Annotated in this window: 59 protein-coding genes and 1 other annotated feature (2 of these 60 only partly in view); of the genes, 23 read left to right on the plus strand and 36 right to left on the minus strand. The window is 36.6% G+C overall.

Annotated elements, in window-relative coordinates; all coding sequences use genetic code 11:
• Nucleotides 1-38, plus strand: partial view of an SAM-dependent methyltransferase gene (locus MKY94_RS18685; protein ID WP_342577572.1) — the final stretch only. Its footprint begins 1,132 nt before the window's first position; the window shows 38 of its 1,170 coding nt (coding positions 1,133-1,170); the start codon falls outside the window, past its left edge; it ends in the stop codon at nucleotides 36-38.
• A 26-nt stretch (nucleotides 39-64) separates the two neighbouring features.
• Complete coding sequence (locus MKY94_RS18690) at nucleotides 65-331, plus strand: hypothetical protein (protein ID WP_342577573.1); 267 nt, start codon at nucleotides 65-67, stop codon at nucleotides 329-331.
• A 366-nt stretch (nucleotides 332-697) separates the two neighbouring features.
• Here MKY94_RS18690 and MKY94_RS18695 read toward each other — a convergent pair whose 3' ends face one another.
• The 7 genes from MKY94_RS18695 to MKY94_RS18725 form a co-directional block, all read right to left on the minus strand.
• The gene (locus MKY94_RS18695) at nucleotides 698-1,990 is read right to left on the minus strand and encodes an FtsX-like permease family protein (protein ID WP_144539458.1); all 1,293 of its coding nucleotides are present in this window, start codon (nucleotides 1,988-1,990) and stop codon (nucleotides 698-700) included.
• Nucleotides 1,980-2,678 (minus strand): ABC transporter ATP-binding protein, encoded by a 699-nt coding sequence (locus MKY94_RS18700; RefSeq protein WP_144539457.1) that lies wholly within the window; start codon nucleotides 2,676-2,678, stop codon nucleotides 1,980-1,982. Before MKY94_RS18700 ends, MKY94_RS18695 begins: the two co-directional genes overlap by 11 nt.
• Nucleotides 2,679-3,034: 356 nt before the next feature.
• The gene (locus MKY94_RS18705; RefSeq protein ID WP_151112393.1) at nucleotides 3,035-3,532 is read right to left on the minus strand and encodes a PCYCGC motif-containing (lipo)protein; all 498 of its coding nucleotides are present in this window, start codon (nucleotides 3,530-3,532) and stop codon (nucleotides 3,035-3,037) included.
• 11 nt (nucleotides 3,533-3,543) lie between these two features.
• Nucleotides 3,544-4,920, minus strand: a complete 1,377-nt coding sequence (gene fumC / locus MKY94_RS18710) for a class II fumarate hydratase (RefSeq protein WP_144539453.1) — start codon at nucleotides 4,918-4,920, stop codon at nucleotides 3,544-3,546.
• A 19-nt stretch (nucleotides 4,921-4,939) separates the two neighbouring features.
• Nucleotides 4,940-5,875: an HD-GYP domain-containing protein gene (locus tag MKY94_RS18715; protein ID WP_144539451.1), complete on the minus strand. Its 936-nt coding sequence runs from the start codon at nucleotides 5,873-5,875 to the stop codon at nucleotides 4,940-4,942.
• Nucleotides 5,876-6,017: 142 nt separating this feature from the next.
• Nucleotides 6,018-7,556, minus strand: a complete 1,539-nt coding sequence (locus tag MKY94_RS18720) for a flotillin family protein (protein WP_144539650.1) — start codon at nucleotides 7,554-7,556, stop codon at nucleotides 6,018-6,020.
• A gap of 21 nt (nucleotides 7,557-7,577) precedes the next feature.
• Nucleotides 7,578-8,090 carry a hypothetical protein gene (locus MKY94_RS18725; RefSeq protein ID WP_144539449.1) on the minus strand — a complete coding sequence of 171 codons (513 nt, stop codon included), beginning with the start codon at nucleotides 8,088-8,090 and terminating at the stop codon, nucleotides 7,578-7,580.
• Nucleotides 8,091-8,375: 285 nt separating this feature from the next.
• Between MKY94_RS18725 and MKY94_RS18730 the strand changes: the two genes are divergently transcribed.
• The gene (locus MKY94_RS18730; RefSeq protein ID WP_144539447.1) at nucleotides 8,376-8,996 is read left to right on the plus strand and encodes a DUF47 family protein; all 621 of its coding nucleotides are present in this window, start codon (nucleotides 8,376-8,378) and stop codon (nucleotides 8,994-8,996) included.
• 11 nt (nucleotides 8,997-9,007) lie between these two features.
• The gene (locus MKY94_RS18735; protein WP_144539445.1) at nucleotides 9,008-10,006 is read left to right on the plus strand and encodes an inorganic phosphate transporter; all 999 of its coding nucleotides are present in this window, start codon (nucleotides 9,008-9,010) and stop codon (nucleotides 10,004-10,006) included.
• Nucleotides 10,007-10,045: 39 nt separating this feature from the next.
• Here MKY94_RS18735 and MKY94_RS18740 read toward each other — a convergent pair whose 3' ends face one another.
• Nucleotides 10,046-10,678 (minus strand): pentapeptide repeat-containing protein, encoded by a 633-nt coding sequence (locus MKY94_RS18740; RefSeq protein WP_144539443.1) that lies wholly within the window; start codon nucleotides 10,676-10,678, stop codon nucleotides 10,046-10,048.
• Nucleotides 10,679-10,832: 154 nt separating this feature from the next.
• On the opposite strand from MKY94_RS18740, the gene MKY94_RS18745 reads away from it, so the two are divergent.
• Nucleotides 10,833-12,965 carry an MMPL family transporter gene (locus tag MKY94_RS18745; protein WP_342577574.1) on the plus strand — a complete coding sequence of 711 codons (2,133 nt, stop codon included), beginning with the start codon at nucleotides 10,833-10,835 and terminating at the stop codon, nucleotides 12,963-12,965.
• A 153-nt stretch (nucleotides 12,966-13,118) separates the two neighbouring features.
• Here the strand turns inward: MKY94_RS18745 and MKY94_RS18750 are convergent, their stop codons facing one another.
• Nucleotides 13,119-13,724: an alpha/beta hydrolase gene (locus tag MKY94_RS18750; protein ID WP_151112389.1), complete on the minus strand. Its 606-nt coding sequence runs from the start codon at nucleotides 13,722-13,724 to the stop codon at nucleotides 13,119-13,121.
• Between the two features lie 74 nt (nucleotides 13,725-13,798).
• Nucleotides 13,799-14,818 (minus strand): beta-carotene 15,15'-monooxygenase, encoded by a 1,020-nt coding sequence (locus MKY94_RS18755; RefSeq protein ID WP_342577575.1) that lies wholly within the window; start codon nucleotides 14,816-14,818, stop codon nucleotides 13,799-13,801.
• Nucleotides 14,819-14,916: 98 nt separating this feature from the next.
• Between MKY94_RS18755 and ade the strand changes: the two genes are divergently transcribed.
• Complete coding sequence (ade, locus tag MKY94_RS18760; protein WP_342577576.1) at nucleotides 14,917-16,665, plus strand: adenine deaminase; 1,749 nt, start codon at nucleotides 14,917-14,919, stop codon at nucleotides 16,663-16,665.
• Nucleotides 16,666-17,026: 361 nt separating this feature from the next.
• Here ade and MKY94_RS18765 read toward each other — a convergent pair whose 3' ends face one another.
• Nucleotides 17,027-17,401, minus strand: a complete 375-nt coding sequence (locus tag MKY94_RS18765) for a DUF3221 domain-containing protein (protein ID WP_151112385.1) — start codon at nucleotides 17,399-17,401, stop codon at nucleotides 17,027-17,029.
• A gap of 12 nt (nucleotides 17,402-17,413) precedes the next feature.
• Nucleotides 17,414-17,881 (minus strand): hypothetical protein, encoded by a 468-nt coding sequence (locus MKY94_RS18770; protein WP_144539431.1) that lies wholly within the window; start codon nucleotides 17,879-17,881, stop codon nucleotides 17,414-17,416.
• 412 nt (nucleotides 17,882-18,293) lie between these two features.
• Between MKY94_RS18770 and MKY94_RS18775 the strand changes: the two genes are divergently transcribed.
• Nucleotides 18,294-18,668, plus strand: coding sequence for a nucleotide excision repair endonuclease (locus MKY94_RS18775; RefSeq protein WP_144539429.1), 375 nt, complete (start codon nucleotides 18,294-18,296; stop codon nucleotides 18,666-18,668).
• Between the two features lie 34 nt (nucleotides 18,669-18,702).
• Here the strand turns inward: MKY94_RS18775 and MKY94_RS18780 are convergent, their stop codons facing one another.
• The 3 genes from MKY94_RS18780 to MKY94_RS18790 all read right to left on the minus strand — a co-directional run bounded on the left by MKY94_RS18780 (nucleotide 18,703) and on the right by MKY94_RS18790 (nucleotide 20,782).
• Entirely contained in the window at nucleotides 18,703-19,695 is a 993-nt protein-coding gene (locus tag MKY94_RS18780; RefSeq protein ID WP_342577577.1) for an NAD(P)/FAD-dependent oxidoreductase, read from the minus strand.
• A gap of 34 nt (nucleotides 19,696-19,729) precedes the next feature.
• Nucleotides 19,730-20,122, minus strand: coding sequence for a thiol-disulfide oxidoreductase DCC family protein (locus tag MKY94_RS18785; protein WP_151112381.1), 393 nt, complete (start codon nucleotides 20,120-20,122; stop codon nucleotides 19,730-19,732).
• 180 nt (nucleotides 20,123-20,302) lie between these two features.
• Nucleotides 20,303-20,782, minus strand: a complete 480-nt coding sequence (locus MKY94_RS18790) for a TraR/DksA C4-type zinc finger protein (protein WP_144539423.1) — start codon at nucleotides 20,780-20,782, stop codon at nucleotides 20,303-20,305.
• Between the two features lie 132 nt (nucleotides 20,783-20,914).
• On the opposite strand from MKY94_RS18790, the gene MKY94_RS18795 reads away from it, so the two are divergent.
• Together MKY94_RS18795 and MKY94_RS18800 are read left to right on the plus strand one after the other, a co-directional pair.
• Nucleotides 20,915-21,541, plus strand: coding sequence for a YfbR-like 5'-deoxynucleotidase (locus MKY94_RS18795; RefSeq protein WP_151112379.1), 627 nt, complete (start codon nucleotides 20,915-20,917; stop codon nucleotides 21,539-21,541).
• 85 nt (nucleotides 21,542-21,626) lie between these two features.
• Entirely contained in the window at nucleotides 21,627-22,271 is a 645-nt protein-coding gene (locus MKY94_RS18800) for a GntR family transcriptional regulator (RefSeq protein WP_144539419.1), read from the plus strand.
• Nucleotides 22,272-22,380: 109 nt separating this feature from the next.
• Here MKY94_RS18800 and brnQ read toward each other — a convergent pair whose 3' ends face one another.
• From brnQ to MKY94_RS18840, 8 genes are all read right to left on the minus strand, one after another.
• Nucleotides 22,381-23,742 (minus strand): branched-chain amino acid transport system II carrier protein, encoded by a 1,362-nt coding sequence (brnQ, locus tag MKY94_RS18805; RefSeq protein WP_151112375.1) that lies wholly within the window; start codon nucleotides 23,740-23,742, stop codon nucleotides 22,381-22,383.
• Between the two features lie 222 nt (nucleotides 23,743-23,964).
• Complete coding sequence (locus MKY94_RS18810; protein ID WP_144539414.1) at nucleotides 23,965-24,342, minus strand: Na+/H+ antiporter subunit G; 378 nt, start codon at nucleotides 24,340-24,342, stop codon at nucleotides 23,965-23,967.
• Complete coding sequence (locus MKY94_RS18815) at nucleotides 24,320-24,604, minus strand: Na(+)/H(+) antiporter subunit F1 (protein ID WP_144539412.1); 285 nt, start codon at nucleotides 24,602-24,604, stop codon at nucleotides 24,320-24,322. The genes MKY94_RS18810 and MKY94_RS18815 overlap by 23 nt, the downstream gene beginning before the upstream one ends.
• On the minus strand, nucleotides 24,604-25,086 hold the full coding sequence (locus tag MKY94_RS18820) for a Na+/H+ antiporter subunit E (protein ID WP_151112373.1): 483 nt from the start codon (nucleotides 25,084-25,086) through the stop codon (nucleotides 24,604-24,606). The genes MKY94_RS18815 and MKY94_RS18820 overlap by 1 nt, the downstream gene beginning before the upstream one ends.
• Before the next feature lie 18 nt (nucleotides 25,087-25,104).
• Nucleotides 25,105-26,589 carry a Na+/H+ antiporter subunit D gene (locus MKY94_RS18825; RefSeq protein WP_151112371.1) on the minus strand — a complete coding sequence of 495 codons (1,485 nt, stop codon included), beginning with the start codon at nucleotides 26,587-26,589 and terminating at the stop codon, nucleotides 25,105-25,107.
• A complete protein-coding gene (locus MKY94_RS18830; RefSeq protein WP_144539406.1) occupies nucleotides 26,582-26,920 on the minus strand; it encodes a Na(+)/H(+) antiporter subunit C in 339 nt (112 codons plus the stop codon). Before MKY94_RS18830 ends, MKY94_RS18825 begins: the two co-directional genes overlap by 8 nt.
• Nucleotides 26,920-27,345 (minus strand): Na(+)/H(+) antiporter subunit B, encoded by a 426-nt coding sequence (locus MKY94_RS18835; protein WP_144539404.1) that lies wholly within the window; start codon nucleotides 27,343-27,345, stop codon nucleotides 26,920-26,922. The genes MKY94_RS18830 and MKY94_RS18835 overlap by 1 nt, the downstream gene beginning before the upstream one ends.
• A complete protein-coding gene (locus MKY94_RS18840; protein ID WP_342577578.1) occupies nucleotides 27,335-29,743 on the minus strand; it encodes a Na+/H+ antiporter subunit A in 2,409 nt (802 codons plus the stop codon). Before MKY94_RS18840 ends, MKY94_RS18835 begins: the two co-directional genes overlap by 11 nt.
• A gap of 530 nt (nucleotides 29,744-30,273) precedes the next feature.
• Between MKY94_RS18840 and MKY94_RS18845 the strand changes: the two genes are divergently transcribed.
• On the plus strand, nucleotides 30,274-30,957 hold the full coding sequence (locus tag MKY94_RS18845; RefSeq protein ID WP_144539400.1) for a histidine kinase: 684 nt from the start codon (nucleotides 30,274-30,276) through the stop codon (nucleotides 30,955-30,957).
• Between the two features lie 159 nt (nucleotides 30,958-31,116).
• On the opposite strand, the gene MKY94_RS18850 is transcribed toward MKY94_RS18845, so the two are convergent.
• Nucleotides 31,117-32,274, minus strand: coding sequence for an MFS transporter (locus tag MKY94_RS18850; protein WP_151113833.1), 1,158 nt, complete (start codon nucleotides 32,272-32,274; stop codon nucleotides 31,117-31,119).
• Between the two features lie 356 nt (nucleotides 32,275-32,630).
• Between MKY94_RS18850 and MKY94_RS18855 the strand changes: the two genes are divergently transcribed.
• Nucleotides 32,631-33,329 carry a DUF421 domain-containing protein gene (locus MKY94_RS18855; RefSeq protein WP_225321628.1) on the plus strand — a complete coding sequence of 233 codons (699 nt, stop codon included), beginning with the start codon at nucleotides 32,631-32,633 and terminating at the stop codon, nucleotides 33,327-33,329.
• A gap of 78 nt (nucleotides 33,330-33,407) precedes the next feature.
• Here the strand turns inward: MKY94_RS18855 and nagZ are convergent, their stop codons facing one another.
• Together nagZ and MKY94_RS18865 are read right to left on the minus strand one after the other, a co-directional pair.
• Nucleotides 33,408-35,072 (minus strand): beta-N-acetylhexosaminidase, encoded by a 1,665-nt coding sequence (gene nagZ / locus MKY94_RS18860; protein WP_342577579.1) that lies wholly within the window; start codon nucleotides 35,070-35,072, stop codon nucleotides 33,408-33,410.
• A gap of 249 nt (nucleotides 35,073-35,321) precedes the next feature.
• Nucleotides 35,322-36,056 carry a YqcI/YcgG family protein gene (locus MKY94_RS18865; RefSeq protein ID WP_342577580.1) on the minus strand — a complete coding sequence of 245 codons (735 nt, stop codon included), beginning with the start codon at nucleotides 36,054-36,056 and terminating at the stop codon, nucleotides 35,322-35,324.
• 196 nt (nucleotides 36,057-36,252) lie between these two features.
• Here MKY94_RS18865 and MKY94_RS18870 point away from each other — a divergent pair, with 196 nt between their 5' ends.
• Nucleotides 36,253-37,107, plus strand: coding sequence for an arginine deiminase family protein (locus MKY94_RS18870; protein WP_342577581.1), 855 nt, complete (start codon nucleotides 36,253-36,255; stop codon nucleotides 37,105-37,107).
• Between the two features lie 235 nt (nucleotides 37,108-37,342).
• Here the strand turns inward: MKY94_RS18870 and MKY94_RS18875 are convergent, their stop codons facing one another.
• Both MKY94_RS18875 and MKY94_RS18880 read right to left on the minus strand, forming a co-directional pair.
• The gene (locus tag MKY94_RS18875) at nucleotides 37,343-37,843 is read right to left on the minus strand and encodes a cupin domain-containing protein (RefSeq protein ID WP_342577582.1); all 501 of its coding nucleotides are present in this window, start codon (nucleotides 37,841-37,843) and stop codon (nucleotides 37,343-37,345) included.
• Entirely contained in the window at nucleotides 37,843-38,430 is a 588-nt protein-coding gene (locus MKY94_RS18880) for a histidine phosphatase family protein (protein WP_342577583.1), read from the minus strand. The genes MKY94_RS18875 and MKY94_RS18880 overlap by 1 nt, the downstream gene beginning before the upstream one ends.
• A 155-nt stretch (nucleotides 38,431-38,585) precedes the next feature.
• Here MKY94_RS18880 and MKY94_RS18885 point away from each other — a divergent pair, with 155 nt between their 5' ends.
• Nucleotides 38,586-39,344, plus strand: a complete 759-nt coding sequence (locus tag MKY94_RS18885; RefSeq protein WP_340844962.1) for a MerR family transcriptional regulator — start codon at nucleotides 38,586-38,588, stop codon at nucleotides 39,342-39,344.
• A gap of 12 nt (nucleotides 39,345-39,356) precedes the next feature.
• Here MKY94_RS18885 and MKY94_RS18890 read toward each other — a convergent pair whose 3' ends face one another.
• Nucleotides 39,357-39,764 carry an NUDIX hydrolase gene (locus MKY94_RS18890; RefSeq protein ID WP_144539387.1) on the minus strand — a complete coding sequence of 136 codons (408 nt, stop codon included), beginning with the start codon at nucleotides 39,762-39,764 and terminating at the stop codon, nucleotides 39,357-39,359.
• Between the two features lie 808 nt (nucleotides 39,765-40,572).
• Between MKY94_RS18890 and MKY94_RS18895 the strand changes: the two genes are divergently transcribed.
• From MKY94_RS18895 to MKY94_RS18915, 5 genes are all read left to right on the plus strand, one after another.
• Nucleotides 40,573-40,896: a PadR family transcriptional regulator gene (locus tag MKY94_RS18895; protein WP_144539385.1), complete on the plus strand. Its 324-nt coding sequence runs from the start codon at nucleotides 40,573-40,575 to the stop codon at nucleotides 40,894-40,896.
• The gene (locus tag MKY94_RS18900) at nucleotides 40,889-41,944 is read left to right on the plus strand and encodes a DUF4097 family beta strand repeat-containing protein (RefSeq protein WP_342577584.1); all 1,056 of its coding nucleotides are present in this window, start codon (nucleotides 40,889-40,891) and stop codon (nucleotides 41,942-41,944) included. Before MKY94_RS18895 ends, MKY94_RS18900 begins: the two co-directional genes overlap by 8 nt.
• Before the next feature lie 91 nt (nucleotides 41,945-42,035).
• Nucleotides 42,036-42,779: a ferritin-like domain-containing protein gene (locus MKY94_RS18905; protein WP_340863858.1), complete on the plus strand. Its 744-nt coding sequence runs from the start codon at nucleotides 42,036-42,038 to the stop codon at nucleotides 42,777-42,779.
• A 158-nt stretch (nucleotides 42,780-42,937) separates the two neighbouring features.
• Nucleotides 42,938-43,504, plus strand: a complete 567-nt coding sequence (locus MKY94_RS18910) for a sigma-70 family RNA polymerase sigma factor (protein ID WP_342577585.1) — start codon at nucleotides 42,938-42,940, stop codon at nucleotides 43,502-43,504.
• Nucleotides 43,501-44,616 (plus strand): DUF4179 domain-containing protein, encoded by a 1,116-nt coding sequence (locus MKY94_RS18915; protein ID WP_342577586.1) that lies wholly within the window; start codon nucleotides 43,501-43,503, stop codon nucleotides 44,614-44,616. Before MKY94_RS18910 ends, MKY94_RS18915 begins: the two co-directional genes overlap by 4 nt.
• Nucleotides 44,617-44,692: 76 nt before the next feature.
• On the opposite strand, the gene MKY94_RS18920 is transcribed toward MKY94_RS18915, so the two are convergent.
• On the minus strand, nucleotides 44,693-46,003 hold the full coding sequence (locus MKY94_RS18920) for a HAMP domain-containing sensor histidine kinase (RefSeq protein WP_342577587.1): 1,311 nt from the start codon (nucleotides 46,001-46,003) through the stop codon (nucleotides 44,693-44,695).
• 113 nt (nucleotides 46,004-46,116) lie between these two features.
• A complete protein-coding gene (locus MKY94_RS18925) occupies nucleotides 46,117-46,800 on the minus strand; it encodes a response regulator transcription factor (RefSeq protein WP_225216098.1) in 684 nt (227 codons plus the stop codon).
• A 126-nt stretch (nucleotides 46,801-46,926) separates the two neighbouring features.
• On the opposite strand from MKY94_RS18925, the gene MKY94_RS18930 reads away from it, so the two are divergent.
• Nucleotides 46,927-48,090 (plus strand): DUF418 domain-containing protein, encoded by a 1,164-nt coding sequence (locus MKY94_RS18930; protein WP_342577588.1) that lies wholly within the window; start codon nucleotides 46,927-46,929, stop codon nucleotides 48,088-48,090.
• Between the two features lie 46 nt (nucleotides 48,091-48,136).
• On the opposite strand, the gene argS is transcribed toward MKY94_RS18930, so the two are convergent.
• Complete coding sequence (gene argS, locus MKY94_RS18935; RefSeq protein WP_342577589.1) at nucleotides 48,137-49,816, minus strand: arginine--tRNA ligase; 1,680 nt, start codon at nucleotides 49,814-49,816, stop codon at nucleotides 48,137-48,139.
• A 51-nt stretch (nucleotides 49,817-49,867) separates the two neighbouring features.
• Nucleotides 49,868-50,084 (minus strand) — a binding site (T-box leader).
• A gap of 86 nt (nucleotides 50,085-50,170) precedes the next feature.
• On the minus strand, nucleotides 50,171-51,022 hold the full coding sequence (locus tag MKY94_RS18940) for a GNAT family N-acetyltransferase (RefSeq protein ID WP_342577590.1): 852 nt from the start codon (nucleotides 51,020-51,022) through the stop codon (nucleotides 50,171-50,173).
• Nucleotides 51,023-51,088: 66 nt separating this feature from the next.
• Here MKY94_RS18940 and aroD point away from each other — a divergent pair, with 66 nt between their 5' ends.
• Entirely contained in the window at nucleotides 51,089-51,841 is a 753-nt protein-coding gene (aroD, locus tag MKY94_RS18945) for a type I 3-dehydroquinate dehydratase (RefSeq protein ID WP_342577591.1), read from the plus strand.
• Nucleotides 51,842-52,046: 205 nt separating this feature from the next.
• On the opposite strand, the gene MKY94_RS18950 is transcribed toward aroD, so the two are convergent.
• From MKY94_RS18950 to MKY94_RS18960, 3 genes are all read right to left on the minus strand, one after another.
• Complete coding sequence (locus MKY94_RS18950; protein WP_154312155.1) at nucleotides 52,047-52,505, minus strand: GNAT family N-acetyltransferase; 459 nt, start codon at nucleotides 52,503-52,505, stop codon at nucleotides 52,047-52,049.
• 80 nt (nucleotides 52,506-52,585) lie between these two features.
• Complete coding sequence (locus tag MKY94_RS18955) at nucleotides 52,586-53,044, minus strand: GNAT family N-acetyltransferase (RefSeq protein ID WP_154312154.1); 459 nt, start codon at nucleotides 53,042-53,044, stop codon at nucleotides 52,586-52,588.
• A gap of 84 nt (nucleotides 53,045-53,128) precedes the next feature.
• Entirely contained in the window at nucleotides 53,129-54,541 is a 1,413-nt protein-coding gene (locus MKY94_RS18960; protein ID WP_342577595.1) for a stalk domain-containing protein, read from the minus strand.
• Between the two features lie 135 nt (nucleotides 54,542-54,676).
• Here MKY94_RS18960 and MKY94_RS18965 point away from each other — a divergent pair, with 135 nt between their 5' ends.
• The 3 genes from MKY94_RS18965 to asnB all read left to right on the plus strand — a co-directional run.
• Nucleotides 54,677-55,576, plus strand: coding sequence for an ABC transporter ATP-binding protein (locus MKY94_RS18965; RefSeq protein ID WP_151112334.1), 900 nt, complete (start codon nucleotides 54,677-54,679; stop codon nucleotides 55,574-55,576).
• The gene (locus tag MKY94_RS18970; RefSeq protein WP_144539355.1) at nucleotides 55,569-56,807 is read left to right on the plus strand and encodes an ABC transporter permease; all 1,239 of its coding nucleotides are present in this window, start codon (nucleotides 55,569-55,571) and stop codon (nucleotides 56,805-56,807) included. The genes MKY94_RS18965 and MKY94_RS18970 overlap by 8 nt, the downstream gene beginning before the upstream one ends.
• A 129-nt stretch (nucleotides 56,808-56,936) precedes the next feature.
• A protein-coding gene (asnB, locus tag MKY94_RS18975) for an asparagine synthase (glutamine-hydrolyzing) (RefSeq protein WP_342578703.1) crosses the window boundary here: on the plus strand, nucleotides 56,937-57,671 show its 5' end (the start). The gene runs 1,110 nt beyond the window's last position; the window shows 735 of its 1,845 coding nt (coding positions 1-735); the start codon lies at nucleotides 56,937-56,939; its stop codon lies beyond the right edge, outside the window.

Genomic DNA, 57,671 nt, shown 5'->3' on the forward strand with positions numbered 1-57,671 from the left:
TAGAAAATGAATTAAAGGAATACTTGACGACGAACTAACCACTTCATTTCAAGGAGAGAAAATAGTGAAAGATCCTACTTACCAAAAAGTTGCCTATGGCATCGTTATGGCTATTGCGGTGATTATTGTCCATTTCTTAAATGTAAGAATTTATCCACTCCACCCGATTCTTTCTTTTGTCATAGCCATTTTAATAATATACGCAGGCATTACAGCAGTTAAAAAATCAGGGAAATTTGAACAGACGATTTCAAGAATGAGATATAATTTATTAAATATGATTGTAGTATTTGTACTATTCATCGCATATTTTACTATTGCCGCATCCTAACACGAAATGCGCAAGCGCCTATGTTTGCCCCGACAAGCAAATGGGGAAATGCAAGGTGGCTGCTCTTCGGCCACCGCTGCTTTACTCCATTTGACCTCGAGGGGCAAGGCGCTGGAGCTAGACAAACACGAAATGCGCAAGCGCCTATGTTTGCCCCGACAAGCAAATGGGGGAATGCAAGGTGGCTGCTCTTCGGCCACCGCTGCTTTACTCCATTTGACCTCGAGGGGCAAGGCGCTGGAGCTAGACAAACACGAAATGCGCAAGCGCCTATGGCTGCCCCGACAAGCAAATGGGGCAATGTGCTGGAACTGGAACAAAAAAGTGAACAGATACCGTAATGGTACCTGTTCACTCTTTTTTGTCTTATAGTTCTTGTCTTAAGGCTTGAATTACGTCAATTTTAGTTGCTTTCTTAGCTGGTCTCCAGCCGGAAATCATTGCTACGCCTATACTTATGAAAGAAGCAATTGCAACAAGCTGCCAAGGAATTAATGAAAAAGTAAGTGCCATGCCCTCAATACTCTCTTCCTCTAATGCCATTCCAACTACGATTGGCAGTACCCAATTTGCTAAAAAGCTTACTGCATAAGAGATAATGACCGCCAGCACAGTCCCTATAATTCCAATCCAGGCACTTTCCATCAGGAAAAGGCGTCTAACTAGTTTAGGACTTGCTCCTATTGCTTTCATAACACCAATTTCTCTTGTTCTCTCCGTTACTGCCATTGTCATAGTATTGAAGATACCAATAGATGAAATTAAAACTGCGATAGTACCGATAAATATAAGACCTATTTTAAATACCATGAAAAACACGTCTAACTGCTCTAGCTGTTCAGATACAGAGTAAACGCTGTAACCCATTTCTTTTAACTCTTCCGTCACTGCTTTCACATGCTCTAGGCTTGCCGTATAAATGGTAGTTCTAGTATATAAAAAGTTCTCTGGTATCTCTCCAACATTCGTCTTATATGCTGCTACTAACTCGTCCATCCAACTATTGTCTATAAGTATATTTTGGTCCACTATCCAGTCTCTTGCTGGTTGAGCTGCAACCCCTACAATCGTAAACGTCCATTGCTCTGGGAATACTTCCTCTTGATCATATGGCTGTAAGGATAAGGTGACTTCCTTGCCTAGAATGGAGCCCTCATATCCTTTGGGCATATCACCTTCTTCTCCTCCCTTTTCTTCCCATGTTGATCGCTCTTGTTCGGTCCATAAATTTTCTGCAAAATGATAACCAACTACAATTTCCTTATCATTTGTAGGCATTCTACCTTCAGATAGTTTAAGATTTGATTTTTTTTCTTCCTCAAAGTCTGTCATCAGGGCATTCCCGTATATTGTTCTATCATCTAGTTGAAACAAGTTTTGTGTTTCTATACTGGTTCTTTGAACAACTGCACCAATAGACTCTATATTTTTTATTTCCTCATAGTCAATGCCATCTTCCTTTTCATATACTTCTATCTCCGTGATAGCTTGGTCCTGGAGAATTTCAGTACGCATCATATCCTGTACCCCAAACCCGATTGATGCTAACACGATTAAAAATGCGCACCCCATTGTCGCTGCAAGTACAGTCATAAATACTCTTAGTTTATTTTTCTTAATATGCTGGCTCACAAATTCTAATTGATCTTTAAATAACATGAGACATGTCCTCCTTTTTCAACTCTCCATCGTGCATCTTAAATTTACGGTGAGCAATGCTTGCTACTTCATCGTCATGTGTAATAATGACAAAAGTTACCCCCATAGTCTGATTTAAGTCCTGGATGAGCAGCAGAATGTCTTGTTCTGTTTCTGAATCCAGGCTACCTGTTGGTTCATCTGCCAATAAAATAGGCGGGTTGGTTATCAAGGCACGAGCAATACTTACTCGTTGCTGCTGACCACCGGACAACTCATTAGGATAATGATCAGACACAGATTCCAACCCAACCTTTTTCATAAGTTGGAGGACACTAACTTTGCGTTTTTTAGGTGATACCCCCTTCAGCTTTAAAGGAAGCTCAATATTTTCGAAAGCAGTCAATCCTGGCATAAGTTGAAAGCTTTGAAAAATAAAGCCAAAATTGTTTAAACGAAATTCTGCTCTTTCTGTTTCATTTAATGCAGCCGTTTCTTGCCCATTAATAATAATGGATCCTTGTTCTGGACTCATAAATCCTGCTATTGTGTTTAATAAGGTAGATTTACCAGAACCACTCTTTCCTACAACCGCTACTATTTCTCCCTCTTGCACATTAAAGGTTAGCCCTTTTAGTACCGGTACCTTCTTTTCCTTTCCTTTCTTTCCTATTAAAAATGTATGATTAACATTATTTACGTGTATCATGCCTATTCCCCTTTCATATTTTGCTATACACTCATTCTAGCCAGCCTTTCTTAACATTTAAGAAGGATAAAGATGAAGAATTTCTTAAGATTGTATATAACTTTATGTAGATAGGGTATTTTCGACACAATCCCATGTCACTTATAAGCAAATAACAGATAGTAACGATAAAGTAATGGCCATCTGATTTTGTGGAAACCGACGACCGATTGTTAGAAAGTAATACTGCATCAACAAGCAAACACTCCCTTTTCTCATTTTCAGGGGACTTTCAAGATAAGTCTTTAAGGGGTCAATGTGCTAAGACAAAAAAACTGCTCCCCTCTCACTGTTAATGAGATAGGAGCAGTACTATTTTAAGATGGCATAGGTGTGTCTGTTGGTTTTGCATAGCCTTCTTTATATGCTTCGTCTATCGCTGCGCGAATTTCAGTAAGTGACTTACCTTCTTGAACCATTTTGATAGACGTAACGGCTGTTTCTAAACAAGCGGCACAGCGTGTACCATGGTCATCCCAGACTACTTCGCCATTTTCTTTAATTTCATCGACGAAACAGTTGAAATTGCTTTTATGGCCAGCACTATCGCCACATCCGCAGTAGCAAGGCATCCATTTAAGGACATCATTTGCTTTTGCAGCTGCCTGATAGATTAGTTGCATATCTTCAGATTGTTCATTCAAAAACTCTGGAAGCACGTCTGTAGACGACGTGGTTTCTTGAATATCGCCGTTATCTAAATGAGTCACATGGTCGTGCTCCATGTGTTCTTTCTCTTCTTTACTCTCTTCTTTTTGACTGCATGCGGCAAGAACCAATATAGAACAACATAATATAAATAGAATTTTTTTCATATTAACCTCGATTAAATCATTTTTTCTGGTCGTACAATTTCATCAAACTTGTCAGCAGTTAAAAGCTCTAGCTCAATTGCTGCTTCTTTTAAAGTAGTGCCATTTTTGTGGGCATGCTTAGCAATTTTCGCAGCATTCTCATATCCAATGTATGGATTTAAAGCAGTTACAAGCATTAAAGAATTGTTTACGTGATGTTTAATTGTTTCTAAGTTCGGTTCGATTCCAACTGCACAGTTGTTATTAAAGCTAATGATTGCATCACTTAATAATCGCACAGATTGTAGGAAATTGTGAATGATTACAGGTTTAAATACATTTAACTGGTAGTTACCTTGACTCGCCGCAAAACTGATGGATGTATCATTCCCCATAACTTGAGCAACAACCATAGTCATCGCTTCACTTTGAGTTGGGTTAACTTTACCAGGCATAATAGAGCTTCCTGGTTCATTTTCAGGAATTGAGATTTCCCCAATACCAGAACGGGGACCACTTGCAAGTAAGCGGACATCATTAGCAATTTTCATTAGGTCCGCTGCAAGAGCCTTAACTGCACCATGTACATAAACAACATCGTCATAGCTTGTTAAAGCGTGGAATTTATTTTTTGCTGATGTAAATTCAATTCCTAGTGCCTTGGATATTTCGGCTGCCACTAGGTCACCAAAACCTTTTGGGGCGTTCAAGCCAGTACCTACCGCTGTCCCTCCAACAGCAAGCTCTTTCATATCTGCCACAGCTGTTGTAATCATTTTAGAAGATTTCTCTAGCATTCTGTGCCAGCCACTAAATTCTTGACCGAGGGAAAGGGGTGTTGCATCTTGTAAATGTGTACGTCCAATTTTAACAATATCCATGAACTGTTCAGATTTTTTACCTAACGTCTCTTGTAGAACATCAATTGCAGGTAAAAGATCTTTTTCGACAGCAAGAACACCTGCAATATGAAGTGCAGTTGGGAATGTATCATTTGAGCTTTGTGATTTGTTTACATCATCATTAGGGTGAAGTCTCTCTTCACTACCTTTTTCTTCTAATAGTTGATTGCCTCGATTGGCAATCACTTCGTTAACGTTCATATTAGACTGTGTACCACTACCAGTTTGCCAAACAACTAATGGGAAGTGATTGTCTAATTTTCCTGCAAGTATTTCATCTGCTGCTGCTGCTATAGCATCTTTCTTTACTTCTGATAAATTACCAAGAGAGTGGCTAACGATTGCTGCAGATTTTTTTAATAGAGCTAGTCCATGTACGACACCAATCGGCATTTTTTCTGTGCCAATTTTAAAGTTTTCTTTAGATCTTTGTGTTTGTGCTCCCCAAAGACTGTCTTGTGGAACTTTAATTTCTCCCATAGAATCATGCTCAATACGATAAGACATTTTTTCTCGCTCCTTTTCTTTACCATTGATTATTGTGTTCTTCTAACATTTTAAGAAATTCATCTAGAACCTTTGGGTTAAATTGAGTTCCCCTACCATCCTTCATTTCCTGAATGGCTTCTTCAAAGGTCATTGCACCCCGATAGACCCGGTTAGTTGTCATTGCATCAAACGCATCTACAACCGAAACTATAGATGATTCCAAGGAAATTTCATTACCCAGCAGTCCATAGGGATACCCTTTTCCATCATACCTCTCATGATGCTCTTCGACAATAAAAGCAGCTTCACGAATACGTGGAATTTCATGATTCCTCATTATTTCTGCCCCTAATGTCGTATGCATTTTTATAATTTTCCATTCTTCCTCTGTAAGCTTTCCAGCCTTATTAAGGATTTCAATGGGAATTGCTAATTTGCCTATATCATGAAAATAGGAGCCTAAACTTAATCTATCCACCCCTTCACCATTTGGCCTCATTCTTTTCCAAAGCTCGATGGAGTAATCTCTAATTCTTGCACAATGGTGATAAGTATATCCATCCACCTCCTGAATGCGCAGAGCATCCCGATGAATTATACTTCTTTCTGAAAAATTTCTTTCAAAATAGTTAGATGTCATTTCGATTAAAATCTCAACTATATCCTTTGCATGACACGTTATGAGTGCATCATAAAATTTTGGTTCAATTACATCACCAGGGCTCAAAATTACTTGTTCGTCACACCAATTTATTTTTAATCTACCAGTTATGATAGTATATTTCTCTATATAATTCTTAGTATTATTTTGTTTACTGTATATCCATGAGGTACTTGCAGGCGTCAGTGTATAAAGGGCATATGAAATATTATTAGAACTACCAATATAAGTAGTAACCGTTTTGTCTGTGATTACTTTTGGTAGACTTTGCTTTTCTTTAATATCTTGAAGTTGCTCTCTTGTAAGTATCATTATTCCTCCGGAGTCCAACAAAATTCGACATTCTTAACCTCAATTATACAATTAGTTACCTACAAAGGAAATATATACATAAAAAAAGAAGGTTCTCCAGTCATTGAGAACCTTCTTTTAAATACTAATATTGTTAGAAATATTATTTAACTTCTTGAACTTCACGTACTTCCTGTTCATCCTTGGATTTTTTTACTTCCTGAGTTAATTGTTCAATGCTTGGGCGAATATTTCCTTTCCCCGCATAACTCTCGAGCATCTCCTTCACATCGATTCCGGAGGAAGCCTTTAAAGTTTCTTGAAGTGTAGACATCAAATTAGTAGCGTAAGAGGTAACCTTGTTAGCACCGCCGCCTTCTCCACCACCAGTGTCTACTACAGTTATTTTATCAATATTCGAAAGTGGGCTAGCAATTTGTTTTGCATATTCAGGCAACATATCTACAACCATATCCAAAACTGCGGCCTGACCGTACAGATCAAACGCTTCAGCAATTTTTCGTTTTGCTTCCGCCTCTGCAAGACCTTTAAGTCGAATAATATCTGCCTCAGACTCCCCTTGTGCACGCTGAGCGTCTGCTTTAGCTAAACCATCCAAACGAACTTTTTCCGCATCTGCTTTTGCCTTTGCTTCAATTCGATATTTTTCTGCATCGGCTTCGGCAATTTCACGTGATTTGGATGCAGCTGCATTTTGTTCGATAGCATAGCGATCTGCATCCGCTTTTTTCTTAACCTCTGAATCATATTGCTTTTCACGACGTAGTATCTCTTTTTCTTCCAACTCAATTTGCTTTTGACGTTCGATAATTTGAATTTGCATTTCCTGCTCGGTTACTTCCTGCTTAGACCTAGCTGTTTCTAACTCGTAGGCTTGGTCTGCACGTGCCTTCGCAATATCTTGCTCACGTCTATATTCAGCAACCTTTAACTGGTTGTCTTTTTCCGCCTCTGCTATTTCTGTCGCTCGCTCAATTTCTGCCTTTTGAGCATCCTTGGAAGCCTCTGCTCGCTTGATGCGCGTCTCTTTTTCTGCCTCAGCTGTTGCGATATCCGCATCACGCTTAACTTGTGCGATTCTTGGTTTCCCTAGTGAATCCAGGTAGCCATTTTTATCGCGAACATCTTTAATCGTAAATGAAACAATGACTAATCCCATTTTCGCTAAATCTTGTGAAGCTACCCGTTGTACTTCCTGAGAGAACTTATCTCTATTTTTGTAAATTTCTTCTACTGTCATAGACCCTAGAATAGAACGTAAATGACCTTCCAGTACTTCTTTTGCTTCATTTTCTCTATCCTGCTTTGATTTCCCTAAAAACTGCTCAGCTGCTGTAGCAATTTCTGAAATTGAACCACCAATTTTTATAATAGCTGTCCCGTCAGCCATAACTGGAACTCCTTGTTCAGTATAAACTTCTGGGGTGGTTACTTCCAATTTGCTTGATAAAAGACTAAGTGGCTCGCCTTGCTGGAATACTGGAAATACAAATGTACCTCCACCGCGAATAATTTTAATGCGATTACCCGAATCATCTGTATGGACGTTTTTCGAACCCAAATAGCTGCCTGTAACTATTAGTGCCTCATCTGGCCCAACTGTTCTATATTTTGTTACGTAGACTGCCAACATTATTAATAGAACAAATACAACTACTCCTATAACTATTAACATTTCCATTCCCACTATAATTCCCCCTTTTTATTTTATAAAAGGCACATATTCTTTGACTAAAAAAGTGCCATCTTTCACTTCAATTATTAAAACCTGTTTATCATAATTTATTTCTTCATTGTCAAAACCTGTTGCTCTTTTTGCAATTAAACCGTTAACTGTCTCAATAATGATTTCACCATACCCATTTGAGGGTATAGGAACAATAACCTTTGCGACTTGCCCTTGTAAAGATTCGTTTGTATAGGCTGTGGATACTTCTGCAGAAGCAAGGGGTAAAAGGACAAAAAAGTAAAGCAAAAAGGTTAAAAGGACTGATATGACAACAGAAACAGCGATTATTACAATTTCACTCCAATTAGTTAGCTTCATAAGAATGAATCCAGCAGCACAAATAAATAATAGGAAGGAGAGTACCGTTGTCGGATTAAAAAATCCCATTTCCAAGCCATCTATTGCATCTGCAAATAACACATAAAGAATAGTAAGAAGACCAATTACAATTAAGCCGTATAAGAAAATTTGATCTATTTTTCTCACCCCTTTACCAGTTTATTGATTGCTTACTAGTTATACGTATCTAATACAAAGAAGTTTCAAAATTTAACAATAATTGATTGGTTATTTTTACAAGTTATTACCGTCAAAGTTCGTCAAAATTAGGCTTTTTCGCCTTTTATTCCCCCTTTATCTACACTGAAATGTTACAGAATTGTAAATTTCGCAAATTTCAAGTAAAAAGTGTGTAGATTTTGCATTTTTTTTGGTATGCTATTTGAGGTAAATTCATAGCAACAATACATTCTCAAAGTCTAGGAGGCTTTTATGATTAGTTCAAAAAAACCAGATCCTTTTTTCTTGTCCCTGTTAAAAATTGCAGAAAATGTACGTGAAGCCACTCATTACGCAGATGATTTCCGTATTAATAATGCTTCAGATTTAAAAGAAATTAGCTTACACCTTAAGAATTACGAAACAGCTGGGGATACATTAATTCATGAATTAATCGTTATGTTGAACAAATCCTTCATGACACCGATTGAACGTGAAGATATTCTGGAATTAGCAATCCGAATGGACGATATTTTAGATGGAATCGACAATTTCACTGCGCATCTGGAGATGTTTACTTTAGTTGAAATCGATGATTCAATGCGTACCTTCTTAGGGTATATCGTTAAGAGTACTGACGAAATTGTTAAAGCGATGGAGCTTTTAGCTCAGAAAAAATTACTTAAAATGCATGAGCATTCCATTCTCATTAAAGATTATGAGCGCAAATGTGATGAGGTACTTCGCTCTTCCATTAAGCAATTGTTCTTAAACGAAAAAAATCCAATTCGCATTATTCAATTTAAAGATATATATGAACAATTAGAAGATATCGCAGATTATTGTCAAAACGTAGCTAATACGCTTGAAACAATTATTATGCGTAACGCGTAGGAGTTTCAGTAATGGATACTATTTTTATACTAACAATACTAGTTGTATTTTTTGCACTTGCCTTTGATTTTATTAATGGTTTCCATGATACCGCAAACGCAATTGCTACTTCAGTTTCTACAAGAGCTTTAAAGCCTAGAGTTGCTGTTTTAATGGCAGCTATTATGAATTTTGTAGGAGCTTTAACTTTTACAGGAGTTGCTAAAACAATTACAAAAGATATAGTCGATCCTTTTACTCTTCAAAACGGATCGTTAATCATTTTAGCGGCTCTTCTTTCAGCGATTATTTGGAACTTAGTTACTTGGTATTACGGAATTCCATCTAGTTCGTCCCACACTTTAATAGGCTCTATTGCTGGAGCAGCTATTTCTGCTGCTGGATTTGGGGTTTTGAACTATAATGGTTTTACCAATATCTTAATCGCATTAGTTTTATCCCCATTCCTTGCTTTAGCAATCGGATTTTTAATGATGTCTCTATTTAAAGTTATTTTTAAAAAGGGAAGCTTGTATGGGACAAACAAAAGATTTCGTATTTTTCAAATTGGTACAGCGGCATTACAATCGTTTACTCATGGTACAAACGATGCCCAAAAAGCAATGGGTATTATAACAATGGCTCTAATTGCTGCCCAATGGCAGGCTACAGATGATATCCAACTTTGGGTTCGTATTGCTGCAGCAACCGCAATGGGTCTTGGTACTTCTATCGGAGGATACAAAATCATCAAAACAGTTGGTGGTAAAATCATGAAGATTCGTCCTATTAACGGGGCGGCAGCTGACTTATCATCTGCTATGATTATTTTTGGTGCAACAACTATTCATTTGCCAGTTTCTACAACACACGTTATTTCATCCGCTATTATGGGGGTTGGAGCAGCACAACGTGTGAAAGGCGTTAAATGGGGAGTTGCTAAAAAAATTGTCTTAACTTGGATTATCACTTTACCTATTTCTGCTCTAGTAGCAGCTATCATCTTCCAAATCTTAAATTTATTCTTTTAAATAATTAAAACCTCGTAATTGAATACGAGGTTTTTTCTTTTACTCTTTTATGATTACTCCTAACGATTTGGCAAAGCCTATCGCTTGCTCCATGGACACAGTGCATCCCTTAAGGTCCTCCATTGATACTATTAGATTTTCATAAGTTGAGGTACTTAAGTCAATTCCATTCAATGAGGTATCTGTAAAGTTTGCCTCGTTTAGTTCACAGTTTTCTAGCTCTACCTGTTGAAAGGTTGAATCTACAAAATCTGCATGATTCAATATGCACTTAGTAAAAGACACCTTTTTTAACTTAGAAAAACTTAAATTTAAGTAGTTTGCGAGGTTCTCCACCAGCCTGACATCTGTTAGTCTGCCGTCAGTAATGTTAGCTCCAAAAAGCTTACACTCGATAAATTCCACTCTGTGGAATAGTGCTTGGTCCATTACTACATTAGATAGATCACACTTTTCAAAAATACAATCAATAAACTCTACCTGGTAAAAATGTAAGCTCTCAAATGATGCTTGCTGGAAATGAATTTGATCAAAAACGACTCTTTCCTCCCACTCGGTAATCCCCTCCAGTGAGCTAATAGTTCCGTTAGATATATAGTAATCCTCCTCTAAAGCATCTTTTATGTTAATAGCCTCTAATTCTTCTCTACATTTTGGAGCTGTAATTTTCAAGGTTACTCCTCCTTCAAAAGTTTACTCTTATCATAGCATTATATTAGCAGTTGAACTTACTTTCTATTACAATAAAAAGGAAACTCTACCACTTTGATCTTACTGTTTAAATTGTAAGCTATATATTATTTGGCTTTACCTAAGGAGGAAATATATGAAGTTTTTAGCTAACCTAGTGACACGTCACTATAAAGTCACTTTGGGAATATGGATCATCCTGTTTGCCGCTCTCGCCTTTTTTGCCCTACGTCTTCCGGGTTTATTGGAGGGCGACGGTTTTAAAATGGATGGAGAACATCAGAAAGTAATGGATGAGCTTACGGAAACCTTTGACCTTCCAGCAGAGACGCTCTTTGTTGTATTTGATAAAACATCGGAACAACAAATCGAAGAAACGTTAAATGATATAGAAGATTTAAAGATTGTAAAGGACATTCAATCACCATTAGAGAATCCTGCTCTACATAAGGAAAATGTATCCTATGCAATGCTACATTTTAACAATGATACTGAAAGTATGTCTGAAGTAGTAGATGAAATTCGTGAATCTATCGGCAACCAAGAGGGCATCACCTTAACCGGTGCAGCTGCCATCAATAAAGATATTAATGCCGCAAGTCAAAAGGATTTAGCTAGTGCCGAAGCCATAGGTCTTCCGATTGCCCTAGTCGTGCTGCTCCTTGCATTTGGAAGTGTGGTAGCCGCCCTGGTTCCAATTGCTATCGGTATTGTAACGGTAGTTTCCGCACTTGGAGTCCTGACATTCTTTGGTGGATCCCTAGACTTATCTATTTTCGTATTGAACATAGTCCCAATGCTAGGGCTAGCACTTAGTATTGATTTTGCATTATTGCTCATCAATCGTTATAAGGAAGAGCTCGCCGAAAATTCTGTTATAGAAGCAGTACAAATTTCTGTAAAAACAGCGGGTCGCTCTATTATTTTTTCTGCGCTTTGTGTATTTATTGGCTTAGGAGCCATGTTTGTTTTAGAAGTAGAAATCTTTCAAAATATTGCTCTTGGTGGAATGTTAGTTGTTGCTTTAGCAGTTTTAGGCTCAATTACACTCCTACCTGCCTTACTCATGGTATTAGGAGAACGCATCAATAAATGGACCCTTCTTCGTGTGAAGCCTGGTGCTACTACTAAATGGAGAAATTTTGCCTCCTTCGTTATGAAGCGACCGGTCACTTTAATAATTGTTGCTTTGGTATTGCTAGGAATTGGTATAATTCCAGTTAAAGAGATGACGTTAACAATTCCATCTGTAGATTCTCTTCCAGAGGACTATGATTCGCGACAAGCGTATGAATTGATGGAAGATGAGTTTGATATGGGGGACCAGTCTACGATCTATGTAATTGCTGATCGTCCAGATGGTTGGGAAAATACAGATGGACTAAACTCAATTAAGGATTTAGAAAAGCAATTGTTGAACGATCCCGATGTAAAATCGATAGATACGATTTTCACAGCCAGTGAGATATCGACAGTCGAACAATGGGAGCAAAGCATGATGGTTCCTGAAGTTTCTAGTCAGCTTACTCCACTAGTAGAGACATTTATACAAGAAAACAAATTAATGATTCCTGTCACATTAGGGCTTAATGGCTCATCCGATGAAGCACAGGATTGGGCAAGGGAATGGGCCGACAAAGATATTGGTACAGATATTTTAATAGGCGGTCAACCGAAGTTCAACCAAGAAATATTCGATGAAATATTTGATAAGGTTGGGATTCTCCTAGCGATAATACTTGGCTCTACCTTTGTCATACTAACTGTTGCATTCCGTTCAGTGCTAATCCCTTTAAAAGCTATCATCATGAATGTTATTGGTTTGGCTTCGACGTTTGGCATACTGGTTTATATATTTCAATATGGTCATTTTGGTTTAGAGGAAACGACTATTGCTTTAATTATTCCGGTAATTGTCTTCAGTCTAGTGTTTGGGCTAAGTATGGATTATGAGGTATTCTTGATATCACGCATTCAAGAGGAGTACTTGAAGCATCACAACAATACTAAGGCAACGGTAGATGGGTTGACCTCTACTAGCAAAATTATTACCTCTGCTGCGTTAATCATGATTGTCATTACTGGAGCATTTGCCTTCACAGAAGTAATGCCTGTTAAGCAAATCGGTATCGGTATAGCTATTGCTGTGGCTATAGATGCTTCCATCATACGCTTGCTTCTAGTACCAAGCCTGATGAAGCTCTTCGGTAATTGGAACTGGTGGTTGCCTTTTAGAAAAGGACCTTACAAAGCAAAGAACTTTCATTAAGTTGAAGTTACAAACTAATAGTAAAACATCATGGTTTAAGTGAATGATGCGATTGCCATTACTTAAATAAACACGACACAATAAAAAAAGCCTAGTAGATATTCAAAACCTACTAGGCCTTTTTATGCTTTATCGTGAGCTGAACAATTTTTCTTATAAGTTCTTTTTATACCATTCCTTAGCAGCTTGCACTTCGTCTTGCGTCAATTGGTGACCATATTCATGCCAATATAGTTCTACGTTTGCTCCTGAATCCTGCAATATATCTCTCAGTTCTTGGGATTCTGGTGCTGGACACATAAAATCATTCTTCCCTGCCCCGATGAACACAGGCGTACCAGGCATTGTTGGAACCTCTACGCCGCGTCGTGGCACCATTGGGTGATGGAGAATCGCACCCTGGAAGACATCTTTGTATTCAAACAAAAGGTTTCCTGCAATATTGGCTCCATTTGAATAACCAATTACAACTACTTTATCACGGTCAAATTTGTAATTATTAGCCGCTTCTTCGATGAAGTTTTTTAACTCCTCTGTACGGGCTTGTAAGTCCTCAAGATCAAATACGCCTTCCGCAAGACGTTTAAAAAATCGTGGCATTCCATTTTCTAATACATTCCCACGTACACTTAGAATATTTGCAGAGCTGTCTATTTCCTTTCCTAATCCCACTAGGTCATGCTCATTTCCACCTGTACCATGCAGTAATAATAAGGTCGGTTTCGAAGAATCCTCACCTTGCATAAATAAATGCTTCATAACAATAGCTCCTCTTTTATCTCGAATTTGAGATAATTATAGCCAAGTTATAATCTCTCGTCAAATAATGTGTTTTACTGCACTTTTAATAGTTCCATCAGCTTCGTCGGTTCATCTACACGGATGGCGAATTGTGTCACCCTCTTTTCCTTGCCCATGAACATAGTCGCCTCTACAGGCTCCTGTAAGTGTATTATTGCCTGAGGCTCTAGTGGTTCAAAATCACGATACATAAATTTAAGGACATTTTTATCTGGTAAGGGTGCACCCCATTCTACTTCTTTAATCAGATGAAGAGGGACAATTATTCGAGCACTTAGTCCTTGTGTCACATACAATTTTTCGTCTTTTATCTCCGCTGGGTGTAGTCGAGTCACTTGAATGTCAGCTAAGAAATAGAAAACACTATAAATATTTAAAGCTAATAGGACCAAAGACAATATAACAGATTTATCATGTAGCCACCAATGAAGACCAATTGTTTCAATAACAATTGCATGAATAAGCATTATATTAAAGGCTATATAGCTTGTCTTTTTATGCAGGGTAATTACATTTGGATGACTCGGGGCCTCCTTTTTCCAAGTAAAAATTGCATAATAAAACATTAAAAATTCGGAAATGATAATACGGATAAGAATATTTTTTGTAACTACTTCCTTAACAGAAGGTATCAAGCTATATAGTGCCGAAGTCTTCATATCAGTCATATGCAATTTAATCTTTGGAATCTTGTAAATGACTAGAAAAACTAGGCTTAACTCTGCCAAAATTAACAATACTTCAAAAGCAATACCAATATAAAGCAACCCCGAAAACGGAGCAAATAATTCAAAAGGTATAAAAAATCTAGCTATGAACACACCACCAACCATAAGACCGATTACTTGTTTGATAGAAATTTTAAAGGTGGCATAGACTAATAAAGGTGCTACAATAGCTAAATCAATAAGAGACCCTATTGCTACGCCACTGTGAAGTTGAAGTGAAAAGAAGTCCTGCACCTGTGGGCGATACAATAGAAAATTAGACAGAAGCACGAGCAAAAGAAAGGCTAATGCAATATTGGCGGCCTGTGTTTTTCGATAAATCATCTCTATTCCCCCTATACGATTATAATTTCATTATAACTTTCCTTATACTCGCAGTTCTACTAGAATTAGTAAATTATTCAGAAAAGGAGCACGACTTTGTGAACATTAATCCAAAGCAACTAAAAGATAGAATTCTTGTTTCCCAAGGGAAAGCAAAAGCTGATTTTATTCTTCGAAATGCAAAGGTGGCAGATGTCTATTCTTTAGAATGGAGATTAGCAGATATTGTAGTATCCAGCGGAAATATCGTGGCTGTTGATACAACAAACACTTTTGAAGCGAAGTCTGAGGAAGATGCAAAAGGTAAATATGTCATTCCAGGTCTAATAGATGCTCATATACATATTGAATCTTCTATGGTAACTCCATCTGCATTTAGTGATATTCTCCTTCCGCGCGGCGTTACAACAGTTATCACTGATCCACATGAGATAGCAAATGTCTCAGGACCTGATGGCATCCAATTTATGCTGGATGATGCTCAAAAAAGTGAAATGGATATTTTTATTATGCTGCCCTCTAGTGTTCCATCTACTCCTTTCGAAAATTCCGGAGCTGTCTTAAAAGCTGAAGACTTACAACCATTTTTAAGCAAAGAAGAGGTTCTAGGCTTAGCTGAAGTAATGGACTTTCCTGCAGTGCTTTCCGGAGATCCTGAGATGCTAGACAAGCTTATAATGGCCATCGAAGCTAATGTCCAAATAGATGGCCACGGAGCTGGGCTTAAATCAAATCAAATTAGGGGCTACCGAGTGGCAGGAATCCAAACTGATCATGAATGTGTAACTGCCGAGGAAGCATTGGATAGGATTTCACAGGGCATGTATGTTTTGATAAGAGAAGGGTCTGCTGCCAAAAACTTAAAAGATATTCTACCTGCCGTAAATACGCACAACGCTCGTCGATTTATGTTTTGTACTGATGACAAACATTTGGACGAGCTAATAAAAGAAGGAAGTATTGACCATTCCATCCGTCTAGCTATTAACGAAGGTATGGAGCCCTTACAGGCAATTCAGCTAGCAACCTTAAATGCAGCAGAATGCTATAAACTTCACAACAAAGGGGCAATAGCTCCAGGTTTTAACGCCGACTTTTTTATGATAGATAATCTAGAATCATTTCGTGCAGTTTCTGTATGGAAGAATGGGCAAAAAATTGCAGAAAATAACGTGATGTTAAAAAAAGAATCTTTCCAAAACTACCTCTCCAAAGAAATTACAGAGACCGTTCACCTACCTAGACTTTCTGTTTCTGATTTTTCCATTCCTATTACGAACGATGGAACGGCCAATGTAATAGAAATAATACCCAATCAAATCACTACTCGCAAAAAAATTGTCAAAATTCCTGTTTCCGATGGTCTGTTTACTCCTTGTACAGAGAAAGATTTCCTTAAACTTGCAGTGATTGAACGTCATCAAGCAACTGGAAATATTGGTCTCGGAGTTGTAAACGGATTTGGCCTTCAGAAGGGGGCAATAGCAACTACTGTTGCTCATGATTCCCATAACATGATTGTACTTGGGACAAATGATGAGGATATGCTTGCAGCCTGTAAGTACTTGCAAAGTATACAGGGAGGATTTGTAATTATGGATGAAGGAAAGGTAATGGCTTCCCTCGCCTTGCCTATAGCAGGGCTGATGTCAGATAAACCTGCACATCAAACCGTCGAGGAGTTAGAGGCTTTACACGATGCACTACACTTAATACATCCTCATTTAGACTTTCATTTGTTTTTAACTTTATCTTTCGTAAGCCTACCAGTCATACCAGAATTAAAGCTCACTGATACAGGACTTTTTGATGTCGTGAATTTCAAGCACATACCCATACAGGCATAATGCAAAATAAAAGAGCCCCCTTAATACAACTACATCTTAACCATTATTACAGCATATAGGATTGAATCGTCCTTCTAAAGTAGAAATCAGCCTTCTATGGATGCTTTTCCTGTAATTTAGTATTGAGTTATTTATCCAAGCAACTTTCTCATTTCTATGCAACTTATGATTGAAGCGACAGGCGGCGACTCCGGTGGGATGAGGGAGACAGATAAGACATCGCAAACGACGCGTAAGCGACGGTGATGGCTTATCGCTCACCCCACGGAAAGCGTCCGCCTAAAGCGGAATCAGCCTTCTCTTGCTGATTTTGAGTTAGAAAAAAAATCTCCATAGCGATAATCACTAAGGAGATTTGTATTCATTCATCTAACTTTTCAATTGTTTTAGCTTCACCTGAAGCTGGATGAGATTCTTGTAAAGACTCATATCCAACTTTAACTAGGTCATATAACTCGAAATCGTTGCGCTGAGCCATCGAAATTCTAAACCAAGTGGCATTTGTTCCAGCTTCTATCGCTTCTTCTACCGTTAACTGTGTTGCTTCCTCTTCAGTTAAATCTCCTACAACAAGGATACCGCTATCCTCCGTATCAATAATAATTCCAGTAGTATAGCCTATCGGCTGTGTTTGTGTAGGATTATTCTCGAAAAAGTTCATGATGAAGTAAAATGTAGCTCCGATAGCTACGAGTAAAATCGCTATAATAATTACTACAGTCGATTTTCCCTTCATATGAAAACCTCCTTATCTTTTTCCACGTCGGAAGCCTTCTTCTAAAAGATAAGCTTTTGCTTCATCATAGGAGCCAAAGCTTTCTTCTAGGTTGTAGCCATGATAAATATTCCAAAGAGTATCCTCTTGTAAAAGAGTCAATTTAGAGCTTTCTTTGTTTGTCCACTCCTCTTCTACTTCTTCATCAAAGGCTTCTTCCTCCTCCGTTGCCAAGTAGTCAATAGAGTCTTTAATCATTTTACGAAGCTCATCTGCTGATACTTCTCGAATATTCACTAATCCTTTTTCTTTTGCTTCATATTGAGGAAGATCTCCAACATAAACAAAACCATTTCCGTTTGGATGTAAATGGTAGATTACTGTAGTTTTATCGTATAAGCTCTCTTCATAATGGTAGTTAACTCGCTTCATGGATACTTCCTTACGAGTTAGTTCCGGAAATTCTTGAATAATTGCTTCTTTTTCTTCAAATGTTAGCATATGATTCCTCTTTCTTTTCTTATCATTAGTATATTATTATACCATAAACTCTATCCTCTTCGCGTCCACCACTCTGCTACTATAACAAAACAAATGACAACAGCAATTGCTACTGCAAAAAACCATTCTGGTAAGCTGCCCAAATTATAATCCTCCTAGCACATCCACATACCTTACAAATGTGAATACTATTTTCTAAACTAGTTGAGGAAAATAACTTCTCCCCATCTTTCCTAGTGTCACTCTACCCTTTTTTAGCATAATGCTTCTAACTATACATCTTTTTAAAGATCCTTATCTCTGTTGCTAAATTAACTTCGTACCTCGTAAGTTTAATCCTGCCTCTTTCGAATAGATATTACCGCTCCAATGTGATAAACTAAGGGACAGACAATAAGAGGACGTGAGAGAAATGATTAAAATCGAATTACCAAAACCAACTGTAACAATTACTCAACGTAAGCAAGCACTAAATGAAGGAGAAGTTGAAATCCCATCAATTTACGGATTTATCGACTTCCACCAAATTCCTAGAGATAAAGGCGGCATTTTTATGTTTTATAACAAAAATGATGAGCTATTATTCGTAGGAAAAGCACGTAAAATTCGTCAACGCATTAAAAAACACTTTGAGGATAATGTTTCTCCAATGATTAAGCATCGCGAAGAAGTGTATAAAATTAGTGTTTGTGTAGTTGAAGAGCCAATGGATCGTGAAATATATGAAACATATGCCATCAATACATTAAAAGCAAAATATAACATCGATAAAGTATTTTACAAATAAAAATCTCATGCCTCCTAATAGAGGCATGGGATTTTTATTTGGATTCTTCAAAAAGACTGGTACTATGTTTTGGCTGCACTCGAGCTTTTGGGTCTATGAAGGCTTTAATATGACTGATTGCATTAGGGACTTCTCCGAATCCAACAGCTATTAGCTTCACTTTCCCAGCGTGTGTACACACATCACCCGCAGCATATATTCCTTCTACACTTGTTTCCATCTTTTCATTGACTACTACCGAGTTCTTTTCCATCTCGAGGCCCCAGCTTTTGAGTGGTCCAAGCGAGGCAACATTTCCGTAGTTGACTAGCACATGATCTACCGGGATGTTTTCCTCTATCTTGTCCTTACTTACCACTACAACTTCTTGAATACGTTCTCCATCGCCTATTAATTCTTTGATTGCATACGAGGTTTTAACAACTACCTTTGAATTATCTAACTGCTGAACAGATTTTTCATGCGCTGTAAATTGCTCTCGTCGATGACAAATGGTCACACTGGAAGCTATGTCCTCTAGCATTAACGACCAATCTAATGCAGAATCCCCGCCACCCAAAACTAATACATTGGAATTTTGAAAGTCATTTAAATCCCTTACTTTATAATGAAGGTTTTTTCCTTCATATTCCTTGGCTCCAGGCACAGTTAATTTCCGTGGTTGGAAAGAACCAACCCCTGATGTCAGGAGAATTGTTTTTGAATAATGAACCCCTTTATCAGTTTTCAATATAAAATACTCATCCTGCTTTTCAAGCTCGTTTGCAGTTTCCTCTAAACATATTGTAGGATTGCTGTAGGCAGCCTGTTCAACTAAATTAGCTACTAAATCTTTTGCCAAGATTTTAGGCAACCCTCCAATATCATATATATACTTATCCGGATAAAGTTCCATCAATTGACCGCCTAGCTCTGGAAGGCTGTCAATAATCTTAACCTTTAAATCACGGAGTCCAGCATAAAAGGAAGCAAATAAACCTGTAGGTCCTCCCCCTATAATTGTTACATCAAAAACTTCTTGCTTCATGTAATCAATCACCTCATCAATCTATTATTTACTTTTATAAAAAACGGCTTCGTACTTCTGGAGAAGGAAGCATACAGCTATCCTTTTGACCAAACCATTTATATCTATTCTTTGCGATAAATTTGTAAATACTATTTCTAATTGGTCTTGGAACAAATATAAAAATATACATGTATCTCCATATTCCTTCTAAATTTCTACATACCCTTAGCGCACCATCAGAAAATTTATAGACTTTCCCGTCTTCTATGAGAATAAAACTGTCTATATTATGAGAAATACTGTATTGTTCTTTTAATTTCATTCCTGCATCGCTTTGAAGCGCAGCAAATTGAAAATGACCTTTAGAGTCTCTTTTGATTATAAATTGAACACTGGAATCACAAAAATTACACACACCATCAAACATTACGATAGCTTCTGCCATTTTAAATTCCTCCTTGCCTCTAGTGTATCAGAAAGAATTCAGGCTGTTAAATGAGAGTGGTTGATATTTCTTAAGACTTTTGACCGATGCTAAAAAAGACATTGCTTCAACATTCTATAAAATAAAAATTAAAAAATAAAAATGATGCCCAATACCGTATTGGAATTGGCATCATTTTTATCATTTATCCTGCGGTGTATCTGATGATCCAAAGGCTTCCACATCTTCAAAGCTATTTTCAAAATCCCTGATTTCTCTTGCTTCTTTATCCACTGGATGATCAGTATCAGCATTTAGTCTATCCTCTTCTACAGGTCGAAGATCATTTACCTCTTGCTGCGCATGGTCTACACAGGTTAGAGTTGTCGGAACAGCTTCTAATCGTTCAATAGGGATTTGCTTGTCACATACACTACATTTTCCATAAGTACCCTCATCTAAAGCCTGTAAGGCATCTTTAATATCTTCTATTTCTTCTTCTGCATGCTTTCGCAGAGCCAATCTCGTATGTTGGTCAGTTAAATCAGTAGCATTATCAGCAGGATGATTGTCGTAATTAGACAACTCTGTTGTTTCAAATTCCTCATCATTATTTAAGCTTTCCTCTAGTTCGTTAAACCGATCAAGTAAATTTTCTTTTAACTTTTCATATTTCGCCATATCAATTCCTCCTTAACGTTAGTATTAGGATTACCCCAATGTAGGGAAAATAAAACTAATTAGAATTCTTGGAAGTTTCCACTACATGAATTTCGGCTATTTAGGTAATATAAAAGAAAGGAGTGATTAACAATGGGTATCCATCGTTTTTTTACGAGCATGAATGACTTAGAAAGAATCATTCGAGCACCAGGCAGGTTTAAATACGAGGAACATAACGTTGCTGCACATTCATGGAAGGTAGCTCAGTATGCTATGTTCTTTGGAACCATTGAAGAAAATAATGGTGCAGTGATTAACTGGAAATCCCTGTACGAAAAAACCATTAACCATGACTTTGCAGAGATTTTTATCGGAGATATTAAAACTCCCGTCAAACATGCTTCCCCGGAATTAAAGCAAATGCTTTCCCATGTCGAAGAAAAGATGATGGAAAAGTTTATATTAGATGAAATACCTGAAGAATTCCGTCCCGTCTTTTTCGACAGAATGAAAGAAGGTAAGGACGAAACAATAGAGGGTCGTCTACTAGAGCTGGCAGATAAAATGGACCAGGTATACGAAGCCTTTACAGAACTCCAACATGGAAATACCGATCCTGAATTTATTAAGATGTACGAGACAGCCTTACGAAAAATATTACATTTGCCATTAGAAAAGAGTGTGGCCTACTTTAAAGAAATAATGCTTCAGGACATTATGGCAGAGGAATCTGTAATTGACGTTAAAAGTATTACGCTAAAAATTTTAGTAGAATAAGGAAATCTTTCAATAAAAACTGCGATATATTGTATAATATAGTGTATAATATGATTCAACTAGGAAAATTTAAGGAGGCTGTCTCATGCCTATACCAGTCGATCATACTAAACCAGTTCGTACTACAGCGAAACTTCATGCATTTAATCAGCTTCAACAATGGATTATAGATGGTACTCTACAACCGGACGAAAAGTTAAACGATATAGAGCTAGCCCAAGCTTTAGGAGTTAGCCGGACACCCATTAGAGAATCTCTTCAGTTATTGGAATCGCAGGGCTTTGTAACGATGCAACCAGGCAGAGCAACACAGGTTACGCCAGTGGAGCCTGAAGATATCTATAACCTGCTTCCTCCACTGTCTGTATTACAAGCACTTGCAGCTGAACTAGCAACACCTAATATGGATGAAGAAACATTAAACCTGTTAGAACAAAAAAACAATGAATTTGCAGAAGCTCTGCATGCACAGAATTTTACAAAAGCATTAAAATTAGATGAGGAATTTCATCAGCTGATTGTGGATCGAGCTAATAATCCATACATATTCTCTATGGTAGAAATGCTTCAAGCACATGTTCGTAGACTTTACTATTATGAAAAAATTAACTTAAGGGAATATTCCATTGAACAGCATAAGGAGTTAATACGATTATTCAAAGAAAAGGATATTCCAAAGCTAGCTGAAGTAATGCGTGCTAACTGGATTTATACCATTGAAAAATTCTAAAATTAAATAGTAAATAAGGGTGCACGTTATAGAGAATGCTACTTCCTATAAGATTTCACACTTAACTACAAAAGCCTATCGACAAAATTAGTCGATAGGCTTTTTAATATTAACTATTTAATGGTACTGGTCTTTTCCCATTTATTCGAGCTATAACACCTGTTATAAGAGTAATAATCACGAAAGGAACTATCCAACCAAGACCTACATCGTAAAATGGTAATACATTGTCATAGAAATCTAGGATGGATTCTAACCAACCAAAGTATTCGATTTCTAATGAATCACATAGTGCTTTTAAGCCGTCAATTATGCTTATTAGGAATGTACAAATCATTACCGCTACGTACACAAATCGTGCATGATAAAACAACGGCGACAAGAAAGCTAGCAATATCAAAACAATAGCCAATGGATATAAAAGCATTAGAACAGGTACTGAGTAAGTGATAATATTCGATAAACCAAAATTAGCAATCACACATGTAAATACACTAAAAATGATTACAAATGCTTTATAGCTAATGGAAGGAATTAACGTATGAAAGTACTCTGCACAAGCAGTAGTTAACCCAATGCTTGTTGTTAGACACGCTAGAATAATTACAATTGCTAATAGAATAGCTCCAAAGGATCCAAAGTAATGCTCCGAAGCAGCGCTTAAAACTGGTCCACCATTTTCCATTATTCCGAACAAATCAACAGAAGTAGCTCCTAAGTAACCAATACCAGCGTATATTATTCCTAAAAAGAAAATAGCTATAGCACCAGACTTGGCAGTGGCCGCTAAGATGCCCTTCTTAGAAGTTACACCCATAGAGCGAACTGCATTTATCACAATAATACCGAATACTAATGAAGCTAACGCGTCCATTGTATTGTATCCTTCTGTGAATCCTGTCATAAAAGCATTATCAATGTAACTGCCCTGTGGCGTACTAAATTCACCCATAGGTTTAAAGATTACAAACACCAATAAGATTAAGAGCCCTATTAAAATCCCTGGTGAAAGGTATTTCCCTACATTATCTACAATCTTGGATGGGTTCAAGGAAAGCCATAAAGTAAGACCAAAGAAAACGACTGTAAATATCAATAAACCGATTTGTGTATATTCTGAATTTACAAAAGGCATAATCCCAATTTCATATGAAACAGCTCCGGTTCTCGGTAAAGCGAAGAAAGGTCCAATTGTTAAATATAGCAAGGAAGTAAAAATCACAGCAAAAGTCGGATGTACTCTACTAGATAGTTCCTGTAAATTTTTACTTCCTGAGAAGCCCATTGCTAAAGTTCCTAAGAATGGAAGACCGATACCAGTTATTAAAAAGCCTATTATAGCAAACCATAAGCTTGTCCCTGCGTTTTGACCCAGACTGGCTGGAAAAATTAAGTTACCTGCTCCAAAAAACAAAGCAAATAACATTACTCCAATAACCAAATAACTTGAAAAAGATAATTTATTGTCCATTGTACTTGCCCCCTGTGATATAAAAAATAATCATTACTTTTTATTTTGTTCTAGTTGTATTAAATACATGTGCTAAATGATTATTCATCATCACTTAATTGCTAATAACAATCATGATAATACTATGAATTTATACAGAATGCAATATATTATATAAAATTAATAGAACATTTATTTAATTTAAAACATAAAAAAATAGCTAGCTAATAAAAAATCTATTAGCTAGCTATTTTTCGCGTTTTCATCTTCTTCTTCAAATAGGATTTCCGTTAAAGAATTGTCGGAAGAATTATCTGCTAATTCTACATTTGACCGATAAGCAGCTCTTGTTAAAAGGTGACCCGCAACAGGAGCAGTTAAGAAAACAAATAGTATTCCTAATATCAAACGTACACTTACGAAGCCATCATGTACCCAGAAATAGATAAACGCACCTGAAAGGGTTAGTAATACTGCAACCGTAGAGCTTTTAGTTGCAGCATGTGAGCGGGTATAAACATCGGGAAGTCTAACAATCCCAATAGCGCTAATAACACTCATTATGCTTCCTAAAAGGACAATTACAGCAGCGATTAGCTCAATTATCTGACTTACGCTCAATGATAACCCCCCTTTCAATATATCGGGCAATAGCAATTGTACTGATAAAAGCTAAAATTCCTAAAATAAGAATTGCCTCCAGAAATGCCTTTGTCTTAAGTACAATAGACACTATGGCTATTATAGATATTAGGTTAACTCCTATCATATCTAATGCTACTGCTCTATCTGGCATTGAAGGACCCTTTATAATTCGAAAAAGTGCGATTCCTATGGAGATTGCAAACAAAGAAAGTGAAAGTACTAATATTTTTTCTACCATTAGCGAGTCACCTCCATAATTGCTTTTTCGAACTTAGTTAAGGAACGCAAAACATCAGCTTTTGAAGTTTCCATATCCATCGCATGAATATAAAAGGTATCTCCCTCTGGATTTACTTCCATTACGACAGAACCAGGAGTTAAAGTAAGCAATAACGCAAGCGTCGTAATTTCCCATTCACTAGACAACTTCGTTCTATAAGTAAATATCCCTGGCTTAATCTTTAGCTTAGGACTTAATATTTGTTTACTAATAACTATACTAGATGTAGCCAATTCTCTGATAAAGATAAATATCAATTTAATAATTGCAAATAGACGCTTTAAATAAAATTGTGTTCCAAAAAATCTATGCATAAGGAACACAATCCCGATTCCTACGAAGAACCCACTTACAAAAGTTTGTAATTGTAACTCCTCAGTGTCCATGAGCAGAGTCCACAAAAACGCTATAAATAAATTAAGTAGAAATTGTGCTGGCATTGTTAATCACCTCTCCCATTACTCTTCTCCGCCTAATATCGCATCAATATATATGGCAGGATTAGACAGCGTATTTGCTGCATCAGTAACATATCCGGAAATTACCTCTGCTCCAAGTCCTAGTGCAAGCGTTCCAATACCTAGTAGGAAAATTGGAAAAATCATACCAAACTTCATAGGAGTTTCATCCTCTAAGCTGATGATTGTTTCACCGAAAATAGAGTTTAAGAATATACGAAGTAAAGAATACAGAACTACTATACTGGAGAGGAATGCCAAAGCCAATAAAATATATGATCCTGACTCTATCGCCCCTTGTCCTACTAAAATTTTCCCTACGAAACCACTAAGTGGTGGAATTCCAGCTAAAGAACAAGTAACAACAAAGAACAGCCAACCAAGTAAAGGATAGTTTTTTATTAAACCACTAATTTCATTAATCTTTGTTTTTCCTGTTAAAGAAATCATCGTACCCACCAATAAAAATAGCATTGCTTTAGCAATCATGTCGTGCACTATATAATAAATTGATCCCTCAATGGCTACAGGAGTTCCTATCGCTAAACCTACAAGCATAAATCCTACTGCAATCACTACATTATAGGAGGCTATTAATCGTAAATCCTTATAAGCGATTGCTCCCATACAGCCAACGACGAGTGTAATACCAGCCATAACACCAATAATCGTGTGAGTTATTAGCGTATCGTGATAAAAAATGATCGTAAAGGTACGGAACAATGCATAGATACCTACCTTTGTTAAAAGAGCTCCAAATAAGGCAGCGATTGCCATAGGAGGCGCACTATATGAACCTGGCAACCAAAAGAATAGTAGAAGCCCTGCTTTTATACTAAATACGACTAAAAATAGTATACCTATAGTTGTTAGCAAGGGATCTTGCCCTGCTTCAGCTACTCTTTCTGAAAGGTGTGCCATATTGAGCGTTCCAAGAGAACCATATAAATAGGCAAGCGCTAGTAGGAAGAACCATGAAGCAATTACATTAATCACCACATATTTAATAGATTCTCTTAGCTGGCGTTTTGTACCACCCAATGTTATTAGCACATAAGATGCCAGAAGCGTAACTTCGAAACACACAAATAGGTTAAACATATCACCAGTTAAAAACGATCCGTTTACTCCAGCTAATAGGAACAACACAAACGGATAAAAGTACATCTTCTCGTGTCTTTCTCCAATGGAAGAGAAAGCATACATAACACAAAGTGCAGTTACAATGCTTGCAGTAAGCACTAGTAGCACTGAAAACGAATCAGCAACAAATAGAATTCCAAACGGAGGCTTCCACCCACCAAAATCCAATCGAAGAATTCCTTCTAATTGAATCTTATTTAAGATAAATACACTAATCCCGGTGATTGATAACACCGTCAATAAAGTAATGATACGTTGCAGCTTAATATATCGATTAAAGAATACTAATAATACTCCTATCATTATAGGAATTATTAAAGGCAAGACAATTATATTATTCATCATTTGTTCCTCTCAATGCATCCAGGTCATCTGTGCCAATATCCTGATACGCTCGGTATGCAAGAACAAGTATGAAAGCTGTTACTGCAAAGCTTATTACAATAGCAGTTAATATCAAGGCTTGTGGCAACGCATCTGTATAAGGACCATCTGCTTCCTTTAACAAAGGCACATTCCCTCTTTTTAAATCTCCCATAGTCAATATGAGTAAATGAGCTGCATGTGATAACACCGCAGTCCCTAAAATTACTCGAATAATATTACGTGAAAGGATTAGATAAGTAGCAACGGCAACTAAAATACCGATCAATATAACCATAATTGTTTCCATTAGCTATCATCCTCACTTATGCTTAAAATTATTGTAACTAGCACCCCAACTACCGTTAAAGCCACTCCTGCTTCAAAGATTGTGACGGTTGTAAGCTCTGTTTTACCGAAAATAGGCAAATCAAAATAGGCAAATGATTGTGACATAAATGGCACCCCAAATATCAATGAACCAAAACCGGTTGCTGTTGCTAATAGCACTCCCACAGCAGCTACTAGCTTAAAGTCTAAGGGAAGACTATTATGAACCTTTTCTATGCCATTCGATAAGTACAGCAGAACAAATGCTGAGGCTAATACTAAGCCTCCGATGAAGCCTCCTCCCGGCGTGTTATGACCTGAAAGAAATAAATAAACCCCAAAGGTTAAAATAATAAACACACCTATTTTAGCAACATTTCGAAGAATAACATCATTAATTTTCACTATCGGTATCCTCCTTTTTTGCTCTAAGCTTAATCATGGTATATACACCTAAGCCAGCTATAAAGAGAACGACTACTTCTAACATAGTATCAAAGCCACGGAAATCCCCTAATATAGCATTAACAATATTAGTTCCTCCAGCTAAATTATAAGCATCTTCAAATAGGTAAGAAATCCTTTCAAACTGGTCATAATTTAACACAGACAAACCAACTAAAACTACTACTAGCCCTACCCCGATTGATATAATGGCATTCATGTTCTTGGTTTTCAAGGATACTTTTTCTTTTTTCCAATCTGGTAAATGAGAGAACGCCAATAGGAAAAGTGCAGTGGTTACTGACTCAACTACCAATTGTGTCAATGCGAGATCAGGAGCTCTGAATATTACAAAGAAAATAGCTACGGTATAACCTAAAACTCCATTGAGTAAAGTTGCAGTAATTCTCGATTTAGCACGTAGCATGGCCAAGCTAGCAATTACCATAATAATCACCAAAATAATCTCATATGCACTAAACTTAGCACTTGGAGTTGTATCAACTGAAAATGCACCCGAAATTATTAAATAGCCACCAACTGTCACAATAAAGAATATATAAATATATAGAAGATAGTCTCTTAAATAACCTGTCATATAACTTTTCGTTGTAACTGTAGACTGCTTCTCTGAAAAATTTAAAAAGTTGGTATATAAAGCATTAAAGGAATATTTCTGTGGTAATATGCTATAAATTGGTCTCCAATATTTTAAAATCTTAAAAAGAAGAAAACCGACAACTATTACTCCAATTGTCATCTGTAGCTCCGTATTAAAACCATGCCATGCGTAAATAGAAGGTGTTAGTTTCTCCGGATCACCAAAAGTTGGATAGATACTAGCCATTGCTGGCTTCAATATATAATTCCCTAATATATTTGGAAAGAAAAATATACCTACAACAAAAACGCTTAATATGATTGGCGATATAAGCATACCAATCGGTGCTTCATGAATCGGTTTATCCAGTTTTTCCGGCTGTGCATCACCCAGAAAGGTTTTAAAGATGAAAATCATACAATATACAAACGTTAGCACACTCCCTATCCATGCGATGACCGGGAAAATAATACCCCAATTTTGCAAGGAGAAGACATCTGCCTCCATTATATAAACGGTAGCCGTAAAAAACATTTCCTTACTTAAAAATCCATTAAATGGCGGCAATCCTGCCATTGATAAGCTACCAATTGTCCCTACTGTAAAAGTAATCGGCATTAAAGTCATTAACCCGCCTAATCTTCGAATATCCCGTGTTCCAAGCTCGTGGTCAAGGATACCAACAACCATAAACAGAGCACCCTTAAATGTGGAATGATTAATCATATGGAATAGTGCTGCAAAGGTGGCCTGAGTATAAATAACCGAATCCTCAGAGTAACCATATTGTAATGCAACTGAACCAAGACCTAGTAAACTCATAATTAGGCCAAGCTGACTAACTGTGGAGAAAGCAAGTAATGCCTTTAAATCTGTTTGCTTAACTGCATTAAAGGACCCCCAGAACATGGTGATCATCCCAACAATACTAACTGTCCAAAACCATATTTGGTCTACTCCAAATATTGGTGTAAAACGCGCCACCAAATATATTCCTGCTTTAACCATAGTTGCTGAATGTAAGTAAGCACTAACTGGTGTCGGCGCTTCCATCGCATCTGGTAACCATATGTGGAATGGAAACTGAGCAGATTTAGTGAATGCACCCAACAGGATTAAAATCATGGCAGGTACGAATAAATGATGATTCGTAATTTCCAATACCATCGGAATGATTTCTCGAATACTGAAGGTGCCAGTCATTGTATGCAGCATGATAAATCCTACTAGCATTGCTATACCACCGCTGACAGTAATAAGCATAGCCTTTTGAGCCCCACGTCTAGAAGCATTACGATGGCTCCAGAAGGCTATTAATAAGAAAGAGGAAACACTCGTTAGTTCCCAAAACACATATAAAACCATCAGGTTATCAGAAAACACTACACCTAGCATGGCTCCCATAAATAACAAGAGGTAACAATAAAAATGATGTAAAGATTCCTTAGTGGAAAGATAAAAAATAGAATATAGTATAACTAAACTACCTACACCAGTAATAAGTAAACCTAATATTATACTTAGACCATCTAAATAAGTAGTGAAGTTTATATCTAATGAGGGGATCCAGCTATATGTGTGAGAGTATGTTTTTCCACTTGCAATTGAGGGAATATAGCTTGCAAGCATTGCAAACAAGATGGTCGGTACTAGCAACACAAACCAACCAATATGTATTTTTTTTAAATTCCTATAAAAAATCGGTATAATTGCGGCTACTATAAAAGGTAAAATAATAGCAAAGTTAACAGAAAACAAATTGTAACCTCCTATTTCCATATATTGAGGGTATTTTCTATATAGAAAGATTTATTTCATTTGAAAGAGAGACTTGACTATAAGGGTAACTAGTTGCATAATAGGATTCCATATGGGGTTCCAATAAGAGCATTAGTTGAAACAGGGGTGTTTACCATTGCTGAATTTAAGCTAACTTGTTTGGTGTGATTTATAACGAAATGAGTGGCTATAAAACGTATAGACAAGGACATTTAATAGTCCTATTTATAGAGGGTATGTCCAATGCATAAGAGGTTAGGAGCAAAACAATCCTCTATGCAAATTTTAATAGTGAATCAAAGACAATTTTTTTAAAACATTTAGAGCATATGGTAAATCTTTAGAACTCCTTAAAAATAACTAATAGTATTTTCATGATTTTCCTAAGTAAATTATACACTAAATGATGCATCTCTGCACTTCTGGTGTTTACAATAGCTTATAATTTGCAATATTTTATACATGTTACTAGAATAGATGAGACTATAATAAATGAGGTGTAGACAACCGTGAAACGCGTAAAAGGTAGAATGGACGAAAGTATACTTGTCTGCGTATACTATGGACCAAATGGTGAACGACTCATTAGAAGAGGACACAAGATGGCAAGTATTATGGACTGTCCACTCTATATCTTAACTGTGGATCCACTTCCGTACGATGCTTTCGATGCGGAAAAATCAGGATACGTAGAGCAGTGGAGATCTTTAGCAGATGAACTAGACGTGGAAGAATTTATCATCCGTGATAATGAAAAGCGTCCTTCTCCTAAAGTGATTAAGGAAGTAGCACATCAATTTAATATCACCCAGATTATTATCGGACAAACAGCTCAGAGCAGATGGGAAGAAATTACGAAAGGCTCCTTTATGAATGTACTATTAAAGGAAATCCCATTTGTAGATTTCCATGTGGTTTCGGTGGAACGTGCGATAAAAGAAGAAGAAGAAGGAATATTTGAAAAAGGTGTAAGAGCCTATTTGGTGAATGATGGAGATACTTATAAAGTATCCTTTACCTGTGCAAAGAATATGTGTCAGGAAGGAATTTTCTTTAAAGAAATTGGTACAGATTTTGATAATGGGATATTCAAATTTATGCATAATAACAAAATGCAGCAAGTTCATATCCAAGACAATCTAGTAACTGATCCATCTCAAGTTCCAGCTGATTGTAGACTAAAAGCAAGATAATATATAAGAGCAATCCTATATGGATTGCTCTTTTTTTGTAAATATGAAAGCTCGGCGCTGCTCCTGCGTAAGCTAGTTACAAACAAGAGCGTTTGGAATGACTAAGGAACTGTCCCCTCACTTTTCTCCATTTAACTGACACAGGCGCTTGCGCTTTTCTTATGCCGCAACCTTCCCATCCTTTGGTAGAGCAAAAGCTACTAATCCTAATATAGGAAGAAGCGACACAACCACCATAGTTGAATACACTCCTATGTAATCCATAAGAATACCAATAACTACTGCTCCTATAGCTCCCATTCCAAACGCCAATCCAACCGTAAGACCAGCCATTGTTCCAATTTTGTTTGGAACTAGCTCTTGTGCGTAAACAACTGTCACGGAAAAACTGAGCATGATTGAAAATCCAATAGCAGTTAGTAGTATTAAAATAGCCCAAACAGGCACATAAGGTAATACAAGACACAATGGTATTGGTACAATGGTTGAAATGACAATCACTTTTTTTCTTCCAATCCTATCAGCCATCGGACCTCCAAAAAACGTCCCCACTGCCCCCATAGCTAAAAACAAGAAAATAATTAGTTGGCCTTTATCTGTTACGAAGTTATAGTTTTCCGTCAAATGAAAAATATAAAAGCTAGTAATATTCGTAACATAAAAAGAGCGCACAAAAATAATTATCATTAAAAGCCCTAGTGCAATCCCTACTTGTTTCTTAGTCAATACAGGCAAAGAAGATATAAATGCTTTTTTCTTAGCACCTAAATCCGCTTCTCTTAGTTGTTCCTTATACCATCTAGAAATTTTACTCAATATAAAAATACCTATCGCCGCAACGATTAAAAATAACGCGGCTCCTCTTTGTCCAAGCGGAAGTAGTATAAATCCACTAATAAGAGGGGCTAAAGCTTGTCCAGAATTCCCTCCAACCTGATAAATCGATTGAGATAGTCCTCTTTTATTCCCCGCTGCCATATAAGAAACCCTAGAACCCTCTGGATGGAATACTGCTGATCCCAAGCCTAAAAATATAACAGCTACGAGTATTATCCAGTAATCTGGTGCAAAAGCTAATCCTGCCACACCGATAAAAGAACTTACCATTCCTAGAGGAAGAGCATATGGCATTGGCTTTTTATCACTTATAAAGCCAACCACTGGCTGTAGTATAGAAGCAACTATATTAAGGGAAAATGTTATAAATCCTAACTGAGTAAAGGTTAATCCAAGTTCACCTCTAAATATTGGAAACATAGCTGGAACAATAGATTGTAAAGTGTCATTAAAAAGATGACATATTCCCATAGCCACCATAATAGGATAGACAGGATTCCCCTGTCTATTCAGAGTTTCTGTTTGCGACAATTTACCACATCTCCCTATAAAAATAGTTTTTGGATCAATTTTATAATTTCTATCTATATGAAAAACATGAACAAAAATGATTTCCACTCTAATCGGTCATCTCTCATTTAGCTGGTATCGTCGCAGCTTATACAATCAAAAAGTTATAAATATTCATGTTTAATAGTAAGTGCAATTATGAAAATAACCCAATTTAGTTATTATATCGCAAAATCATTGAATTTATAAAATTTTCCTAAAAGAGAATAGTTAGATGCTAGTGGGTCACAATACATAGAAGTATATTTAAAGGAGTATTGATCACAATGGCTGATATAAGTTTTTGGGAAATGATTTGGAGAACTACCATCTCATTTGCAGTTTTGCTTTTTTTAGCACGCATAATGGGAAAGAAGCAGATAAGCCAATTAACTTTCTTTCATTACATTACAGGAATAACTATAGGATCTATCGCTTCGGAAATTGCTTCACAAAAAGAAACTCCCTTTGTGGACGGAATTATATCACTAATATGGTGGGCATTACTTACAATCCTTATGACATATCTTTCACAGCTTTCTCCTAAGTTGCGTCTGCTTTTAGATGATGAGCCAACAATTATCATTAAAGATGGAAGAATATCTTTAAAATCCTTAAAATCTTCTCGCATGAACATGGATGATGTAATGATGTTATTAAGAGAACAATCCATCTTTTCTATAGACGATGTCCAGTATGCAGTATTAGAAACAAATGGAGAGCTAAGTGTTTTTAAAAAACCTGCAGAACAAAATGCAACAAAACAAGATGTGAAGGCAGACGTTTCCATGCCCACTTATATTCCAACCGAAATTATATCAGACGGTAAAATTGTACGGAAAAATCTAAAAGAATTGAAACTAGACGAAGAATGGGTAATGAAGAAGTTGCGCAAGCACGGGGTTCAGTCAGTCGATGAGGTATACTTTGCACAATTACAAACAAATGGATCTCTTTCGGTTAACCTAAAAAATAATGGTCTATAAAATAACCATGAAGACAACAAAAGGTATGGGGAATTTTTCCCCATACCTTTTTACTTCCTTTTAAATAGGAAGCTTTTGCTATTTTAAAATATTATTTGTTAGTTCTTCAGCTAAATTATTTAGTTCATTTACATTAATAGAAGAAAGTTGATCGTTGCTTAGTTGATATTTCTCCTTTAACTGAAGAATACGTTCCACGCTCCTATCAATTTGTTCTACCTTTATTTCTTCATTTCGTACGGCCTCTAAAATAGCTTGAATTGCTCTGTGCACTTTTTCATAGTCATGTGCGATTAATACAATATCATTACCAGCCTTGACAGCTTCAACTGCTGCCTCTCCTATTTCATAATTATCCAAAATGGCCTTCATCGTCATATCATCCGTCATGACGACACCTTCATATTTCAGCTGCTCTCGTAGTATTTTCGTAATGACCACATTTGAAATGGATGATGGCTTATTAGCATCTATTTCTGGTAATAATATATGACCAATCATGACCACATCTGCTCCACTTTTTAAAGCATTTTGAAAGGGAATGAATTCTAAAGCCTGAAGCTCTTTCATATTCTTACTTACTATTGGAAGTTCAATATGAGAATCTACTTCTGTATCCCCGTGACCAGGAAAATGCTTAATAACTGAAATAACGTTTTCACTTTGCAAGCCCTTCATAGTAGAAATACCAAGCTCACTCACCAATTTAGGGTCACTTCCAAAAGAACGATCTCCAATAACAGGATTATTAGGATTACTGTCAACATCAAGCACAGGTGCAAAATCCAAATTAAATCCAAACGCATTCAGCTGCTTGCCTAATAATTCTCCCAATTGAAATGCTAATGCTGGATTGTCCTTTTTACCAATTTGTTTATTGGTGGGAAGATTGCTGAGCTCTGGAATCCTTGTCACTCTTCCTCCCTCTTGGTCTATCCCTAAAAACAGCGGATATTGCTGCTGCATATTCTCAGCCTTAATGGAATTTAGTAATGTCACTATCTGATTTGCATTTAACAGGTTATCTTTAAAGAAAATGATTCCTCCAACCTTATCCTCACGAATCATTTCCCTACTTTTCTCCGATAATTCTACTCCCTCAATTCCTCCAAAAATCATTTGACCCACTTTTTCTTCTAAGGACATACTATCCACTGGAGAAGTTGTCACCGGTGAGTCTACCTCCTTTAAGTCCGTATAAACCGAAATATGATGAACGTTAGGATTCGGATCATTTTCCGTAGGCTTTGGTAGAATCCATTTTAATTGTATATTCGGGAGAATTTCATAAACTAAAATAGTTTCTTCTTTCCCTTCATCCTGATAGCTACGTATAATATCTGGCTCTCCTGCAACCGAATGGATGTCTTCCAATTGAACCTCTTGTATATATGTCGAATTAGTTCGGATATCAAAAACAGTTCCTGAATGATGTCCAACAGTAGCGTTTCGAGATAGATAGGTGTCATAAATATCATTCGAAAGATTGCTACTCTCATCAGGTACTCCCCATAGCTCGTACAATTGTTCTGTATCTGTTTCGCCAACTATAAAGGGCACATTTATAACCTGTCCTTTTTCAGCTAGCTCAAAAACAAGAGAGACAACTGCCTGTCCTTCGTTAGCTGCTTCTTCTTCACTTATAAACTCTTTTGGTTTCTCTTCTTTGTTAGTTGTTAAGACCGCTTCTATTATAGTAAACATAAAAATTACTACTATAATAATTCCAATTTTTTTAATCATTTTAAAGGCCCCCGAATGATCGTCTACCCTATTGTATTTCAATTAGTACCGACACTATACCTTTTTTTGTATTTTAATTTTAATAATCAATCATTTTCAAATGTCAAAACTAAATTAATTAAACCAATTTGCACAACAAATAATTAACTTAATACAGAATGGGTCATAATTGAATTCAAGCAACATATCTCTACGGTACTCACTCTGTACTTTATTTCCACAAAAAAATCCCCAAACGGGGATTGGAAATTATGCCTGTGATTTATGGCGGAATGGACATTTCCCTCGAATTGGCTCACTATCATCACCAATAAAGGATTGCTTCCATTCGTTATGTGTCGGGTCGCCGAAGTGGCCTATGTCTGGATGCTTAGGTAGCTGATCCCACACTTCTACACGTTTACGAACTTTTTCACGTGACATAATGCCACCTTTTTCAGTTCCTTCTAACCCTTCAAAAATTTTACGCGGTTGGAATCCAAGAACCATCGCATTTCCTAGATGACGTGTCTTTCGCTTCTTGTATGCAGGAGCATTTCCAAACACGAAAATTGGCTCACCATTGAATCGGAAATCCCATAAATAGTGTTCTGGATCGCGAGGACTGTCTTCAGGCCATTCCACTTCGTCGACTTCATGTAAGTATTGGAGGATATCCCAAAACTGCTTTCGGTAATCTTCAATAGAACCCTCTTGCTCAAAAGGCTCCACAAATACAAAAAGACCGTGTCTCTTGTAGTTTGGTAATTTAAATAAATTGAGAAATTCTTCTACTGCAGAAGGTAAATTACTCCAGTCATCTTGATTGATATAAGCATAGCGGAGCTCGCCTTTTAATTCGCCACTCATTCCAAAAAAACAAGGAAACGTTTTATCTGTTACTGTGTTATGAAAGGTTTCGTATTCTTTATAAAGCCAACTAGGCAAGTCAGTTCTAGTATGAAAATCTTCTTTTGTTAATAATGCTTGTTCCTTTGTAATCATACGATCTCCTCCACTATCTTCATTCTTACATCTTATTATGTCTATTCTTCACTTTAACTAATGTACATATTCTTTACCCCATTCTAAAATTCTTGAAACAACTAGGTTCAAAAGGAAATAAATTTCACAAATAGGTTATGAGATGAAAAATTAAGGGAATACAAAAGTAATGAGTGAAGAAAATGGAGGATTACTTATGGTGAAAATAATTCAAGATAAATCTCAAATACATTGTAAAAGTGAATATGGCACTCTTCAAAAAGTAGTCTTATGTGAACCACAATTCATGGAAATTAGAGAAGTGATTAATGACGTACAAAAAAAATATATAAATGATAATATAGACCGTTCACTAGCTATTTCGCAACATCAAAAGTTTGAACAGACTTTAAGGAATGCAGGCGTGGAAGTGATAAAACTACAACCAAGCAAAGACCACCCTGAACAGGTCTTCACTAGAGATATTGGGTTTACTTTGGGCAACCGTTTATTTATATCCGAAATGGCAAATCCTATTCGTCAAGGCGAAGAGAAAGTATTGGCAACTTGGATGAATGAACATGATATTTCGTATAAGAAGCTTTCCACACATTCCATTGAAGGTGGCGATGTAATTGTGGATGGCAATCGTGTGTTTATTGGCATTAGCCATCGTACATGTAAAGATGCTGTTCAAGCTTTACAAAAAGAATTGCCGGATTATGAAATTATACCTATCCCTTTTAATCCAAAATATTTGCATCTAGACTGCGTGTTCAATATTCTTTCCTCCAAAGATGCATTAATTTATCCTGACGCGCTCGATCCTAAAATTGTAGAAAATTTATCGAGCATGTATCATTTAATCGAAGTGAGCGAAAGTGAGCAATTCTCAATGGGTACAAATGTGTTGTCTATAGGACAAAACCGAGTGCTAAGTTTGCCAACAAATCGTGATGTTAATAACCAGCTGAGACAGCATGGTTATCAAGTATTGGAAATCGAATTCTCAGAAATCATTAAATCAGGTGGTTCGTTCCGATGCTGTTCGATGCCTATTCTGCGCAGGTAAGAAAAGAGTAATTGGCCTCTTAAGAAAGTATTCTATTGGTAAATGAGCTTGGAAATGTAATTCCAAGCTCATTTTTTAATTTGAATCAGTATAATCATTCCAGGCACTTAGAGTTACTCAATCGAATATTAGACAAAATTAAAAGACCTCGGTTTCACACCGAAGTCATCTTTATTGCTACTAGGTCAATTACTGAACTGATACATCATTTAAAGATAGCGTTTTGGCTAATCGATTAATTCGGAATTATCTCATACGCAAGCTTTCGAATAATGAACTCATGCTCCGGATAATTCTCTAAAAGTTCATCCCGAGTGAAAAGCTCAAAATCTTCATATTCAAATCCAGGAGCAACCATGCAGCCCACTAAAGAAAACTCTCCGCCCTCTAAAACTGAGGAGCCGAAAATAGAATTTTTAGGAACGATTGCTTGTGGCATTTCTCCGTTGACTATATCTAACCCAAGCTTATATTCATGGTAGTTTCCTTTTGGGTCAATTACATGAACAACTAATGGGTCTCCACCATGAAAATACCATAACTCATCTGACTTTAAACGATGAAAGTGGGAGATATCTTTCTCTCCAAGTAAAAAATAAATGCTTGTATATAGATTTCTAGATGACCCAGATACATCTAGAGTTTCTGTCGAGGCAAATGAAGACTTAAAGTAACCACCCTCTGGATGAGGTTCTAAGCCTAAAAACTCAATATAATAGGAAGCATCCTTTTTCATTATACTTCCCTCTTTTCTAAATGCTTCATACAATTAAATAGATGACAGTGGTTTGCCTCGTCTTGCAGCTCAACGATGGTCAAAGAGGTATTTCCTATGTCTGTAGAGAATTCTCCATCCGGAATAAGCGCATGTAAAATTCTTGCAAGAAATCCTCCGTGGCTAACAACTAAAATCTTTTTACCTTGGTGTGCTTTTTTTATGTCCTCAATGAAGGACATCCCTCTAGAGATAATAACTTCTTCCTTCTCGAAGCCCATTTCCTGCTCTCTCCAATTTGTTCCCCATTTCGCAACTCGTTCATTTTCGGTAGTTCCCTCTATTATACCGCCACCAATTTCACCTAAGCGCTTATCTACTCGAAAATCAATACTAGGCTGCTTTTCTGCTATAATTTCTGCAGTCCGCTTTGCCCGAATAAGATGGCTAGTGTATATGATATCCCACTGTCCCTTCTCCATCCGCTCAGCAACTCGCTCTGCCATTAGTATCCCTTCATCATCTAAAGGTACGTCTGTTGTACCCTGTGCTCGTCCTTCTTTGTTCCAGGCCGTAACACCATGTCTAATAAATCCTATTGTAGTCATTTAAAATCCCCCTTTGTTCAAAGATAAAATAGAATTTCCTTTTCGTAAAGTAATTGTCCATAAGCCTTGTAAAAATGTCTGAGTAGATTTAAATAATATCACTTGACCTTTACGCTACGTGAACCCTTAGACTACTTATAACAGGAGGTGAAGAAATGGAATACACGATTCAAAAGCTTGGGGAACTTGCAGGAATTAGTACTCGTACTTTACGTTATTACGATGAAATCGACTTACTGAAACCAGCCCGATTCAGTGAGGCAGGCTACAGAATTTATAGTTCAGCCGAAGTAAGCCGACTCCAACAAATATTGTTCTATCGAGAGTTGGGGATAAACTTAGAACAAATAAAAGAAATCATCTCTTCTCCAAGCTTTGACAGTACTGCCGCATTAAAGGAGCACAAAGAAAAACTACTTCAAAAAAGGGTCCAGCTTGATTTGTTAATAAATAATGTGGATAAATCGATTCAAGAAAATGAAAGGGGTATTAAAATGACAGATAATGAAAAATTTGAAGGCTTTAAACAACAGCTTGTGGACAACAATGAGGATAAGTATGGTGAAGAAATTCGAAATAAATACGGAAATCAAACAGTAGATCAATCCAACTCTAAGCTAAAAGATATGACACAGGAACAATATGAGGAGATAGTTAAATTAGAACAAGAAGTATTAGATAGTTTAAAAGAAGCTATGACAGCTGGCGATCCAACAAGTGACCTGGGGCAAAAGACAGCAAGCCTGCATAAGCAGTGGATAAGTTTCTATTGGCCAAAATATTCGAAGGAAGCTCACGCGGGTCTAGCCGAAATGTATGTGGCAGACGAACGTTTTGCAGCTTATTATAATAAAGTTCAGGCTGGGGCAGCTCAATTTTTACGAGATGCTATTCGTGAATATACTAAAAACTAGAAGGCTTGCCTTCTAGTTTTTTAAAAGTTGCTCAAGTATGTGGATATCATCGGGATAAGCTAATGGCAATCTCTTAATATCGTCCAATGACTTCCAAGCAATTTCGTGGATAAATTCATCTGGATCATGGATTGTCAATTCTCCACTAACAAAGTTCACCACAAAGTATTCTACATAATACGAAATACCATAATCACTTAGTAAACCATTCTTTTGATGTACCTTTTCACTCGGATGAACAGTTAAACCTGTTTCCTCCCAAAATTCTCGGACACAGCATTCTTCAAATGTTTCTCCCTCTTCCAACGTACCTGATGGAACTGTCCACAGCTTATCCTCTCCTGGTGCAGCCTGTAAAACCATCAACACTTCATTTCGCTCATTAAAACAAATACCAGCTGCCCCTTGCCACTTGAACATATTTCCCATTCCCCTCTTCTGCCACATATCATTTTGCTTTAATTATACCGCACCCCAGAAAATCGGTGAAGTAGCGGGATTATGGGAAAGTGGCCCTAAGTTAATGATTAATCTATATTTTCGAAAGGATTCGCACGTAAACAGTAGTAGAAAGTGGCACCTAAATCCAAGAGGCGCCCCTATTTACTAAGTTTTCGCCCCTAAACCACATACAAATGTCTCCTAAAGTCGCCGAATGCGCCCGTAATCAGTAAAAAGTAGCCCCTAAATCGAAGAGGCGCCCCTATTTACTAAGTTTTCGCCCCTAAATCGAAAATGCGCCCCTATTTACTAATTTTTTGCCCCTAAACCACATGCAACTGTCTCCTAAAGTGGCGGTATCCGCACATAATCAGTAAAAAGTAGCCCCTAAATCGAAGATGCGCCCCTATTTACTAATTTTTTGCCCCTAAACCACATGCAACTGTCTCCTAAAGTGGCCAATTTCGCCCCTAAACCTGTGCAACTGTCTCCTAATGTCACCGGATACGCCCGTAAACAGTAGAAAGTGGTACCTAAATCAAAGATACACCCCTATTTACGCAGTTTTCGCCCCTAAACCACATACAAATGTCTCCTAAAGCGTCCAAATTCGCCCCTAAACCCATGCAAATGTCTCCTAAACTATCTGGGTTCACCCGTAAATGAAGAAAAAGCAATCCTATAATTTATATTATTTTCCACAGTACCTTGCAATGTATAATAGCATATGATATATTACTTTCAACGGTACTGTTTATTGAATAGTAGCTAAGGGAGTGAAAGAAAAGTGAATATACAGTTTAAAAAGGGTGTTTTAAATCTGTGCGTCCTTGTCTTGTTGGATAAACAAGATCGATATGGTTACGAGCTGGTACAAAAAATATCTGATCAAATATCAATTTCTGAAGGCTCGGTTTACCCACTCCTTAGACGGTTAACTAAGGAAGGCTACTTCACAACTTATTTACAGGAATCAACGGAAGGTCCCCCACGTAAATATTACAAGCTGACGGACCTCGGTAGAACATATCTTCATGAGCAATTAAATGAATGGAAAAGCTTTACGGATGGTGTAAATAATCTAATCGAAGAGGGTGTAAATAATGACTGAGCAACAATTTATTAAGGAATTGGAACTTGCATTACATCAAATGACTACTGACGAGCGCAGTGAAATTATTTCGGATATTCGAGAATATTTCTCTAATGCACGGGAAGATGGAAAAACGGACAGCGAAATATCTGCCTCACTTGGTTCACCAAAGATTATTGCGCAGGAGCTTCTTGAGAATTATGTTCCAGAGAAATCCCAGCCAAAAGCGTTTACAAGCGATAAGTTGATACGCATTCCGGAGCCTAACTTTTCTAATGTGTTAGTAGATCTTGATTATGGTTCTCTAAACGTTTTTCCCTCTGAAACGGATGAAACTACTGTAGAACTGATTGGGGATAATGAAAAGCTTTCCTTTGTAGTCGAAGTGATAAATGATACTCTCTCCATTAATTTGAAATCTAAAAAAATGAGCTTCTTTACTTTTATCTTTCAGGTGAAAGAACTAAAAGTAAATGTCGCTCTACCAAAAAAACTTTATTCAACTATTATTATGAAAACTGATGATGGTCGTATTCGAGTAGAGAAATTGCTTGGTAAAAATGTGAAGATTACTTCTGACAACGGCTCCATTGCACTTCAAGAAATAGCTGCTACTATTATGGAGGTTAACACAGACAATGGTCGAATTGAGTTAGATCGAGTACAGGCTGACAAGCTAACTACTACGACCGACAATGGCAGAATTGAACTCCGCAATGTGGATACAGAGAAAACTTATGCAGAAACAGACAATGGCCGCATAACGATGCAATATGTAAGTGGGGATATCCTGGGGAAAACCGACAATGGACGAATCGAACTGTTAACAACTAGCATTGATCGAATGATTGATCTAAAAACAGACAATGGCAGTATCATGATTGAAACCGAATCCGAGCCTAAAGATGTATCTATTTACGCTAAAGTGGACTGGGGTAAAATAGACATTTTTGGAGAACGTAATTCCAAAACTGTTTACGGTGCAGGAACGAATCAAGTAAAGTTAACCTCTGACAATGGCAGATTAACTGTAGCAAAACGGATAATATCCGGGATTACTAACTAATGGTACCTAACTTAACCTAGCACAAGATCCAAACACCTTTTTTCCTCTTTTCTCATAGACTAGGTAAGGACTATAACAAAAGGGGAAATGTATGAATAATACCGAAAACTACAACCAACAGATGTATGCCCAACAGGCTTATCAGCAATCGTTAACATTAATAGCCGAAGCCGTACAAGGAGAAAAGGAAGATCAAGTTTTTTATGACTACCTAATCTCCTTAGCTCCTAATCAAGAACAAATAGAAATAATCACGTCTATCCGAAACGATGAGATAAAGCATAATCAGTGGTTCAGAGAAATGTATAAAGCATTGACTGGTAATGATGTGGTGGTTACGACAGAAGAGCAATTCGTTTCTCCTGCCAATTATGAGGCCGGTATTAAGAAAGCTTTTTTCGGAGAGTTAAAAGCAATGGAAAAATACAGAGTAATACGAGCAGGACTACCCTACCGCGAATACAGAGATATTGTTTTCGAAATTTTGACAGACGAAATGAAACATGCTCAACTATATAATTATATTTTAACGGAAAATATTTCAAAAAATGTACCGGAAAGCATGCTAGAAAATACTTCAGCAAATACTTCTTGGAACAAGCCTGAGCCTGTTGGCTTCCCTGACCAGTGGATTCAATATACACAATACCTTGTAAATGAAGCTCTCAGTGATGTGGAAAGAGGCGTTAATTTAAAGCATATTCTCCAGGAATTTATACTCATGGGTGTCCTCGTTGGTAAAGGATATACCCCAGAGCAAGCATATGAAACAGTAGAGAATTGGGAACTCTCAGGCGAATCTCAGTTACTCTACCAAAGTAAAAATATTAAGTAACACAACGCTGCGTATAATACGCGGCTTTTTTTTATGCCCAATTATTGTAATTCTCATGTTACTCTAAAATAAATATTTCATTTTTTGAGAAAAATTTAAAATTTGTGCGTTATATAGAGTGTAAAAGCTTTTACAAATACCAAAAGGAGCTATTGTAGATGAAATCAACTGAATCTAATTTTATCCACAGGCTAAAATCAGAAAAAGAAGACGCACTGGAATATGTTGTGGATAAATACTTACCATTAATAAAAGGCGTTTCCTACAAGGTTCTTTCTCCTCTAAAAAATGATGGGATGATAGATGAATGCATAAACGATATCTTTTTATCTATTTGGCATCATGCAAAGGATTTTAATGGCGACACAACTGATTTTAAAAAATGGATTTGTATAATCGCTAAATTCAAAGCTATCGATTACTACCGAAAAGCAACTCGTAATATGGAGGTTTCTAGTGAACAGATGGAACTTCAGCCAGCTGACTCTATAGAAAAAAGTTTGATTCTAACAGAAAATCGAAATGAACTAATGCAATTAATCCATAAACTAGATCCAATCGATCAACAGATCTTCATCATGCGTTTTTTTCTTGGCGAAAGTACAGAAGCCATCGCTAAGAAGCTAGGGAAAACAAAAGCATCTGTTGATAATCGTATATACAGAGGAAAAAAGAGGCTAAATGGACAGGTTAAGAAATTTCTTCTAGGAGGTAGCTATGTATGAAAGATCTTTACAAGCAATTTAATAATATTGAAATAGATGTAGACGAATTTGAAGAGATGGAAGTAAGCGAATTTGAGCGAGCGAAGGTAAAAAAAGAATTAAAAAATAAAATCAACACATCTAAACAAAGGAAAAGTAAAAAGTTTTTAGCTGCCGCTTCCCTTGCCGTAGGACTGAGCGTCTCAGCTATAGTAGGACTATCTTTCACTGCCTACGCGGACAATATCCCAGTAATCAGCAATATTTATAAATTCTTTTATGAAACTAGTGGTGTCAAAGGAGATTTTTACGCGGGGTACGCAGATGTGTCTACTCCTATTAATTTAACCGCAACAAGCAATGGAATTAATATAACAGTAAATGATGCCATTTATGATGGTGAATCTATGATTGTCACCTATACTATTGATGCCAATAGAGATTTAGGATATCCAGTAGTAATTAGGGGAATTCCACACCTTCAAAATTCTCCGAAAACGGGAAGTCATGAAGCAAGTAAAGTATCAGAGAGCGACAACAAATATGTAGGTATTTTCACTATGAAAATGGACGAAGAGGATACCTCTTTACCAATAGAATGGAACATAGATTATTTACGTCCAGGAAGAACCATTGATAATGACCCTATTGAAGGTGATTGGAAATTTAACTTTACTTTAAATAAGGCAGATATATCTATCTATAATATAGATAAAAAGCTTGAACAAGACGATCTTACAATCCATCTTCAAAAGCTTACGATATCTCCAAATTCGTTTCACTTTCTTTATGAACAAATTCCCTCCGATAAATTGCAAGAAGAATGGGATAGTATCGCAGTCGACTTAATAGTACGTGATGATTTAGGTAATCTTTATTCGCTGGAAGAGCAAAGTGGAAGTGGTGGTTCTTCTTTAAAGAATAACGAGAATAATATTAAATGGGGCGCTATATATGAGAAAATTAACCCTGAGGCTACTCAACTCATAATAACTCCTGACGTAGAATTATATGATTATGATATCATTAGATATAGCGAGGGTGGTTCAATTATTGGTCGTGGCCGCTCCTATAATAGCACCGCGGATCAAAAACAATACAAAATGGATGACATAATCATCGATTTAAAATAAACGAATTCTTGTTTAACCTTAGCTAAGCCCATTAAAAATGAGCTTAGCTTTTTTCCTTTATAAAGGCAATATCTACTTAATACAAAGGTAATTTAATAGAAACAGTTGCTCCGCCGTCTTCGTTATTAAAAGCTTGGATAGTTCCATCGTGTTTATCAATAATTGTCTTTGCTATATACAGACCAAGGCCAGCATGTCCGTTTCTGCGGCTTTCTCCAGTTATACCTTGATAAAAGGATTCGAATACTTTCGCTTCCTTTCCTTTTTCAAACCCTTGGCCATTATCCACCATTTTTATATATAACCAGTCATCCGTCATAAGTACATTTAGGCTAATCTCTCCTTTTTGTACGAATCTAAGACTATTGGTGAAGAGATTATCCAGTACCTGCGATATTCTATTGGAATCAGCGAAAATATCGATTTTCTTACTTCTTTCATCTTTAAGCTTACCTGTAAATACAACTTGTTCTTTCATACACCAGTGTTCATATTCCTCCATCTTCCCCTGAAAGAAATAAATGGGATCAAATTCTTTTTTGTCTAACTGAAAAAAATCGTTTTCTAGAAGAGTCGTTTGATTTAAGTCGTAAACTAGCTTAACTGCACGCTGAATATTTGACTTAATCACAATTAGGTATCTATCAAAACGATCAATTCCTTTTTTCTTTGCTTCTTCTAAGCCTTCTACATGACCCTGGATAATAGTAAGTGGTGTTCGTAAATCGTGTGCCAGGGCAGCAATAGCCTCCTTACGTTCTTTTTGAAGCTTCCACTCACGTTGTAGAGAATCACTCAGCTCGCTTTGCATATTTTCAAAAGCTTCTATTAAAAGCTGTATTTCTCTTATTTTTTCATACTTATTTATGTTGAAATTTAAATCCTTTTTACGTACAAAGCTTGTCGCAATCATTAGTTGCTCTAGAGGTAATTTTATCTCTCTGCTAAGTCTTCGTACAAATATAATAGTGAATAAAATAATATAGAAAAAAGGTGTAAGCAGAATTAATGGGATTCCCACTTTTAGCAACAGAGTATCAGAGGATTCGATTGGTGTAACCTTCAGTTGATAATAAAGCATAACTACTCCTTGCAAGTTTTCGTTGGCATCAATTATAGGGATATATTTAACAAAGTAATTTTTCTCACTGTAATCCACAATATTTAATCTTTCATATAGCTGTTTGACATCTATGTCTAATTGATCCTCATGGCTGCCGTATTTATATGTACCCGTTATATCGATAACCTTATATTTAAAACCTTCGGATGGAATAATCATATCTAACTTGTTTTTTTGAGAAACTTCTAAGATTGAGTCTTTTTCTAATCGAATTTTCGATTCTATTTTAGGAATCATTTGTTCATAAAAGCTGGCCTCACGCATTTTTGATTCTCCGATATATATCAAAACACTCCATGTAAGAATTGTACTTAGAAGGCTGCATAATAAAATGTAGACAATTAATCGATGAAGTCTCTTATTAAGAGTTGTTGTTTTTACCCCCATCTATAGCCTACTCCCCATACAGTTTGTATATATGTATTGTCCTCCTTGATTGCTTGAAATTTTGCTCTTATTTTCTTTATATGTTCGGTAACTGTGGAATCCTCTCCATTAGCTTCTAATCCCCATACTCGCTCATAAATATGTGATTTAGAAAAAACTTGTCCTTTATTCTCTGCAAGTAACCAAACAATATCAAACTGTTTGTTTGTTAAGTCTATATTCACTCCATTTATATGGATCATTCTACCTTTGTAATCAATGGTTACTTCCCCATATTGTTTTACTTCATAAGCATAGCTTTCGATTCTTCTTTTTTCTCTTCTTATATGCGCATATACTCTAGCTTTAAGCTCCGTAAGACTAAATGGTTTAATGAGATAGTCATCCCCTCCAACTAACAAGCCTTTAATTCTATTAGATTCCTCCTGACAAGCACTAAGAAAAATAATAGGACCAGAGAGATTGGATCTTATTTTTTCACATACCTCAAATCCATCTATCCCATCCATCATTACATCGAGTAAAACTAAGTGTGGATTCTGTTTAGCTAATTGAATAGCATCGTATCCATTGTGAGCAGTTAAGATTTCATAACCCTCGTCCTCCAGAGAATCCTTCATAAAAGAAACTATATCCACTTCATCGTCCACAATTAGGATTTTTTCTTTGAGCAATATGGCACACCTCCCCTTTTACTCATACTATTTCATACTTATAACAAAAGTATAAACTTTTTACTTATTATTTTATTATATTTCAATTCTATTCTTATTCTTATAACAAGTTAAGGAGGAATTAGTTTGAAAAGAATTGAAGTTATTGATGCTTTAAGAGGTTTTGCATTATTAGGGATTTTGTTAGTGAATATACATTTTTTTAACGAATCACTTCAAGCAATTAGTTTGGGAGGAGTTCCTATAGAAGGTAAGCTCAACGAGTCGATTGACTTTTTTACTGCACTTTTAGTTGAAGGAAAGTTTATGCTACTATTTTCTTTTCTCTTTGGGTATGGCGCCACCATTTTGTACATGAAATCTACTACACAAGGGATAAAATTTACCCCTTTATACTTAAAAAGGATGTTTGCCTTATTCATCTTCGGATTGATCCATGGCTTGTTGCTTTGGTATGGCGATATTTTAACCACTTACGCAATAGTTGGCATTGTACTGTTATTTTTCTTAAAACGAAAGTCTAAGACAATACTTATTTGGTCTCTTGTATTACTTTCTATTGTCCCACTTCTACTTGGTATATCTACCGGATTGACCTCTGGAACAGGGAACTATTCTTCTATTGATTTTTCCGAAGAGATTAAATTATCTCAAGAAATAGATAAGCAAATTTATGCGGAAGGAACTTTTTCTGAAATAGTAGCAAAACGTTCTATGGACTTTGTTATGAGCTTTTTCAATATGATATTATTTTTCCCCCAAATTTTAGGGATATTTTTACTTGGAGTATTTTTTGGAAAAAAAAGTATATTAGAGAACCTTCATGAGAAAAAGCATTCTTTCCTTGTTATTGGACTAATTGCCACATTGTCTGGAGTTATCTTAGAGTTACCTATGTTATTGGCAAACTCCTCGAATCTTATGTTGGAAATGATATGTGTATTTATAGCAGGTCCATTACTGATGCTAGGCTATCTTTGTTTCTTCTGTCTTGCTTTCCTAAAATATAAAGAACAACTATTATTCTTTTCTTACATTGGAAAGCTTGGTTTTAGTATGTATATTTTACAATCCGTGATTTGTAGCCTCTTATTTTATAGCTATGGTCTGGGCTTATTTGGAGAAATTCAGCTTTGGCAAACCACTATCATCGCTATATCCATTTATATATTTCAGTTTTTACTTAGCTATCTTTGGATTAAACATTTAAAGTTTCAATCAGGTCCCTTAGAATTTATTTGGAGGTTATTTTACAGAGGTAAAGGGTTCCAACATAAGGCTAACAAGTAAGAAACTTTGGAGAAATTCCCACTGTCAGCAAGACAGTGGGGTTTTTCTACATCTGCTCCGGAGCATCTATCCCAAGTAAACTTAACCCTTCCTTTAAAACTATGGCAACCGCATAACAAAGCGTCAGCTTCGATTGCTTTGTTTCATTATCAACTAATATTTTTGTATTCGCATAATATTTATTGAAATGGCGAGATAGCGTTAGGCAATATTTTGCGATAAGTGATGGATCTGCCTGTTCAAAGGATTTCTGGATAACCTGTGGAAAGCCTTGAAGTGTCATTATCGTTGGCCATGCAGGTTCGCCTAGTCCTTCAAAACTCATGTCATTAATCTCAAACTTACCTTTTTGAAGGAGTGAGTTTATGCGTGCGTGAGTGTACTGAATATAGGGTCCAGTCTCACCCTCGAAGTTAAGCATTTGCTCCAGAGAAAATTCTACGTCATTCATACGATGATTTTTTAAATCATGGAAGATGACAGCCCCTACTCCAACTGATTTAGCAACCTCCTCTTTGTGAAGAAGTGAAGGATTTTTCTCCTCAATACTTTTTTTCGCCTCCTCGATAGCTTCATTTAAGACTTCTTTTAATAAGATCACTTTTCCTTTACGAGTCGACATCTTCTTACCATCCTTAAGCATCATCCCAAAAGGTACATGCTGACAGTCCTTTGCCCACGCATAGCCCATTTTTTGAAGCACACTGAAAAGCTGTTTAAAGTGAAGTGATTGTTCGTTGCCGACTACATAAAATGCTTTAGTAAAGGCATAGTTATTTTGACGATACAAGGCTGCAGCTAAATCTCTCGTTGCGTATAGAGTAGCTCCATCGGTTTTTTTGATCAAACATGGTGGCATATTCTCTAACTCGACTACTAACGCCCCGTCAGATTCCACGAGCAAACCCTTTTCTTCTATTTCTTTGACGACCGGTTCCATTTTGTCATTATAGAATGCTTCTCCATTAAAGGAATCAAACTGAATTCCTAGTAATTCATAGATATATTGAAATTCTTTAAGAGAGGCTTCCTTGAACCATTTCCAAAGCTGTAGTGCCTCTTCGTTACCCTGCTCTAGACTCTTGAAGGCAGCTCTTGCCTCAACATTGAGCTCTTCATCCACTTCAGCCTTTTCATGGAATTTTACATAGATTTTCAATAATTCCACTATTGGGGAGGCTTCAATTTTTTCTTTGTCTCCCCATAGCTTATAAGCAACGATCAGCTTTCCAAATTGAGTTCCCCAATCACCTAAATGATTAATACGAACAGCTTTGTAGCCATTTTTCTCAGAAATATTGGCAAGAGCATTTCCGATTACAGTTGAACGTAAATGTCCCATAGAGAATGGCTTAGCAATATTTGGTGAGGAAAGGTCTATAGTAACTTGTTCGTCTTTCATTGGTAGCTGGCCATAATTGTTTTGATTTTTAAGTATTTCCCCTAACACTTCTTTCGCAATAGTTTTCTGGTCATAAAAGATGTTCAAATAGCCCCCTACTGCCTCTACATTAGCAATAAGTGAACTCTTCACCTGTTTTGCCAATTCAGAAGCGATAAGCTGTGGTGATTTTTTATATAATTTCGCTAGCGTAAAACAAGGAAATGCTAAATCTCCTAATTCAATGTTCTTTGGTTTTTCTAAAAGCATTTGTATTTCTTTCACTGTTAACTTACTTTCTATCTCAGTCTCAATCGAAATAGCAATTTGCTTTAATAGTTCCATATATATTCACCCTCCATTTTGTTTTTCCATATAAAAAAGCTCTCATCTCTATGAAGAGACGAGAGCTGAAATTCCCGTGGTACCACTCTAGTTGTCACATATTGTGACCGCTTTAACGTTATTAACGAGGACTTCCCCGATCTTTTCTACTCTAGTTCAAAAAGCTTCTCCAAAGTGCGTTTCTCTGAAAAGTCCTGTATCAGGCTCTCACTACCCCTGACTCGCTAATCATTATCTCATCAGATACTCTCTTTATCATCGAATTGTGTATGAATTTTCACTAATTTTAATGGAATCAAATACTAAAGTCAATATGTGAATAAATGTCTCCTTATCTATCTAACATTTACTATCTCATTTATTCCCCAGCTTTAAATGAACTGAATCCATCAACTTTTGATAACCAATTTCTTGATATATTTTGTTGGATGTGGGATTTAACATATCGGTATATAAAACACAGAAGTCATATTCCTTTAAAAGCTCCTTGCTGCAGGCTGCTACCATTGTTCTTGCATAACCTTTGCGTCGCTTTTCTTTAGGAGTAAATACCATAGAAACAGTCACTCCATGAGTTGATGGTCTAGCCTTCTTCATCATAGACACAATCTCTCCATCGTCCTCCCATAAGAAAACCTCCTGTCCATTCAACATAGCAGTCACTCTCTGGGCTATTTCCTCTTTAGCAGTACTAGGAAGTCCAGTATCTTCTTCAAATTGGCTATACCATGATTCTATTAATGGAGCATCATCGTTATTAGCAAATCTCCAAGATCCTGGGCTATTTTCTAGCGTATCATCCACTTTATTTAATCGATATAATCCCTGTTCCATTAATAGTGAATTTGCTTGTCCCGTTTTCTCTTCCCATTTTGACGCGAAGCGAATAGCCCATTCCTTTACACTTATGATCGAGTTTATATGTATACCACGTTGTAAAATCTCTTCAATACATAAATCGATTGACGCTTCGATTTTATTTAAATCGACAAAAATAATATTAAGTGGATGTGGTGGAGTCATCTGGAAAAGTGCCAATAACTCTCCATCCTCCTCAATAGTAGCCATCAGTGGATCCTCATATCCTCCCACTCTAATTCTTTCAAGCACACCTAAAAATAAGCTAAATTTGTCCTCGTTTTGCTTTAAAAAAGGTTTTGCAATATCGTAAAACTTCTCTGCACTTTCATAGATTTGAAATCTCATTTTTACATCCCCTTTGTAACGTTTTATGTTAATATAACGTAAAACGTTGCATGATGGGAGATATTTATGAAAATTATTTCTATTCGGGATATTCATATTGGGGAAGGACTACCAAAAATTATTGTTCCACTAGTCGGAAAAAATAAAGAAGCCCTTTTTAAGGAGCTACAATTAGTTAAGGATGCTTCTCCTGATGTAGTCGAATGGAGAGTAGATTTATTACTGGAAGTTGAAAGCTTAGAATCTGTCAAAGACACCCTTTCATACATACGAGGTTATTTATATCCTACCCCCCTTTTGTTTACTTTTAGAAGTCACAAGGAAGGCGGCAATAAAGTTATTGAACCTGATTATTATAAGCAACTTTTACGTGAAGTGATCCAGACAAAGGAAATAGATTTAATTGATATTGAGCTTTTCTCAGAGGAAGTTGAGGAGCTAGTTTCTTTAGCTAAGGATAATCATATTTCTGTGGTGATGTCCAACCATGATTTTAATGGAACTCCCTCAAAAGAGGTAATAATAGAACGCTTAACAGCTATGCAAAGACTAGGTGCAGATATTCCTAAAATTGCTGTTATGCCTAATAGTCCAGCCGATGTTATTACCCTCCTGGATGCTACCTATACGATGTATTCTACATATGCGGATCGTCCGATTATTACAATGTCTATGGCTAAATCAGGTATTATCAGTCGTTTATCTGGAGAAATTTTCGGTTCAGCAGCTACCTTTGGTTCAGTTGTATCAGCTTCCGCTCCAGGACAAATTGAAGCAAAAGAATTAAAGAAAGTGTTAGGACTTTTACATAACGCATAGTAATAACTGCTCCCAATCATTATTCGGGGGGCAGTTTTAATGTTTAAGGCTGAGGAAATTCGCATTCTAATTGGCAAAATTAAACATTATAATTATTAAAAACAAAAGATATACATAAATGAGCTAGGAAATATATATCCAAGCTCATTGTATTTTCACTAAATAGATCATTAGTTAAAGTAAAATAATTTACTTTAGAATTACCTTACTTTAAACCTGTTTCCTTTTCATATAGCTTGATATGATCACCACTCACGCCGTACACAACGCCATTATTTTTCCACCCGTATTTTTCATAATAGCCTTCAAGATCTGTGGACAAATAAAGCTTATCATATCCTTTTCTTGCTGCTTCTTTCAGGCTGTGTTGTAGCAGCATTGAGCCTATTTCTCTACCTCTATATTCTTCTTTCACGAATAAGCAGGCGAGCCATGGGCAAAGGTCTTGGCGACTATTAAGGTCATTTCTTAATAACGCATAAGTTCCAATGATCTCCTCCTCTTCAATCATCACATAAAATCTTGGAATATCTGAAAAACAACAAGAATGAATCATAGCATCTTCATAAAATTTATAATTGTGCTCATTTCCCCATTCTTTCCAAAATACTTGAATTGCTTTTTCGAATAGGTTATTCCTTTCCTGTAACTCAATAATTTGCATTATCTTTCCCCCAATCTAGCATAACCTGCTACGTTCGTCGAAACACACCTCTATTAAGTAATGATACGCTTAGAGCTTTCTTATTTTTCTGTGGATAAAATCCTCTCTAGTCGTATCATATCCACACAAGGAATGCCGTTTTCCACAATCTCTTCGGGATAATTAATTTTAAAAAAATCCTTATCCACAGAAATAATTCTGAATCCACACTTTTGATAGAGTGCAAGCTGATTTATACTGGAGTTTCCTGTACCTACTTCTATTTTTTGATAACCAAGCTCTTTTGATTTCTGTATGGCATCGAGAACTAATTCTTTTCCTATTCCTTTTCCTTGATGTTGTTCATGTACAGCTATATTTTTAAGCTCCACAATCTGGTTATTCAAAGGCACTAAGACATATACGCCAATTATTTTATTTCCGGCTTTCGTTATATAGCATTGACCCTTATCTAAATAAGCTTTAACTAATTCCTCTGCGGGATCTGCTAACAACATCAAATCCATTGGAAAATTGCTGTCTATTTTGCATACATTCATTTCCTTCCCCCCTGGAGTATTTCTCAACATAAATTGTACCAAAAGAAAAGCCGTCCTTCTCTTTATGAGCGGACGACATATTCTTTAAGACTCTGGAACAAGAATTTCTAAAATATCTTCAGACACATAGGTTTTCTTGTTGTGCAAAACCGGTGTTTCTTGAAATTCTCTTATACTTCTATTGTATCCATACTTCAGCTCTCCCCTAGTAATGGAAAGTGAGCTATTGCCAAGCTTTAAGTACACACTATTACGTTTTGGATGGGACATTACTTCATATCCTAAATACTGAGCCACCTCACGTATAGGAATCATCTTAACTCCATTTTGAATTAAATGGTCATTCACTATTATTTTGTTGAGCTCTTTTTGAACAGGTTCAATATATTCTAGTGCAATAATTTTTGATGGAGTCGTAAGTTTTTGATTGTTCTTAGGTGAACTATAAAATACGATTAACTCTTTGTTTGTTAAATCGTTCTTGGAAATTTTCTTTCCCTTTTCATCCACCAATTCTGTTTTGTTGGTAATTTGAAGTTTCAGCTCTTTATCTAGACTAACAAATTGCTTATCGAATTTTGACACTTTCACTAGGCCACTCTTTTCTTCATGAGCAACAATGATTTCTGGAGAGATTCTTGGTGGATAAATTAAAATCATTGGTTTATTTTTATCGTAATAGGCATCAATTTTCATCCCCTTTTTAAAGGAATCAATAGAAATCGCTTTTGTAGAAGCGCTATTAAGAGCTATTACATCTTTATTTAATACTAAAATAGAAATCTGAGGCTCTTTCTCATTCGTTTCTACAGTTAAGGTTACTTCTTTATTATTTTTAGAAACTTCCTTAATAGTACCGGAGAATTTCATAAAGTTGCTGGCATCTTTTTCTTCTAAAACAACTACTTTGTTCGGTATTGTTTGAGCAGGAATACTTCTTGTCGAGGTTTTATAAAAGACAATCAGCTCATTACCCACTAAATTTTTTTGATCGATACTTTCTCCATCCTTATTAACAACAAGCGTTTCCTTAGAAAGATTCAGCTTTAATTGGTTGTCCTCACTTGTTAACTTTTCATCGAAGACTCCAACCTTTGTATAGCCTACATTTTGGTCATCATGAGCAATTATTAACTCTGGCGAAATTTGGGCTGGATAGATCATAGTCCTAGCTTTTGTTTTATCATAGTAGGCTTCTATTCTTTGCCCTTTGACAAATTCTTTTTTTTCTATTTCCTTGGCTGTGCCGCTATTATATAAAAGCGTCTCGTTTGTGATTGTAAAAACAGTGACAATCGGTTCTTTTTGCTCTGTTTCAACAGTAAGTATGACATTGTCTTCTTTATTTACGACTTCTTTAACGATACCAGTAAATCTTTCCAGTTTAGAGTTTTCATTAACCATGGTATCCTCTCCCTCCTTCGCCAAAACAAATGTAGGTGTGAGAAGAAGACAGATTGCTATAAAGCTGAACGAAAGATAGTGTAATTTTTTCATTTCTGATCATCCCCTTTGTTTTCATCAGTGAATTAGACGGAACACCATGATAAACGTTTCAAAATTTTTTGAAACATTTATTATTCTAATGCGTATAAAGTAGTACGAAAAAATACTTAGGAATGGAGCTTAAACATGGCGTTAGTAATTAATGAAGTAACCAAACGTTATCAAGATTTTACTGCAGTTGACCATCTCTCCTTCACCATAGAAAAAGGTGAAATATTTGGTTTAATCGGTCAAAATGGTGCCGGTAAAACTACGACCTTTCGAATGATACTAGATTTACAGGAAACTACGGAAGGAACCATCACATGGGATGGTACGAATATCAATAATATTAATAGAGATCTTTTAGGTTATTTACCCGAGGAGAGAGGTATTTTCCCTGCTATGAAAGTGGAGGATCAGCTATACTTCTTTGGAGAGCTTCGTGGTAAATCCCGTAAGGAGTTAAAAAAAGAAGTGGATTACTGGATTGATCGTTTTGAATTAGAGGACAAACGAAAAGCGAAAGCTGAAACACTGTCCAAAGGAAACCAGCAAAAGGTGCAATTGATCGCAAGCTTCATTCACCAGCCAGCATTTCTTATACTAGACGAACCATTTAGTGGACTGGATCCAGTAAATAAGGATTTGTTGAAGGGTGCCATTTTAGAGCTAAAAGACAAGGGCACAACTATATTATTTTCTAGCCATCAGATGGAAAATGTAGAAGAGCTTTGTGATCATTTATGTCTTTTAAAACGTGGTGTCTCTTTGTATGCTGGAAGCCTGCTAGACTTAAAGAAACAATATGGAAAAACAAAACTTACTATTCGTACAGAGCTTTCAAAGGAGACACTTGAAAGCATGGAGGGCGTTAAGTATGTCCATGTTGGAAAAGACCAGTATATCCTTACACTAGCAGATGAAAAATACGCTCAAGCAATCTTTGACTCTATTTTTGATGGTAAGTATATCGAGAAATTTAGCCTAGATTATTTGTCATTAGATGAAATCTTCAAGGATAAGGTAGGTGGCAAGAATGTCTAAATTTTGGTTGTTAGTCAAACAGTTATATACTCAAAAAATAAAAGCAAAATCTTTTATAATCATGCTTGCCATCTATGTTGGCGTTATTTCCATCGTAATGTTTTGGTCAGATATAAAGGCTGCATTCTTTGAAAGTGAAGCATTAGAAATTGCAGTTATAAATGAGACAGAGGCTGATATAGAGGCTTTATTCCAATCTAATAATGATTTAGCATTTTCGTTCCCTACTTCTCCAAATGATGAGGTAGAAAAAGAAGTCATTGACGGAGACTATGCAGCTGCCATTTTTATCAAAGATGAAGAGAATTCTCTTAACGCGGAAATAGCAACATATGAGCCATTAGCATTTACTGATCAGCTCAGTCTATCTTCCACTCTTCAATATGCTGGGAAATTGTATGAGGTACAGCAGCTGAACCTCACAGCCGAAGAAGCAGATAAAATTCTACAGTCCGAAACCATCATTACAATGAAAAATTTAGATGAAGCCTCTGCTGGGGGCAAGAGTGAGGATGAGAAGGCGGTAGGAATCGTCGCTTCTATGCTCATCGGCTCCTTAATTTATGGTTTCTTAATATCCTTTTTATCTATGATAACAACAGATGTGGCTTCTGAAAAAGGTTCTCGTGTTTTAGAGGTTCTTCTTGCAAGTGTTAAACCATCTACTCATTTAATAGCTAAATTAACAGGTACATTTCTCTTGGCAATTACACAAATCGGAGCTTTGATAATTTTGTTAGCAGTTATTTTTATGACAGTTGATGGTGGCTCTAAAATTGATAGTTTACAGCCTATGATTGAAGAGCTTTCCTATTCTTATATTGGGTATGCCCTAGCATTTTTAATCATGACCATTGTGCTAAATTTAATCATTGGTGCATTGTTAGGCTCACTTGTATCTAAAGTAGAGGAAGCTGGTCAGGCAGTTATGCCAATGACTATCATCGGAATCATTGGATTTTATGTATTAATTTTCGGAGCGCAAAGTCCAGACACCATGCTTGTAAAGGTATTCTCTTACATACCATTTACATCGGGTATGGTAATGCCATTACGCATTGGTGCAACTGACATCGGGGCATTTGAGCCGATGCTAGCTCTACTAATACTAACCGTTACCTCTATCGTAGCATTCATCATCAGCCTGTCCTTCTATAAACGAAGCGTTCTTACTTATAGCTCAGGCGGTATTATCCAAAAGATTAAAACTGTATTAAAGGTAACAACATAATCCTAAATGAAAGTACCACGAACCTCACATGTTCGTGGTACTTTTACTTATTTCGGTCACTTATCTCTCGTCACTTTTTCAGCACTTTTTTGCATATACTATGGGGGTGAAAGAAGGGATGCGAATTATATGTGTGGAATAACCGGATGGGTTGATTTTAGAAAAGATTTACGGGGGTATTCTCCTGTTGTGGAGAAAATGGCAGAGAGTTTAAAAAAGCGGGGACCAGATGATCATAATGTGTGGAGTGCGGTCCATGCTCTCTTTGGTCATCGAAGATTGACTGTTGTTGATCCCGTCGGAGGCAAACAGCCAATGAGCAAAAGCTATCAATCTAGGAATTATACGCTTTGCTATAATGGAGAGCTTTATAACACGGAAGATTTACGAAAGGAATTATTAAGTAGAGGGCATTCATTCTCAGGGCATTCAGATACAGAGGTATTATTAACCTCTTATATTGAATGGAAGGAAAAGTGTGTTGATTACTTTAATGGAATTTTTGCTTTTGCCATTTGGGATGAAGAAGAGCAAAAGGTTTTTATAGCAAGAGACCGCTTAGGAGTAAAGCCATTGTTTTTTACGGAAAGAAATGATGGATTGCTATTCGGATCTGAATTAAAGGCATTGCTTGCACACCCAGATGTTCCAACAGAGATTGATCGGAATGGATTATCAGAGATTATTGGGCTTGGGCCTTCCCGCACTCCTGGATTCGGTGTATATAAAGGGATAAAGGAGCTTAGACCAGCACATGCATTAACTTTTTCGAAAAACGGCCTGCGTATGTGGCGATATTGGAACGTGGAAAGTAAAGAGCATACCGACACATTAGAGGAAACGATAGAAAAAGTACGTTACTTA

This window comes from Psychrobacillus sp. FSL K6-2843 (assembly GCF_038626375.1).
Classification (GTDB): domain Bacteria; phylum Bacillota; class Bacilli; order Bacillales_A; family Planococcaceae; genus Psychrobacillus; species Psychrobacillus faecigallinarum.

Bases quoted from the DNA above. Each gene is read 5' to 3' on its own strand.
- MKY94_RS18770 (WP_144539431.1), bottom strand. From the start codon at position 17,881: ATGCTAACATTTGAAGAAAAAGAAGCAATTATTCAAGAATTTCCGGAA.
- MKY94_RS18825 (WP_151112371.1), bottom strand. From the start codon at position 26,589: ATGAATAATATAATTGTCTTGCCTTTAATAATTCCTATAATGATAGGA.
- MKY94_RS18890 (WP_144539387.1), bottom strand. From the start codon at position 39,764: ATGTTCAAGTGGCAAGGGGCAGCTGGTATTTGTTTTAATGAGCGAAAT.
- fumC (WP_144539453.1), bottom strand. From the start codon at position 4,920: ATGTCTTATCGTATTGAGCATGATTCTATGGGAGAAATTAAAGTTCCA.
- MKY94_RS18880 (WP_342577583.1), bottom strand. From the start codon at position 38,430: ATGACTACAATAGGATTTATTAGACATGGTGTTACGGCCTGGAACAAA.
- MKY94_RS18745 (WP_342577574.1), top strand. From the start codon at position 10,833: ATGAAGTTTTTAGCTAACCTAGTGACACGTCACTATAAAGTCACTTTG.
- MKY94_RS18700 (WP_144539457.1), bottom strand. From the start codon at position 2,678: ATGATACACGTAAATAATGTTAATCATACATTTTTAATAGGAAAGAAA.
- MKY94_RS18705 (WP_151112393.1), bottom strand. From the start codon at position 3,532: ATGAAAAAAATTCTATTTATATTATGTTGTTCTATATTGGTTCTTGCC.
- MKY94_RS18885 (WP_340844962.1), top strand. From the start codon at position 38,586: ATGGAATACACGATTCAAAAGCTTGGGGAACTTGCAGGAATTAGTACT.
- MKY94_RS18720 (WP_144539650.1), bottom strand. From the start codon at position 7,556: ATGGAAATGTTAATAGTTATAGGAGTAGTTGTATTTGTTCTATTAATA.
- MKY94_RS18795 (WP_151112379.1), top strand. From the start codon at position 20,915: ATGGGTATCCATCGTTTTTTTACGAGCATGAATGACTTAGAAAGAATC.
- MKY94_RS18755 (WP_342577575.1), bottom strand. From the start codon at position 14,818: ATGATTTATCGAAAAACACAGGCCGCCAATATTGCATTAGCCTTTCTT.
- MKY94_RS18900 (WP_342577584.1), top strand. From the start codon at position 40,889: ATGACTGAGCAACAATTTATTAAGGAATTGGAACTTGCATTACATCAA.
- MKY94_RS18820 (WP_151112373.1), bottom strand. From the start codon at position 25,086: ATGCCAGCACAATTTCTACTTAATTTATTTATAGCGTTTTTGTGGACT.
- MKY94_RS18855 (WP_225321628.1), top strand. From the start codon at position 32,631: ATGGCTGATATAAGTTTTTGGGAAATGATTTGGAGAACTACCATCTCA.
- MKY94_RS18785 (WP_151112381.1), bottom strand. From the start codon at position 20,122: ATGGCAGAAGCTATCGTAATGTTTGATGGTGTGTGTAATTTTTGTGAT.
- MKY94_RS18790 (WP_144539423.1), bottom strand. From the start codon at position 20,782: ATGGCGAAATATGAAAAGTTAAAAGAAAATTTACTTGATCGGTTTAAC.
- MKY94_RS18800 (WP_144539419.1), top strand. From the start codon at position 21,627: ATGCCTATACCAGTCGATCATACTAAACCAGTTCGTACTACAGCGAAA.
- argS (WP_342577589.1), bottom strand. From the start codon at position 49,816: ATGGAACTATTAAAGCAAATTGCTATTTCGATTGAGACTGAGATAGAA.
- MKY94_RS18730 (WP_144539447.1), top strand. From the start codon at position 8,376: ATGATTAGTTCAAAAAAACCAGATCCTTTTTTCTTGTCCCTGTTAAAA.
- MKY94_RS18830 (WP_144539406.1), bottom strand. From the start codon at position 26,920: ATGGAAACAATTATGGTTATATTGATCGGTATTTTAGTTGCCGTTGCT.
- MKY94_RS18915 (WP_342577586.1), top strand. From the start codon at position 43,501: ATGAAAGATCTTTACAAGCAATTTAATAATATTGAAATAGATGTAGAC.
- aroD (WP_342577591.1), top strand. From the start codon at position 51,089: ATGAAAATTATTTCTATTCGGGATATTCATATTGGGGAAGGACTACCA.
- MKY94_RS18955 (WP_154312154.1), bottom strand. From the start codon at position 53,044: ATGAATGTATGCAAAATAGACAGCAATTTTCCAATGGATTTGATGTTG.
- MKY94_RS18865 (WP_342577580.1), bottom strand. From the start codon at position 36,056: ATGATTACAAAGGAACAAGCATTATTAACAAAAGAAGATTTTCATACT.
- MKY94_RS18765 (WP_151112385.1), bottom strand. From the start codon at position 17,401: ATGAAGGGAAAATCGACTGTAGTAATTATTATAGCGATTTTACTCGTA.
- MKY94_RS18905 (WP_340863858.1), top strand. From the start codon at position 42,036: ATGAATAATACCGAAAACTACAACCAACAGATGTATGCCCAACAGGCT.
- MKY94_RS18950 (WP_154312155.1), bottom strand. From the start codon at position 52,505: ATGCAAATTATTGAGTTACAGGAAAGGAATAACCTATTCGAAAAAGCA.
- MKY94_RS18970 (WP_144539355.1), top strand. From the start codon at position 55,569: ATGTCTAAATTTTGGTTGTTAGTCAAACAGTTATATACTCAAAAAATA.
- MKY94_RS18750 (WP_151112389.1), bottom strand. From the start codon at position 13,724: ATGAAGCATTTATTTATGCAAGGTGAGGATTCTTCGAAACCGACCTTA.
- MKY94_RS18920 (WP_342577587.1), bottom strand. From the start codon at position 46,003: ATGCGTGAGGCCAGCTTTTATGAACAAATGATTCCTAAAATAGAATCG.
- MKY94_RS18775 (WP_144539429.1), top strand. From the start codon at position 18,294: ATGATTAAAATCGAATTACCAAAACCAACTGTAACAATTACTCAACGT.
- MKY94_RS18875 (WP_342577582.1), bottom strand. From the start codon at position 37,843: ATGAAAAAGGATGCTTCCTATTATATTGAGTTTTTAGGCTTAGAACCT.
- MKY94_RS18735 (WP_144539445.1), top strand. From the start codon at position 9,008: ATGGATACTATTTTTATACTAACAATACTAGTTGTATTTTTTGCACTT.
- MKY94_RS18695 (WP_144539458.1), bottom strand. From the start codon at position 1,990: ATGTTATTTAAAGATCAATTAGAATTTGTGAGCCAGCATATTAAGAAA.
- MKY94_RS18715 (WP_144539451.1), bottom strand. From the start codon at position 5,875: ATGATACTTACAAGAGAGCAACTTCAAGATATTAAAGAAAAGCAAAGT.
- MKY94_RS18965 (WP_151112334.1), top strand. From the start codon at position 54,677: ATGGCGTTAGTAATTAATGAAGTAACCAAACGTTATCAAGATTTTACT.
- nagZ (WP_342577579.1), bottom strand. From the start codon at position 35,072: ATGATTAAAAAAATTGGAATTATTATAGTAGTAATTTTTATGTTTACT.
- brnQ (WP_151112375.1), bottom strand. From the start codon at position 23,742: ATGGACAATAAATTATCTTTTTCAAGTTATTTGGTTATTGGAGTAATG.
- MKY94_RS18780 (WP_342577577.1), bottom strand. From the start codon at position 19,695: ATGAAGCAAGAAGTTTTTGATGTAACAATTATAGGGGGAGGACCTACA.
- MKY94_RS18850 (WP_151113833.1), bottom strand. From the start codon at position 32,274: ATGGTGGCTATGGGAATATGTCATCTTTTTAATGACACTTTACAATCT.
- MKY94_RS18870 (WP_342577581.1), top strand. From the start codon at position 36,253: ATGGTGAAAATAATTCAAGATAAATCTCAAATACATTGTAAAAGTGAA.
- MKY94_RS18960 (WP_342577595.1), bottom strand. From the start codon at position 54,541: ATGAAAAAATTACACTATCTTTCGTTCAGCTTTATAGCAATCTGTCTT.
- MKY94_RS18815 (WP_144539412.1), bottom strand. From the start codon at position 24,604: ATGGTAGAAAAAATATTAGTACTTTCACTTTCTTTGTTTGCAATCTCC.
- MKY94_RS18940 (WP_342577590.1), bottom strand. From the start codon at position 51,022: ATGAGATTTCAAATCTATGAAAGTGCAGAGAAGTTTTACGATATTGCA.
- MKY94_RS18910 (WP_342577585.1), top strand. From the start codon at position 42,938: ATGAAATCAACTGAATCTAATTTTATCCACAGGCTAAAATCAGAAAAA.